Source organism: Agrobacterium sp. DKPNP3 (assembly GCF_052686535.1).
The window spans coordinates 1-45,397 of sequence record NZ_JBQYSN010000034.1 but is presented as its reverse complement, the minus strand read 5'-3'; the positions used below and the strand labels follow the sequence as shown (position 1 = coordinate 45,397).

At 57.8% G+C, this 45,397-nt stretch carries 50 protein-coding genes and 3 pseudogenes; 39 read left to right on the top strand and 14 right to left on the bottom strand.

Annotation, left to right across the window (positions count from 1 at the left end):
* Together ACUTJJ_RS11825 and ACUTJJ_RS11820 are read right to left on the bottom strand one after the other, a co-directional pair.
* Nucleotides 1–201: heavy-metal-associated domain-containing protein (locus ACUTJJ_RS11825; RefSeq protein WP_445542290.1), on the bottom strand; the 201-nt coding region annotated here is incomplete at its 3' end.
* A 106-nt stretch (nt 202–307) separates the two neighbouring features.
* Nucleotides 308–1,765 (bottom strand): TrkH family potassium uptake protein, encoded by a 1,458-nt coding sequence (locus tag ACUTJJ_RS11820; protein WP_186376645.1) that lies wholly within the window; start codon nt 1,763–1,765, stop codon nt 308–310.
* A gap of 80 nt (nt 1,766–1,845) precedes the next feature.
* Between ACUTJJ_RS11820 and ilvA the strand changes: the two genes are divergently transcribed.
* The 3 genes from ilvA to ACUTJJ_RS11805 all read left to right on the top strand — a co-directional run bounded on the left by ilvA (nt 1,846) and on the right by ACUTJJ_RS11805 (nt 4,886).
* Nucleotides 1,846–3,120: a threonine ammonia-lyase gene (ilvA, locus tag ACUTJJ_RS11815; protein WP_144574843.1), complete on the top strand. Its 1,275-nt coding sequence runs from the start codon at nt 1,846–1,848 to the stop codon at nt 3,118–3,120.
* 74 nt (nt 3,121–3,194) lie between these two features.
* Nucleotides 3,195–3,500: an HlyU family transcriptional regulator gene (locus tag ACUTJJ_RS11810; RefSeq protein WP_063951272.1), complete on the top strand. Its 306-nt coding sequence runs from the start codon at nt 3,195–3,197 to the stop codon at nt 3,498–3,500.
* Nucleotides 3,501–3,620: 120 nt separating this feature from the next.
* A complete protein-coding gene (locus ACUTJJ_RS11805) occupies nt 3,621–4,886 on the top strand; it encodes a diguanylate cyclase (RefSeq protein ID WP_445542289.1) in 1,266 nt (421 codons plus the stop codon).
* A gap of 27 nt (nt 4,887–4,913) precedes the next feature.
* Here ACUTJJ_RS11805 and ACUTJJ_RS11800 read toward each other — a convergent pair whose 3' ends face one another.
* Nucleotides 4,914–5,531: an FMN-dependent NADH-azoreductase gene (locus ACUTJJ_RS11800; protein WP_404493743.1), complete on the bottom strand. Its 618-nt coding sequence runs from the start codon at nt 5,529–5,531 to the stop codon at nt 4,914–4,916.
* 150 nt (nt 5,532–5,681) lie between these two features.
* Here ACUTJJ_RS11800 and ACUTJJ_RS11795 point away from each other — a divergent pair, with 150 nt between their 5' ends.
* Nucleotides 5,682–6,650, top strand: coding sequence for a LysR family transcriptional regulator (locus ACUTJJ_RS11795; RefSeq protein WP_445542288.1), 969 nt, complete (start codon nt 5,682–5,684; stop codon nt 6,648–6,650).
* Nucleotides 6,651–6,818: 168 nt separating this feature from the next.
* Here the strand turns inward: ACUTJJ_RS11795 and ACUTJJ_RS11790 are convergent, their stop codons facing one another.
* From ACUTJJ_RS11790 to ACUTJJ_RS11780, 3 genes are all read right to left on the bottom strand, one after another.
* On the bottom strand, nt 6,819–8,807 hold the full coding sequence (locus tag ACUTJJ_RS11790) for a bifunctional 2',3'-cyclic-nucleotide 2'-phosphodiesterase/3'-nucleotidase (RefSeq protein WP_445542287.1): 1,989 nt from the start codon (nt 8,805–8,807) through the stop codon (nt 6,819–6,821).
* Nucleotides 8,808–9,022: 215 nt separating this feature from the next.
* Nucleotides 9,023–9,358: a PilZ domain-containing protein gene (locus tag ACUTJJ_RS11785; protein WP_063951267.1), complete on the bottom strand. Its 336-nt coding sequence runs from the start codon at nt 9,356–9,358 to the stop codon at nt 9,023–9,025.
* Between the two features lie 99 nt (nt 9,359–9,457).
* Nucleotides 9,458–9,925, bottom strand: coding sequence for a DUF1203 domain-containing protein (locus ACUTJJ_RS11780; protein ID WP_404493741.1), 468 nt, complete (start codon nt 9,923–9,925; stop codon nt 9,458–9,460).
* Between the two features lie 163 nt (nt 9,926–10,088).
* Between ACUTJJ_RS11780 and ACUTJJ_RS11775 the strand changes: the two genes are divergently transcribed.
* Together ACUTJJ_RS11775 and ACUTJJ_RS11770 are read left to right on the top strand one after the other, a co-directional pair.
* Entirely contained in the window at nt 10,089–10,967 is an 879-nt protein-coding gene (locus tag ACUTJJ_RS11775; protein ID WP_445542286.1) for a DUF4344 domain-containing metallopeptidase, read from the top strand.
* Between the two features lie 51 nt (nt 10,968–11,018).
* On the top strand, nt 11,019–11,663 hold the full coding sequence (locus ACUTJJ_RS11770; protein ID WP_445542285.1) for a dihydrofolate reductase family protein: 645 nt from the start codon (nt 11,019–11,021) through the stop codon (nt 11,661–11,663).
* Nucleotides 11,664–11,724: 61 nt separating this feature from the next.
* On the opposite strand, the gene sseA is transcribed toward ACUTJJ_RS11770, so the two are convergent.
* The 4 genes from sseA to ACUTJJ_RS11750 form a co-directional block, all read right to left on the bottom strand.
* Nucleotides 11,725–13,146: a 3-mercaptopyruvate sulfurtransferase gene (gene sseA, locus ACUTJJ_RS11765; RefSeq protein WP_296070920.1), complete on the bottom strand. Its 1,422-nt coding sequence runs from the start codon at nt 13,144–13,146 to the stop codon at nt 11,725–11,727.
* A 16-nt stretch (nt 13,147–13,162) separates the two neighbouring features.
* Complete coding sequence (locus ACUTJJ_RS11760) at nt 13,163–13,900, bottom strand: alanyl-tRNA editing protein (RefSeq protein WP_445542284.1); 738 nt, start codon at nt 13,898–13,900, stop codon at nt 13,163–13,165.
* Between the two features lie 12 nt (nt 13,901–13,912).
* The gene (locus ACUTJJ_RS11755) at nt 13,913–14,950 is read right to left on the bottom strand and encodes a cysteine synthase A (protein WP_063951261.1); all 1,038 of its coding nucleotides are present in this window, start codon (nt 14,948–14,950) and stop codon (nt 13,913–13,915) included.
* Nucleotides 14,951–15,072: 122 nt separating this feature from the next.
* Nucleotides 15,073–16,512 (bottom strand): cryptochrome/photolyase family protein, encoded by a 1,440-nt coding sequence (locus ACUTJJ_RS11750; RefSeq protein ID WP_445542283.1) that lies wholly within the window; start codon nt 16,510–16,512, stop codon nt 15,073–15,075.
* Between the two features lie 188 nt (nt 16,513–16,700).
* On the opposite strand from ACUTJJ_RS11750, the gene ACUTJJ_RS11745 reads away from it, so the two are divergent.
* From ACUTJJ_RS11745 to ACUTJJ_RS11735, 3 genes are all read left to right on the top strand, one after another.
* A complete protein-coding gene (locus tag ACUTJJ_RS11745) occupies nt 16,701–16,970 on the top strand; it encodes a DUF982 domain-containing protein (RefSeq protein WP_209089613.1) in 270 nt (89 codons plus the stop codon).
* Between the two features lie 130 nt (nt 16,971–17,100).
* Nucleotides 17,101–17,658: a methylated-DNA--[protein]-cysteine S-methyltransferase gene (locus ACUTJJ_RS11740; RefSeq protein ID WP_445542282.1), complete on the top strand. Its 558-nt coding sequence runs from the start codon at nt 17,101–17,103 to the stop codon at nt 17,656–17,658.
* A gap of 113 nt (nt 17,659–17,771) precedes the next feature.
* A complete protein-coding gene (locus ACUTJJ_RS11735; RefSeq protein WP_077225126.1) occupies nt 17,772–18,215 on the top strand; it encodes a TIGR02594 family protein in 444 nt (147 codons plus the stop codon).
* Nucleotides 18,216–18,274: 59 nt separating this feature from the next.
* Here ACUTJJ_RS11735 and ACUTJJ_RS11730 read toward each other — a convergent pair whose 3' ends face one another.
* Nucleotides 18,275–18,514 (bottom strand): hypothetical protein, encoded by a 240-nt coding sequence (locus ACUTJJ_RS11730; protein ID WP_445542281.1) that lies wholly within the window; start codon nt 18,512–18,514, stop codon nt 18,275–18,277.
* 169 nt (nt 18,515–18,683) lie between these two features.
* Between ACUTJJ_RS11730 and ACUTJJ_RS11725 the strand changes: the two genes are divergently transcribed.
* Nucleotides 18,684–19,073 carry a DUF2934 domain-containing protein gene (locus tag ACUTJJ_RS11725; RefSeq protein WP_445542291.1) on the top strand — a complete coding sequence of 130 codons (390 nt, stop codon included), beginning with the start codon at nt 18,684–18,686 and terminating at the stop codon, nt 19,071–19,073.
* A gap of 616 nt (nt 19,074–19,689) precedes the next feature.
* Nucleotides 19,690–20,907: a tyrosine-type recombinase/integrase gene (locus tag ACUTJJ_RS11720; RefSeq protein WP_445542280.1), complete on the top strand. Its 1,218-nt coding sequence runs from the start codon at nt 19,690–19,692 to the stop codon at nt 20,905–20,907.
* On the opposite strand, the gene ACUTJJ_RS11715 is transcribed toward ACUTJJ_RS11720, so the two are convergent.
* Nucleotides 20,859–21,419 carry a hypothetical protein gene (locus tag ACUTJJ_RS11715; protein WP_312942354.1) on the bottom strand — a complete coding sequence of 187 codons (561 nt, stop codon included), beginning with the start codon at nt 21,417–21,419 and terminating at the stop codon, nt 20,859–20,861. The two genes, ACUTJJ_RS11720 and ACUTJJ_RS11715, sit on opposite strands and share 49 nt — an antisense overlap.
* A 90-nt stretch (nt 21,420–21,509) precedes the next feature.
* Between ACUTJJ_RS11715 and ACUTJJ_RS11710 the strand changes: the two genes are divergently transcribed.
* The 6 genes from ACUTJJ_RS11710 (at nt 21,510) to ACUTJJ_RS11685 (ending at nt 26,330) form a co-directional block, all read left to right on the top strand.
* Nucleotides 21,510–21,755, top strand: coding sequence for a helix-turn-helix transcriptional regulator (locus ACUTJJ_RS11710; RefSeq protein WP_445542279.1), 246 nt, complete (start codon nt 21,510–21,512; stop codon nt 21,753–21,755).
* Nucleotides 21,752–21,970 (top strand): hypothetical protein, encoded by a 219-nt coding sequence (locus ACUTJJ_RS11705; protein WP_445542278.1) that lies wholly within the window; start codon nt 21,752–21,754, stop codon nt 21,968–21,970. The genes ACUTJJ_RS11710 and ACUTJJ_RS11705 overlap by 4 nt, the downstream gene beginning before the upstream one ends.
* A gap of 511 nt (nt 21,971–22,481) precedes the next feature.
* The gene (locus ACUTJJ_RS11700) at nt 22,482–22,913 is read left to right on the top strand and encodes a hypothetical protein (protein WP_445542277.1); all 432 of its coding nucleotides are present in this window, start codon (nt 22,482–22,484) and stop codon (nt 22,911–22,913) included.
* Nucleotides 22,910–23,164, top strand: coding sequence for a hypothetical protein (locus ACUTJJ_RS11695; protein WP_445542276.1), 255 nt, complete (start codon nt 22,910–22,912; stop codon nt 23,162–23,164). Before ACUTJJ_RS11700 ends, ACUTJJ_RS11695 begins: the two co-directional genes overlap by 4 nt.
* A complete protein-coding gene (locus ACUTJJ_RS11690; protein WP_445542275.1) occupies nt 23,127–24,452 on the top strand; it encodes an AAA family ATPase in 1,326 nt (441 codons plus the stop codon). Before ACUTJJ_RS11695 ends, ACUTJJ_RS11690 begins: the two co-directional genes overlap by 38 nt.
* Before the next feature lie 726 nt (nt 24,453–25,178).
* A complete protein-coding gene (locus tag ACUTJJ_RS11685) occupies nt 25,179–26,330 on the top strand; it encodes a hypothetical protein (RefSeq protein ID WP_445542274.1) in 1,152 nt (383 codons plus the stop codon).
* A gap of 542 nt (nt 26,331–26,872) precedes the next feature.
* Here the strand turns inward: ACUTJJ_RS11685 and ACUTJJ_RS11680 are convergent.
* Nucleotides 26,873–27,130 (bottom strand): hypothetical protein, encoded by a 258-nt coding sequence (locus tag ACUTJJ_RS11680; protein ID WP_445542273.1) that lies wholly within the window; start codon nt 27,128–27,130, stop codon nt 26,873–26,875.
* Between the two features lie 512 nt (nt 27,131–27,642).
* On the opposite strand from ACUTJJ_RS11680, the gene ACUTJJ_RS11675 reads away from it, so the two are divergent.
* The 14 genes and pseudogenes from ACUTJJ_RS11675 to ACUTJJ_RS11610 all read left to right on the top strand — a co-directional run.
* Nucleotides 27,643–28,077, top strand: a complete 435-nt coding sequence (locus ACUTJJ_RS11675) for a phage terminase small subunit P27 family (protein WP_445542272.1) — start codon at nt 27,643–27,645, stop codon at nt 28,075–28,077.
* An 89-nt stretch (nt 28,078–28,166) separates the two neighbouring features.
* Nucleotides 28,167–29,693, top strand: a complete 1,527-nt coding sequence (locus tag ACUTJJ_RS11670) for a terminase large subunit (RefSeq protein ID WP_445542271.1) — start codon at nt 28,167–28,169, stop codon at nt 29,691–29,693.
* A 24-nt stretch (nt 29,694–29,717) separates the two neighbouring features.
* Nucleotides 29,718–30,947, top strand: a complete 1,230-nt coding sequence (locus ACUTJJ_RS11665) for a phage portal protein (RefSeq protein ID WP_037092402.1) — start codon at nt 29,718–29,720, stop codon at nt 30,945–30,947.
* A gap of 9 nt (nt 30,948–30,956) precedes the next feature.
* Complete coding sequence (locus ACUTJJ_RS11660) at nt 30,957–32,075, top strand: S49 family peptidase (protein WP_445542270.1); 1,119 nt, start codon at nt 30,957–30,959, stop codon at nt 32,073–32,075.
* Nucleotides 32,076–32,086: 11 nt separating this feature from the next.
* On the top strand, nt 32,087–33,289 hold the full coding sequence (locus tag ACUTJJ_RS11655) for a phage major capsid protein (protein ID WP_445542269.1): 1,203 nt from the start codon (nt 32,087–32,089) through the stop codon (nt 33,287–33,289).
* Nucleotides 33,290–33,339: 50 nt separating this feature from the next.
* Complete coding sequence (locus ACUTJJ_RS11650; protein ID WP_445542268.1) at nt 33,340–33,600, top strand: hypothetical protein; 261 nt, start codon at nt 33,340–33,342, stop codon at nt 33,598–33,600.
* Nucleotides 33,578–33,919 carry a hypothetical protein gene (locus tag ACUTJJ_RS11645; protein ID WP_445542267.1) on the top strand — a complete coding sequence of 114 codons (342 nt, stop codon included), beginning with the start codon at nt 33,578–33,580 and terminating at the stop codon, nt 33,917–33,919. Before ACUTJJ_RS11650 ends, ACUTJJ_RS11645 begins: the two co-directional genes overlap by 23 nt.
* Nucleotide 33,920: 1 nt before the next feature.
* Nucleotides 33,921–34,268, top strand: coding sequence for a head-tail connector protein (locus ACUTJJ_RS11640; RefSeq protein ID WP_445542266.1), 348 nt, complete (start codon nt 33,921–33,923; stop codon nt 34,266–34,268).
* A 125-nt stretch (nt 34,269–34,393) separates the two neighbouring features.
* Nucleotides 34,394–34,750, top strand: coding sequence for a head-tail adaptor protein (locus ACUTJJ_RS11635; RefSeq protein WP_445542265.1), 357 nt, complete (start codon nt 34,394–34,396; stop codon nt 34,748–34,750).
* Nucleotides 34,747–35,241: an HK97 gp10 family phage protein gene (locus tag ACUTJJ_RS11630; protein ID WP_445542264.1), complete on the top strand. Its 495-nt coding sequence runs from the start codon at nt 34,747–34,749 to the stop codon at nt 35,239–35,241. The genes ACUTJJ_RS11635 and ACUTJJ_RS11630 overlap by 4 nt, the downstream gene beginning before the upstream one ends.
* The gene (locus tag ACUTJJ_RS11625) at nt 35,241–35,651 is read left to right on the top strand and encodes a DUF3168 domain-containing protein (protein ID WP_445542263.1); all 411 of its coding nucleotides are present in this window, start codon (nt 35,241–35,243) and stop codon (nt 35,649–35,651) included. Before ACUTJJ_RS11630 ends, ACUTJJ_RS11625 begins: the two co-directional genes overlap by 1 nt.
* Before the next feature lie 33 nt (nt 35,652–35,684).
* Nucleotides 35,685–36,116: a phage tail tube protein gene (locus tag ACUTJJ_RS11620; protein ID WP_013636135.1), complete on the top strand. Its 432-nt coding sequence runs from the start codon at nt 35,685–35,687 to the stop codon at nt 36,114–36,116.
* 1 nt (nt 36,117) lies between these two features.
* Nucleotides 36,118–36,477 (top strand): hypothetical protein, encoded by a 360-nt coding sequence (locus ACUTJJ_RS11615; protein ID WP_209087956.1) that lies wholly within the window; start codon nt 36,118–36,120, stop codon nt 36,475–36,477.
* A gap of 20 nt (nt 36,478–36,497) precedes the next feature.
* A pseudogene (locus ACUTJJ_RS11610) lies at nt 36,498–36,677 on the top strand (phage tail assembly chaperone); the annotation flags it as partial.
* Here ACUTJJ_RS11610 and ACUTJJ_RS11605 read toward each other — a convergent pair.
* On the bottom strand, nt 36,678–36,971 hold the full coding sequence (locus ACUTJJ_RS11605; protein WP_445542262.1) for a hypothetical protein: 294 nt from the start codon (nt 36,969–36,971) through the stop codon (nt 36,678–36,680). It lies immediately after the preceding pseudogene.
* Between the two features lie 14 nt (nt 36,972–36,985).
* On the opposite strand from ACUTJJ_RS11605, the gene ACUTJJ_RS11600 reads away from it, so the two are divergent.
* The 8 genes and pseudogenes from ACUTJJ_RS11600 to ACUTJJ_RS11565 form a co-directional block, all read left to right on the top strand.
* Nucleotides 36,986–39,346 carry a phage tail length tape measure family protein gene (locus tag ACUTJJ_RS11600; protein ID WP_445542261.1) on the top strand — a complete coding sequence of 787 codons (2,361 nt, stop codon included), beginning with the start codon at nt 36,986–36,988 and terminating at the stop codon, nt 39,344–39,346.
* Between the two features lie 3 nt (nt 39,347–39,349).
* Nucleotides 39,350–39,994, top strand: a complete 645-nt coding sequence (locus tag ACUTJJ_RS11595; RefSeq protein ID WP_445542260.1) for a hypothetical protein — start codon at nt 39,350–39,352, stop codon at nt 39,992–39,994.
* A gap of 9 nt (nt 39,995–40,003) precedes the next feature.
* Nucleotides 40,004–40,669 (top strand): annotated as a pseudogene (locus ACUTJJ_RS11590) (hypothetical protein).
* Entirely contained in the window at nt 40,669–41,097 is a 429-nt protein-coding gene (locus ACUTJJ_RS11585; RefSeq protein WP_445542259.1) for a GNAT family N-acetyltransferase, read from the top strand. Before ACUTJJ_RS11590 ends, ACUTJJ_RS11585 begins: the two are co-directional and overlap by 1 nt.
* Before the next feature lie 58 nt (nt 41,098–41,155).
* The gene (locus ACUTJJ_RS11580) at nt 41,156–44,023 is read left to right on the top strand and encodes a phage tail protein (protein ID WP_445542258.1); all 2,868 of its coding nucleotides are present in this window, start codon (nt 41,156–41,158) and stop codon (nt 44,021–44,023) included.
* A 4-nt stretch (nt 44,024–44,027) separates the two neighbouring features.
* The gene (locus ACUTJJ_RS11575) at nt 44,028–44,237 is read left to right on the top strand and encodes a hypothetical protein (protein WP_445542257.1); all 210 of its coding nucleotides are present in this window, start codon (nt 44,028–44,030) and stop codon (nt 44,235–44,237) included.
* A complete protein-coding gene (locus ACUTJJ_RS11570; RefSeq protein WP_445542256.1) occupies nt 44,237–45,094 on the top strand; it encodes a gp53-like domain-containing protein in 858 nt (285 codons plus the stop codon). Before ACUTJJ_RS11575 ends, ACUTJJ_RS11570 begins: the two co-directional genes overlap by 1 nt.
* 3 nt (nt 45,095–45,097) lie before the next feature.
* A pseudogene (locus ACUTJJ_RS11565) lies at nt 45,098–45,397 on the top strand (hypothetical protein); the annotation flags it as partial.

The window sequence follows — 45,397 nt, the reverse complement described above, 5'->3', positions numbered from 1 at the left end:
AGCAGCATCGGATGCACCGCCGACGACGACCGTGCGGCTTGCCGGATCGGCATGCACGGCGGCACCGGGAACGGTCTTTTCGATCGCACCCTTGATGACACCGGCGCAATGGCCACAGGTCATGTCTTCAACGTGAAAGGAAAGGCCTGCGTTGACAGGGGCGGCGGTGGTTTCGTGATGGTGCTGATGGCCATTGCACATAGGTGGTCTCCGTGGTTTGAAAGTCTAACACAACAGAGCCTGGACTATTCCAACGTGGGAAGGTCAAGCGCTTAATTCATGTCATCGCATCATGGGTGCGAACACCTTAACTGCGCCAGAAAATCGGCATCATCAGCACCAGAACCGTCAGGATTTCCAGACGTCCGAGCAGCATCAGCACGGACAGGAGATAAAGCGCGGGATCGCTGATGGTGGAGAAATTGCCTGCCGGACCGATGATGGGGCCGATGCCGGGGCCGACATTGGCGAGCGAGGTCGCAACCGCCGAGGTGGCAGTCAGAAAATCATAACCCATCAGGCTCATGGCAAGGCTGCCGGCGATCCACAGGGCGATAAAGCAGCTGACAAAGAGGAAGATCGTCCGGATTGTATCCGGATCGACCACCTGCTGGCCGTACCGTACGGAATAGACGGCGTTGGGATAGATCAGTTTTTTGAGGCCGGCCCGCACGACATTGAACATGATGAGGAAACGATAGGCCTTGATGCCGCCCGCGGTCGAACCGGAACAGCCGCCCATGAAGGTTGCGAAAAAGGCAACGACAACAACGAAGGGCCCCCAGAGCGTATAGTCGTCGCTGGCAAAACCGCCCGTCGAAAGGATCGAGGTCATGTTGAAAAAGGAATGGCTTAGCGCATCATCCAGTGGCACGCCGTTCCTGAAATGGTGGTAGACACCGACGGCAATCGAGATCGCACAGAGATAACCGAGGAAAACGGCGATCTGCGGGTCGCGCAGCGTCTCCAGCCGTCGGCGCACGGCGAGCAGGATCATGACCGAGAAGGGCAGGCTGCCGAAGATCAGGAAGATGGTGGCGATCCAAAGCAGCGCGGTATTGTTGAAATAGGCGAAAGAGGCATCATGGGTGGAAAAGCCACCGGTCGCCACTGTCGACATGGCGTGGTTCAGCGCATCGAAATGCGACATGCCGGCAAAATCGAAGGCTACCGTGCAGGCGATGGTCATGACGATGTAGATCGCCACAAAAGCCCGGGTGAAGCTTGCCAGCCGCGCGAAAGGCCGGTCGTTGCCCGTATCGGACGATTCCATGCGGAAGAAGGTCATGCCGCCGACACGCAGGAGCGGCAGGATGAAGAGGCCGAGCGCCACGATACCGATACCGCCGAGCCAGCAGAGTAGGGATCGCCAGAGAAGAATGCCCTGCGGCGCGTTATCGAGGCCGGATATGGCGGTAGATCCGGTCGTGGTGATGGCGGAGACGGATTCGAACAGCGCCTGGCCGGGGGACAGATCGAGCTGTGACAGGTAAAGCGGAACGGCGCCGACAATCGAAAATACCAGCCAGAGCACATTGACGAGCAGGAAGCCGAAACGCTTGTTGAAGGAGGCGATCGGCCCACGCGTCGCGAGCGCGCAGGCAAGTGCGAAGCCGCCGCACATGAAACCTGAAAGCGCAAACACCATCCAGTCGTCATTGCCGTAATAAAGATCGGTCAGCGCGGGCAGGAACATGGCCGTCGCAAGGTAAAGCCCGAAGATGGACGCGACATAAATGACGGAGCGCAGGAGATTGCTGTTCAAGAAATGAAACCCAGGGTTCGTGGCCGCGCTGAAATGAATCTTTGTCTCTGACGCCGTCCTATGGCATAGCGGGTGCCATTATGAATTTCAATGGATTGACTATCGTGGACAAGCAGCTTGTGGAAGCAGCGCGGCGGGAAGTGCGGGAAATATTCCCCGAAACCCCGCTGCAGTTGAATGAACATCTCAGCCGTCGGTATGGCGCGTCGATTTGGCTGAAGCGTGAGGATCTGTCCCCGGTTCGTTCCTACAAGATTAGAGGTGCGTTCAACTTTCTGCGCAAGGCCGTCGCAAAAGCCGGAAAAGACAAGATTTTCGTTTGCGCTTCGGCCGGCAACCATGCCCAGGGCTTTGCGTTCGCCTGCCGCCATTTCGGCGTTCACGGCGTTGTTTTCATGCCGGTGACCACACCGCAGCAAAAGATCGAAAAAACCCGCATCTTCGGCGGTGAATTCATCTCGATTCGTCTGGTGGGCGACATTTTCGACCAGTGTTATGCGGCTGCCCGCCAGCACGTGCAGGATAATGACGGCTACATGGTGCCGCCCTTCGACCATGAGGACATCATCGAGGGACAGGCAACTGTCGCGGCCGAAATCATGGACCAGCTGCCTGACGGCACGAAGCCTGACATCGTCGTCATGCCGGTCGGTGGCGGTGGTCTTTCAGCCGGCCTCACCGGTTTCCTGGCCGGGACCGTGGCGAAGGAAAACTTCGTGTTCTGCGAGCCCGAGGGTGCGCCGAGCCTGAAGAAGAGCCTGGAGCGCGGCGAGCCGGTGACGCTGAACAAGGTCGACAACTTTGTTGATGGCGCAGCCGTCGCCCGCATTGGTGACCTGAATTTCAAGGCGCTCAAGGATTTTCCGGCGGATCAGGTCCAGCTCATCCCGGAAAACGCCATCTGCGTGACGATCATCGAGATGCTTAACCTCGAAGGCGTGGTGCTGGAGCCTGCCGGCGCGCTTTCCATCGCTGCGCTGGAAAAGCTTGGCCGCGAGAGGCTGGAAGGCAAGACCGTGATTGCGGTGGTCTCCGGTGGCAATTTCGATTTCGAACGCCTGCCGGATGTGAAGGAACGCGCCATGCGTTACACCGGCGTCAAGAAATACTTCATTCTGCGCCTGCCGCAACGCCCGGGCGCGCTGCGCGACTTCCTCAACCTGCTCGGTCCGGACGATGATATCGCCCGTTTCGAATATCTGAAGAAATCGGCTCGCAACTTCGGCTCGATCCTGATCGGCATCGAAACCAATGCGCAGGAAAACTTCGCCGGGTTGCTGGAGCGCTTTGAAGCGGCTGGCCTCGGTTATGAAGACATCACCGAAAATGACATCCTGTCGAACCTGATCATCTGATCCGGACAGGATGACGGCGAGGGGCGGGCCAATGCCGCCCTTCGCATGTTAGACGAATTGAGGGAGTGAAAGCCATGGCATCGTTTTTTTCAAAAATCCTCTCGGCCTTCGGCTCCGGCCAGCCGTCCTCTGACGCGCCGCAGAAAGTAGCGCAGGCCGAGCCGCATGCCCATGGCGATTACCTGATCTATGCGACGCCGATCAAGGAAGGCGGCCAGTTTCGCTTGGCGGGCCGCATCGAGAAAAAGGCGGGTGATGAGGTGCTGGTGCACGAGTTCGTCCGCGCGGATGTCTTCACCAGCATGGATGACGCGGTGGAGTTCACGATTCGCAAGGCAAAGCTCATCATCGATCAGAACGGCGCTTCGCTCTTCCCCTGAGAATGATGACCTTTTCTCGCTGCGGACATTAAGATTCCGTTGGTTGCTTCAGCCTATCCTAAAACAATGAAGCCGCGTGCCAAGGGCGCCACGCGGCGTTAACAGGTAAGGCATGAGCCGATGCATTGGGCAAATCTCGCCCTCTTTCTAACGGAAGCCGTCGTCTATTTCTCGGTCATGACGGCTTTCCTGCATTATCGGCATATCCTGGGCATCGGTGTCTTTCTCACCGCCCTGGGTGTCATGCATTTCATGGAAACCTATCTGGCGGCCGTCTTTTACGTACAGCTGCCTTTCGGCGTGGCATCTCCCGGCTCCTCCATCCTTTTTGCCGGCAAGCTGATGATGATCCTCATGCTTTACATGCGCGAGGATGCGGCGGTGGTGCGACAGCCGATCTACGGCCTGTTTCTCGGCAACATCCTGACGGTCATCATGGCCCAGCTCATCCGTTTTCACGAGACGGTGGCGATCGTGCCCGGACAGGCCGCCAGCACCGCCTTTCTGGATGAGATGGGCGTGCTGATGGTGTGGGGCACCAGCCTGCTCTATATTGATGCCATCGCCATCATCCTGTTTTACGAAAAGTTGGGCCGGTATCTGCAGCGCCATATCGTCTTGCGTTTCGGCATCTGTGGTGTCGTTATCCTCAGCCTCGATCAGGCGGGCTTTTATGGCGCATTGCGTTTGCTGTTCGACGCGCCGATCGATGTGTTCTATGATGGCTGGAAGGCAAAGATGGCGGCGGTCGCCGTCTATTCCATGCTTTTTGCGGTCTACCTGTGGCTGACCTCCGCCAAGGGCCGTTTTTTGATACGCCGCAACATTGCGGATGTTTTCAACGATCTCACTTTCCGGGAGCGTTACGAAGAGCTGTTGTCCCGCTCCGGACGCGACGTTTTGACGGGCGTTTCAGATCGCGCCCGCATGGAGCTTGATGCGCCCTCCATCGTTCTCGACTGCACGGAGAAGCGCCGACCCGTCAGCGTGATGATTGTTGACATCGACCACTTCAAGACCGTCAACGACAATTTTGGTCACCTTCAGGGCGACGACATGCTGCGGAACTTCGCGGCTGTGCTGAAGCAGCTGGTTCAGCCCCATGGCCACCTCTATCGTTTTGGCGGCGAAGAATTTGTCGCTCTGCTTCCAGCCATGACACATGAAACGGCCCTCGGCTTTGCTGAAGAGTTGCGCAACGCTGTCATTGCGGGTCTGCGTAGGCCGGACGGTACGCTCCTGACCGTCAGTATCGGTGTGGCGACGGGCCTCGAAGATGGTCGGCTGTTTCTCGAACTTCTCTCCGAGGCAGATGCGCGTTTGTATGCGGCAAAAAATAACGGCCGGGACCAGGTCCACGGCCGTTACGGAATGTGGGTCGGCTGATATCTTTCGATATCAGCTCCAAATGCCTCAGGCGGCCTGCGCCAGTTCTTCAACCTTGGCTTCAGCGGCGGCAACAGCCTTTTCGACGGCTTCCGGACCGAATGCCAGGCCCTCGACATAGATGACTTCCACATCGGTCATGCCCATGAAGCCGAGAACGGTCTTCAGGTAGGGCACGGCGTGGTTCATCGATACGGCTGGGCCTTCCGAATAAACGCCGGCAGCAGCGAGCACGATGTACACCTTCTTGCCAGTGGCGAGACCGACCGGGCCGGTTTCGGTGTATTTGAAGGTTTGGCCGGCGCGGGCGACGTTGTCGATCCACGACTTCAGGCCGGAGTAGATGTTGAAGTTGATGAGGCCGGTGCCGATGACGACGGTGTCGGCCGCCAGAAGCTCGGCAACCAGCTTGTCGGAATAGTCGGCGGCAACCGCTTCTTCAGCCGTGCGCTGGTCCGGTGCCTTGCGGATGGCCGCAGTCTTGACGGTGTCGAGGTGCGGGATTGGATCAGCCGCGAGATCGCGGTGGACGAGCGTGTTCGAAGGCGACTTGGCCTTCAGCTTTCCCGCCAGTTCACCGGCGAACTTGTTGGAAACCGACTCGTCGCCGCGTGGGCTGGAAGTGATGAGCAGAATGTTGGACATGGTCTTTTCCTTACTTATGCGGTGAATTCACGGGCGCCTTGGGAGGGCGGGAGAGCACGATGCCCTGCCTTTGCGCCTTATATGAAAAATTAGTGCCATCAAGAAAACTGTGATAATGTGGAAGCGATCTATCGATAAAATGGATGGGACATGGACGCGAACCCGACACTCGATCAATTGCAGGTGTTTTTAACGGTTGCCGAGACCGGTAGTTTTTCTGCGGCTTCGCGGGCGCTTAATCGTGCCCAGTCGGTGGTCAGCTATACGATCGCCAATCTCGAGGCACAGCTGGAGGTCACCCTGTTCGAGCGCAACGGTGTGCGCCAGCCCAAACTGACCGACGAAGGCCGCGCCATGCTGGAGGATGCAAGGCGCATCGTTGCCGGCCTGCAGGAAATGCGCGCCCGCGCCAAGGGGCTGAAACAGGGCCTGGAAGCGGAACTTTCCGTCGCTATCAGCACCATGGTGCCGGCTGAGGCCGTCGTTGCGGTGCTGCGCGATTTTCGCCACCAATTCCCAACCGTGACGCTCAGCCTCAACGTCGGCGAACTGGGCATGGTCATGGACATGGTCTTATCCCGCAAGGCCGGTATCGGCATCGGTGGGGCGGTTTTGCGCCAGGATGATGAACTCGTGACGGAGAAGGTCGGCCACTCCTTCATGCTGCCGGTGGTTGCGGCCGATCACCCGCTGGCGCAGATCGAACGCCCGCTGGTGCTTGCCGACGTGCGCGAGGAAGTTCAGCTCGTGGTCACCGATGCTTCGGGTCTGACCAAGGGGCGGGATTTCAATGTGCTGTCCTACAAGACATGGCGCGTCAGCGACATCGCCACCAAGTACCAGCTCATCAAGGGTGGCCTCGGCTGGGGCGGCCTGCCGGCCTCGCTCGTCCGCAATGACCTCACCAATGGAAGTCTGAAGGCGCTTGAACTTGAGGCTTATGAGCAGGGCGAATATCCACTCTTCACGTTGCGGCGGGTCGATTCGCCCGCCGGGCCCGCTGGCCAGTGGCTTTCCGAAGCATTCCAGCAGCGCCTGTCGGCGTGCCCGAATCACAAGGATTTCAACGGGATGCTGGCGGCGAGCAAGCAGAGGACCCTGGCTGTCGCTGCGGAGTGATACTGGCTGTAACCACCACCGTTATATCTGGATCGAGAAGGTGCCGCTTGTTTCTTCTCCCCGCCGGGGAGAAGAAACAAGCGGCATGTCAGTTCTTTGCCCCAGCGTCCAATTCATGTCTGAAGAAACACTCTCCCGGCAATGTATCGCCGGGAGAGCCGTGTTTCTCTACAGAACCAGCCGGAACTTCGCGAAACCTTCCGCACCGTCGCCTGCATCCTCGATTTTTGCGCCTTTGATCTCCGCCGCATAGTGGCGGCCCTTGGGGCCAGTCTCGAAGATCGCTGTAGTATCGGCGACTGGGGCGAAGGACCAGTTGGCGTCCGCAGACGGGTTGATGGTGCCCTGGTCGATAATATACCGCACGATCACATCGCGGTTGGTATCGGGTGCCACGAAGATGACCTTGTCGGCGGCAATGTCGGGGAACTTGCCGCCGCCACCGGCGCGGTAATTATTGGTGGCTACCACGAATTTCTGTTCGGGATCGATCGGCTTGCCATTGAACTGCAAGTTTACGATGCGGTTGCTGTCGGGATTGACGGCCTTGCCGTCCTTGTCGAATTTCGCCGGTTTGGAAATGTCGATCTGGTAGGTAACACCGTCGATGACATCGAAATTGTAGGACGGGAAGTCAGCATTGAGGAGCGGCGCATCCTTGGCGCCGGCCTCCACCGTGTTGAACATGCCGGCAGACATTTCCAGCCAGTTCTTCACCTGCGCACCGTTGATCAGCACCGCCTGCACCGTGTTCGGATAGAGATAGAGATCGGCGACGTTCTTGATGGCGATGTCACCGGCGGGGACATCGGTGTAGTAATCCGCGCCGCCGCGACCGCCGGACTTGAACGGGGCTGCTGCGGAAAGCACGGGCAGATCCTTATATTGCCCTTCCTTCAGCATGTCCTTGATGTACCAGGTCTGGGCGTTGGAAACGATTTGCACGGACGGATCATCGGCCACCAGCGCGAAATAGGAATAGAGCGGTGCAGAGGTTTTACCGACGGGGCGGCGCACATAGGCGAGCGCCGCTTCGTGATCGGCCTTGGCGGCGGCGAGAACCTCCGGCTTGTCGGTATAGTCAGCAACGATCTTGCGGCTGTCGTCGCGGTGATAGATCGGGCGTGCCTCAGAGGTGAAGTCGATGATCTTCCAGCTCTTGCCGTCCTTTTCGAGCAGCAGGTCGATGAGACCCATATGTGATCCCCAGAAGCCGGCCATGACGGCCGGCTTGCCCATCAGCGTGCCCTTCACGGCATCCGCGCCTTCAATGCCGTCCCAGGTCTTCGGTCCGGGGAAAACGAGATGCTGGTGGCCGGTGAAGATGGCGTCGATGCCTTCGACGCCCGCGAGGTAAAGCGAGGCGTTTTCCATGCGCTCGGTCTGGCCTTTGCCATCGATGCCGGAATGGGAAAGGGCGATGATGATGTCAGCCCCTTCCTCCTTCATCACGGGCACCCAGGCTTTCGCCGCCTCGACAATGTCACGCGTCTGCGCCTTGCCCTCGAGGTTCTTGGAATCCCACATCATGATCTGCGGCGGAACGAAGCCGATGATGCCGACCTTGACCGGGCTGGTCACGCCGCCGCCATCGCGGATCTGTTTTTCGAGAATGACGTAGGGCTTGAAGAACAGCTCGTCATTCTTGGGGTCGGACGCCAGCTGGCCCTTGGTGAGGTTGGCGCAGACGTAAGGGAAACCAGCACCCGCCAGCGTGTTCGACATGTAGTCGAGGCCATAGTTGAATTCGTGGTTGCCGAGCGTACCGCAATCATAGCCCAATACGTTCATGGCGTTGATCACAGGGTGCTTGTCGCCAGCCTTCATGCCCCGCTCATAGGCGATATAATCGCCGAGCGGGTTGCCCTGCAGGAAGTCGCCATTATCGACCAGCATCGAATTGCCGGCTTCGGCGCGGATCTTGTCGATGATCGAGGCGGTACGGGAAAGCCCCATCGTGTCGTTCGGCTTGTCGGCGTAATAATCATAGGGAAAGACGTGAACGTGGATATCAGTCGTTTCCATGATGCGCAGATGCGCCTGATTGGACGCTGCGCGCGCCGCAAAGGGGTGCAACATTACTAGTGCCGAAGAGGCTGCAATGCCGCCGAGAAGCGAACGCCGGGTAATGGGGTGGAGAGCGAGAAGCGACGACATGGGAACTCCTTGGGATGAAGCTTGCGCTGTCATGGAAAACGACAGGGTAGAAGCAATCGCCGAGGAGTCCATCACCAAAATGACAGGCTCGTGACAGACGGGGCTTTTTTCAACCGTTTGATAAATTTTTTATGGCCGACATGCGGCCTTGACGTCTCCGGGCCATGGAATGCGCGTTATCATTGCCGCGCATCCCTCTGCGGACGCAGGGCAGATCAGCGCGCCAGCGTCGGTTTCACTTCTTCATGGAAGAAGCGGAAGTAGGAGGAAAGCTGCGCCAGCGTGTTGGTGGAAAGCTTAAGCTGAAGGCCAAGGCGGTTCATGTGCTGCCACTGGACGACCCCCTCGATGAAGCCGAGGTCGTCGCTCTGCACCTTGACCCGGCTTCCCTTTGCCGCGGCGAAAGGTCCGTCCAGTTCAAGCGCCATGCCGGTGGCGGAAAGATCAACCACACGGCCTCTCGTCGACTGGCTGAAGTAATGGACGGTGGCAAAAATTCTCGTCTTGCTGCGCGGTGCGCTGCGTGTCGCCATGTTGAGGTTGTTTGCCATGTTGACGCTCAAAATTTATTGTTTCTGACAGAGGCATCCTAGACTTGAAAAGTTTGAAACCGGTTTAGCCGTTAGGTTAAAACTTATCCAATGTTCGGTTTATGCTGTATCAATACGGCACTGATAGCAGTTGTTGCGGGCAGAACGCACATGCACATAGGCGATGTCTTCGCGCTCCAGAAGCTGTCCGGCGCGTGACGCGATCTCTTCGGTGGGGGTCACCGCGCCGGTGCCGTAGACGATGCGGTCGTCTGCCGAATATCCACGGACAATATAGTCAGGGCTGTCTAGCATCGTTGGCAATTCATCACTTTCAGGATAACGCTCGCAGGCTCTTTCATGCAGAAATACAGGTCCCGTCTCGGCATAGGGCTGAAGTGAAGGGAAGGGGCGATAGGCGAGGAGCAGCATGGGCTCGCCCTCATCAATTTGGCCAAGGCAATGGCGGCAGGGAATGCCGCCGGGCGAAATGACCTTCTCCGGCGTGTGGCCATAGGCGTCCGCCGCCCCGGCCCGGAAGGCCTCTGCTTCTTTAGCCGGCATTGCAGTAAAGACGATAGTTGTCATGGCAGGGTCTCCTGAGGGGTGATCGGCGTTGCTTCTTTGCAGCTATGATCCCGAAATGGAGCACTATCCACCCGATTCTTGACAGGTGATGCAACCAGCCCATTGCGTGACTCGTTAGCTTGGGGAATCAGTGGCGCTCCTCGTTCCCGGAAGGTCTGATTTTATGTTCCGTCGTTTTATGGCCGCTGTTCCGCTGGCTCTCATGTCATTGACGGTTCCGACGCAGGCCCAGATGGCGTCCGGGCTCGACGGCTTGTCGGATGATCAGCTACAGCAGGCAGTCAACTTCGTCATCGGCAACGCGATTTTCTCGCTTTACCATGAGGGATCGCGCATGCTGATCTCGGATTTCGGCACGGCGGAGACGGCAAGCCCCCAGGCGCCAGCCGATCAGCTAGCCGGCACGCTGATCCTTCAGGCCAATGAGGAATGGCTCGACACGGCGCTCGTCAACGCCACAGACAGCTGGTATCTCGCGCGTGAGGCCGAAGCGCTACCGGAGCACGAAGCTCCGGTGTTTTCGGCGCTGGTGCCGGACCGAAGCCGCGACCGTAACATGGCCTGCCTGATGGTCGGCCGCGACAAGGACGGTTACGGCGATCTGGCCACGATGATGGGGCTTCCCAATACCGAATTCGACAAATGTGTTGCTGCCTATCCGGGTGTAGCCTCGGCCTGGGAGAAATTCCTCGCGCCGCACCGCAGCCAGACACCATCGAAATTTTCCGTCAGCTACGTGCCGCCGCGCGATCCTGACCTCGAGCCTTATGCCATCATGGTCAAGGAATCGAAGGTTCTCGACCTCATCAGCCGCAGTTTCAGTGGTTATGGCCTGAAGGGCGATGTGAAGCTGACGGCGAAGTCCTGCGGTCGCCCCGATGTTTATTGGTCGGCGGAAAAGCGCGAAATCACCTATTGCTACGAGCTTGGCAAATTCCAGGCGGAGCTGATCGCCGATCATCTCATGAACACAGTCACTCAGGACAAGGGCGCCGCCGGCGGCCAAATCCCGACGGCGGTCAATCTGGAACGGGAAATCTGAGGCCGATCAGCGGATGCTGGTGATCTGCCTCTTGAACGGGAGGAGAGTGCCATGCCGAAAGTTGTCGTCCGCAATTTTGCCGTCTCACTTGATGGCTATGGCGCAGGACCAGACCAGAGCCTGGAGAATCCGCTGGGGGCGAAAGGCGAAGAGCTGCACCAATGGGCCTTCAAAACCCGTACCTTTCATCGCATGTTCGGCAAGGAGGGTGGATCGACCGGCATCGACGAGGATTTTACCCAGAAGAGTTTCGCCAATATCGGAGCCTGGATTTTAGGCCGCAACATGTTCGGCCCTGTGCGTGGTGCCTGGCCGGATGAAAAGTGGAAAGGCTGGTGGGGCGAGGAACCGCCTTATCATGTTCCGGTCTTCGTATTGACGCATCATGCGCGTCCGTCCTTCGAGATGAAGGGCGGCACGGTCTTTCATTTCGTGACGGAGGACATCCAGGTAGCGCTCGACAGGGCGCTCACGGCTGCGAATGGAAAGGATGTCCGCATTGGTGGCGGTGTTTCCACCATCCGCCAGTACATGGCCGCAGGCCTCATCGATGAATTGCACTTGGCGCTGGCGCCGGTGTTCCTTGGTCGCGGCGAGTCACTTTTCGAAGGCATGGACTGGGTGTCGCTCGGTTACCGCTGTACCGGTACAGTGGCGGGTGAGGGCGCCACCCATCTGATTGTCGAAAAGGTGTAAGCTTAACGTCGCTCCCCATCCTCGACTGACGACGATGGGGAAGCGTGACGTTGAAACAAGCTCAATGACGCAGAGAGATTTCCAAAAGCTCGGTATCGGCAAGCGGCTCCACCCATGCCTCATAGGTGCCGACTGGGGAAAAACCCATCATCTGGTAAAGCTGCAGCGCGCGCGGGTGGTCGAGCGTGTTGGTCGTGACCGTCACCCGCTGTGGATTGTCCTGCCAGGCGGCATAAAGCGCCTGTAACAGGAACCACTTGCCCACACCTGCGCCGATAGCCTCCTCGAGCAACCCGAAATAGGACAGCTCTGTCACCTCGTCGCTCGCCTTGTTCAATTCGAAGAAACCGGCCGGTGCGCCGTTCATGTAGAGAACCGTCACGCTGTTTTTCGGGTCGCGCAGGACCGCCGAGAGTTCCGCGTCGCTCATCCGCATGCGCTTTTGCCAGTGCCAACGCTTGCCCACCCGCCAATAGAGGTAGCGATAGAAGTGCAGGGGAATGTTGTTGACCCGCATCAGCGCGGTCTGGATATTGACGGGGATCGGCAGGCTGACCTTTGGCGGCGCCGTCATTTCCAGCTGAGTCACATGTGCCTTGAGCGGTCCGTGCGACAGGGTCGGGATGGCATCGGCCGGACCGGTAACAACCGGCGTATCCTGTAATCCGCCCCATTCCGACCACGAGCCGTCATAAAGCGAATTGTCCTGATGGCCGAGCGATTCCAGTGCGAGCGTTATGACGGCGGCGGTCACGCCCGAGCCGCAGCTGGTCACGACAGGTTTCGTCAGGTCGATCCCGGCATCGGCCACCATCTTGCGAATGGTGGTCAGGTCCTTGAAATGGCCGTTTTCGGAAAAAGCGGTCGCTGGCAGGCTGCGTGCGCCGGGCATATGGCCGGAACGCATACCGGCGCGCGGCTCCGCCTCGTCGCCGGTAAAGCGTCCGGCACCGCGCGCATCGGCAATCTGCTTTTCGCCGCTATCGACGATGCCGCGCATGGCGCCGAGCGAGGTAACGCGCTTCTCATCGAAGTCCGGCGTAAAGGTTGCGGGCGTGATCTCCGGCGTCCCCGTTTCAAGCGGTCGGCCCTCACGCTTCCAGCCATCAAGACCGCCGTCCAGCACATAGACCTTGGCAACCCCCATCACCCGCAACATCCACCAGACGCGCGGCGCGGAGAAGAAACCGGGGCCGTCATAAACGACGATCGTATCGGTGTCGCTCAAGCCCAGTGCGCCGACCTGTTCTGCGAAGAATGTGGGTGCGGGCAGAGAATGCGGCAGGCCGGTCGTGTGATCGGCAATCTTGTCCTGATCGAAAAAAACCGCGCCGGGCAGATGGCCGGCCGCGTATTCTTCCGCGCCGTTGCGCTTATGCGCCGGCAAATACCACGAGGCATCCACGACACGAAAGCCTGATGTGCCAAGCTGTTTTTCCACCCAGTCCGCCGAAACGACGAAACGGCTCTTATCCGTGCTCACGATGTCTCTCCCGATCTCAGGCAGCAGCTTCAGGGGTGCCGAAACGAATGCGGAACCGCCTGTTCTCCTTGCCCTTTTTCTCTATCTTGGCAATGTGGATATCGCCCACTTCCTGCGTTTCGGAAACATGGGTGCCACCGCAGGGCTGGCTGTCGATGCTCGAATTTTCGCCGATGCAGACGAGGCTGACCCGGCCGAGGCCCATTGGCGGGCGTACATTCTTGGATTTGACGATGCCGGGATTGGCAGCAAGCTCCTCATCGGTGATCCATTGCAGGAAGACGGGATGGTTGGCTTTCACCAGCTCCATCAGCTTTGCAGTCACCTCGTCTTTGTCGATGGTCTCCGACATGTCGAAATCGACACGCGATTCGTCCTCGCCGACTGCTGCTCCCGTGATCGGCCACTGGCAGACCACGGACAGCAGATGGCAGGCCGTGTGCATGCGCATCAGCTTGTAGCGGCGCGGCCAGTCCACATGCAGGGTCAGCTTCTCGCCGATCTGCGGGCAGGGCTGGCCTTCCAGTGGTACATGGATGATGACGCTTTTGTCTTGACCATGCCGGGTTATCCCAAGTTCGATGCGCGAGCCATCGGCCCGCTCCAGAAAGCCGCTATCGCCGGGCTGGCCGCCGGATGTCGCATAAAAGCAGGTCTGTTCTAGCTCGATGCCGCCATCCTCATGCACCGCCGTGACGATCGCTTCTGCGGTAGCAAGATAAAAATCGTCACGGAACAGGGCATTCACAGGCATTTCGGCATGTCCTCAGGCGGTTTCATAGGGAACCGGTATATCGCTTTTTGTTGCCAGCCACTGCGGAACGGGAAGCCCCTTGGAACGCAGGAATTCCGGGTTGAACAGCTTCGACTGGTAGCGATTACCGTAGTCGCACAGTATCGTCACAATGGTATGCCCCGGACCGAGGTCGCGGGCAAGGCGGATTGCGCCGGCAATGTTGATGCCCGACGAACCGCCAAGGCACAGGCCTTCCTTGGTGACGAGATCAAAGAGGATGGGAAGCGCTTCCGCATCGGGAATGCGATAGGAAAAGTCGGGCGTAAAACCTTCCAGATTGGCGGTGATGCGGCCCTGGCCGATGCCTTCGGTGATGGAGGAGCCCTCGGACTTCAGCACGCCATGCTGATAGAATTCATAAAGTGCTGCCCCTTCAGGATCGGCAAGGCCGATCTTGATGTCGGGATTGAAGTCGCGCAGGCCATCCGCCACGCCCGCCAGCGTCCCGCCCGAGCCGACAGCGCAGATGAAGCCATCCACCTTGCCATCGGTCTGGTCCCAGATCTCGGGCGCCGTCGTTTCGATATGAGCCTGACGGTTGGCGATGTTGTCGAACTGGTTGGCCCAGATCGCGCCGTTCTCGTCGGCTGACGCGAGCTGCTTTGCGAGCCTGCCGGACACCTTCACGTAATTGTTCGGATTGGAATAGGGAGCAGCCGGAACTTCCACCAGCTTGGCGCCGAGAAGCTTCAGCGCATCCTTCTTTTCCTGGCTCTGCGTCTCGGGGATGACGATGACCGTCTTGTAGCCCAGCGCATTGGCGACGAGCGACAGGCCGATGCCGGTATTGCCCGCCGTTCCCTCGACGATGGTGCCGCCCGGCCGCAGATGCCCGCGCCTTTCGGCATCTCGTATAATGTAGAGTGCGGCCCGATCCTTGACGGACTGGCCCGGATTCAGGAACTCCGCCTTGCCGAGGATTTCACACCCCGTCGCTTCAGAGGCAGCCTTCAGGCGGATAAGGGGCGTGTTGCCGATAGCACTGAGCGCAGAGGGGTGAATGGTCATGATTGAGCCTTCTTGTCTGAGCGGAAATTAGGTGCCGTTATGTCCCGTTACAACCGCTTCAAGGCAAGAAATTATCTTCCCGGCTTCGCCTTAGCCACGCAAAATTTTCCCGATACCCAGTTTTATGCGTCCTTCTTGATGCGGGAATAGGCGGCGAGGGCTCTTTCCCGGCCCTCTGAGTGGTCGACAATCGGCATCGGATAGGTCTTGCCAAGTTCAACGCCTGCTTTCTTAAGCACCTCTTTTGGCGCCTCGAACGGCTTATGGATATATTTCGACTCGAGTTTTTCGAGCTCCGGCACGAAGCGGCGGACATACTCTCCGTCGCCATCGAATTTTTCGCCTTGAAGGATGGGATTGAAGACACGGAAGAACGGCGAGGCGTCCGCGCCCGAGCCGGCGACCCATTGCCAGTTCGCGGCGTTGGAGGCGGGGTCGGCATCAACAAGCGTATCGCGAAACCACTTTTCGCCTTTCCGCCAGTCGATCAACAGATGCTTGATGAGAAAGGACGCTACGATCATCCGTACGCGATTGTGCATCACGCCGTGCTTCCACAGTTGCCGCATGCCGGCATCCACGATCGGGTAGCCGGTCATGCCGCGCGTCCAGGCTTTAAAGGACGTTTCATCATCGCGCCAGGCGAAAGCGTCGAAACTGTCATTCCAGTTCTTTTCGTCGAGCTCTGGGAAATGGAACAGCAGATGATAGCAAAATTCCCGCCAGACGATTTCCTTGCGGAAACGGCTGATATCGTTCGACGCGATGTGGCGGGAAAGCCCCTTCGTGGCATGCCAGACCGTGGCAGGGGAAATTTCCCCAAGCGCCAGATGCGGTGAGAGCAGCGACGTGGCATCCCTTGCCGGGAAGTCCCTGCCTTCTTCATAACCCTTCAAGGCGCCATCGAAGAAATCATCGAGTTTTTTCCGCGCCGCCTTCTCCCCAGGTGTCCAGACGTCGCCGAAGTGTTTGGCCCAGTCGGGTTTGGTCGGCAGAAGCTTCCAGTCGGAAAGCGTCTCCGATTTTGGCCATGTCTTGGGCGCTTTCAGGCTCTTCGGCGCATCCGCCGGCGCGTGCGGCTCATCCCCGCCCTCGATCGCGCGCCAGAAGGGTGTATAGACGCGGTAAGGCCCGCCGGACTTTGTCTTCAGCCGGGAAGGCTCATGCAGGAGGTGGCCGGAAAAACTACGGACTGTCAGCCCTTCGTCCCGCAGCTTCTGCTTGAGCGCCTTATCCTCGGCGATACCATCTGGATCATATCGTCTGTTCCAGAAGACGGCATCAGCGCCGGTCGTTGATATCAATTCGCGAAGAACCGTCTCCGCTTTGCCGCTCGCGAGAAGGAGGTGGCTACCCTTTTTCTCGAGTGCGCCGCTCAGTTCCGTCAGCGAATGATGCAGCCACCATTCCTGAGCGCCGCCGAGTGCTCCGCCTGTTTTTTCATGGATATACAATGGGATGACGGGCCCGCCGTGCTCTAATGCGGCAAGGACGGCAAGATTGTCGGAAAGGCGCAGATCCTTGCGGAACCAGATGATAGCGGCGGCGGTTTTGCTTGACATAGGAGGTCCCGGTTCACTTCCGCTTGAACGAGTGTTGAACCGCTTTGTTCCGCAAATCCGTTACAATGGGAAGATGGGGAACACGGTTTATGGGTGGTTATTTTTTTGACCTTGAAACCGCTTGCGAAGGGAACCAACTGGAGGAGCCGGCGTTTGTCGCGGGTTAATTGAGCATGGAAGTACAATCAATGTTGCTGAACGACGTTAAGTGGGAAAAGCCTGTCACGATCTCTCTTGAAAATGGCGCCCCCCGGATTTTCAATGGCGTTTACGAAGCCTTCGATTTTCTTCAGCACGAATGGCCTCAACGCGGTGACAAGACACATGAACAAGCGCTTCGCCTGTGCCGTGCCTCACTGATGGGCGACGTGGCAGGAGAAATCGCGCGCACCGCTTTTATCGCCGCCAGCAGACAGGCGCGATGCCTCGTCGAAGAGCAGGCGAAAATCGCCTCCTGAGCCGATTTTTAGGATGATAGCGACAGGCCACCCGCTAAATCGGGTGGCCTTTTTGTTGGGCACAGGAAACGGGTTGTTTCACATCAGCAATATGGCATCTTGCGGTCGATAAAGTGCGTAGGCAACGATCATGACCATTCATTGCGGATATACTGTTTTCCCAACTGCGCTTGGCCACTGCGGACTTGCGTGGACGGAACGTGGTATCGCGCGGCTGCAACTGCCCGGCTCAAATGCTGATGAAACGGAAAAACGCCTGCAGGCACGTCTGACGTCTGCCTCAATTGCCGTCCCGGAACCGCATACGCGCGACGTGATCGGAATGATTACGCGTTATTTCACCGGCGATGAGGTCGATTTCAGACCGATCGAACTTGATCTGTCCGGACAGGAGCGGTTCTTCCTCGATGTTTACGAAGTCGCGCGGCAGATTGGCTGGGGCGATACGACGACCTATGGCGGCATTGCGAAGACGCTTGGGTGCGGCATGGAAAGAGCGCGCGACGTCGGTCAGGCCATGGCGAAAAATCCGGTGCCGCTGATCATCCCCTGTCATCGGGTTCTCGCGGCCGGCGGCAGGCTTGGTGGCTTTTCCGCACCGGGAGGAACCGCTAGCAAATTGCGGATGCTCGATCTCGAAAAAGGCGGCCGTAGCCGCACGGATCAGGCGCAGGGGAACCTGTTTTGAAGCATTGACAGATCAGCATCGATGAGTAGGTGTCTGATTCCTGCCCATTTCTCGTCAAATTGTCGCTAAATTGTCACAATACACGAGCGCCCACCAACATAAGGGCGAGACGTTTGAGAGTATCCGCGTTAATTCTATCCGTTGCCTTGTCTTTTACAGTCGTGGCATCGGCCTCTGCTGGCATGCTGAACCAGGCAGAAAAATACACCGGACTGCATGAGTCCAAGAACAATAAGAGCCTCAAAAATATTCTGGGCGCAAATCCGCGCAGCACCCCATGGTGCGGACTTTTTCTTCATGCTGTCGCCAGCAAGGCCGGGCGGCAGTCTCCCAAGTCCTACGGATTCGCCAAATCATGGACATCCTTCGGTTATGCCGTTCCGGTCAATCAGGCGAAGCCTGGTGATGTCGTGGTCATCCGCAATGGCCGTGGCTACCACGCTGGAATTCTCAAGAGCATGAGCGGCAAGACCGCCCAGATCCTCGGCGGTAATCAGTCCGGCCGCGTGCAGGTATCGAACTTCAATCGCAAGGCGATCGTCTCAGTCCGCCGATAGGCGGGTGGGAAACTTCGTTGGATAAAGGCGGGCTTTGACCCGCCTTTTCCATTTCCGGCTTAGGGCTGTTCACGCGTGCCGGGAGCTGCCTCGCGCTGGTCATCGTCTTCCAGATCGGTCGCAACGATAAACGCGTCCTCGTGCTGACGTGCTGCCTGTCGGCGCGCCCGCAAATTCATGCTCTCATCCGGATCGATCTCCGTGTCCTTGTCTTTCAGCTCGCTTTCGGTCTCGAAGCGGGCGACATCTTCATCGCTGATGTCCAGTGGCTCGGTTGCGGGCTTTTGCGGGTTGGTCATGGAGCAATCTCCTGTTGGTTTCTGGCTGACAAACGATCCGCGGCACGGCACGGTTCCCTTTTGCTCGTAAATGCTCGGTCACGACAGGTTGACGCGGAACCAACTCTGGCCTTTCTTGTTTTTGAAGTGGCACAATCAAATCCGGTGCAACGCAACGAGGAGGTCCGTTATGAGCCATGACCGCGAAGCCGCAATCCGTGAAAGAGCACGGGCAATCTGGGAGAGGGAAGGGCGACCGGACGGACACCATGAAAGACACTGGAGCGAAGCCGAGCGAGAAGTTTCAGCCTCGGAAACCGGAAAGACGAAAAGCGCTGTGAAAAAATCGGCGGAGCCATTGGAAAAAGCCGCAGCAAAAAAGGCGCCGGCAAAAAAATCAGCATCCGCTAAAGCCAAGTCCCCTGCGGTGAAGTCACTCGAGAACGAGCAGAAATCTGCGGCCAAGGGCAAAAACGAAGATGATCTGACCGAGAGCCTCGAAGAGACGTTTCCGGCAAGTGACCCGCCGGCGCTTACCAATGCGACCAACGCAACGAAACGGGCATCGAAGAAGAAGTGATCATTTGACGGCCAGCTTACGCTGGCCGCGACGTCCCTTAAGTCATATTGCGCGAAGTGCAACTGCACTTCGCCTTTCCCACGGTCCTATGCGAGGATTTGCCCGCCGGCGCGAACAGCACCGGGCTGCGCGACTACGTCTCAGCGGGGTGCTTCGGTCTCCGCGACGTTACGCGTTCCACAATTGACTATAGCAAACCCCGCCGTAAATTTTCCAGCCATGCGCACGAGGCTGAGATAGGCGGAGCTTCATCTCGATGAATCACGGCTATTGGCACGAATTTTGAAACATCTTCTGACTTCACTCGTTTATCCGCCTGTGGACAGAAACGTCGTCAAAGAAGATCCGAAATAGCAATAGTGGAAGTGTTTCGCGAAGCGCAGGAAGCAGGAACAATTGAGGGGCAGATTATGCTAATTTGTTTAGCAGCACGTTACTTTTCTCTCCTTGAAAAAAGTGGCTCCCCGGGCCGGATAATTTTTAGCAACCTTAACGACCATAATGAAAGCCGTACGCCAAGAAAGTGCTTATCTTTCATATGGATACTTGACCATTTTGCCCATAGCGCCGAATATTAGCGCACACCCCAATAGCGGGGAAATTGTGGGGAAAGAAAATGGGGAGCCATACTAGGAACGTTCTAACCATCAAAACGATCGCGGCGAGCAAGTCAACGAAGCTGCGCGACGGAGGAGGTTTGTATCTAGTCTCGAAAGGTACAGGCCGCTATTGGATTTTCAATTACACCTTCGCCGGCCAGCGTCGCGAGATGGGTCTCGGGCCGCTCCATACAGTTGGCTTGGCCGATGCAAGGGACAAGGCCGAAGCGGCGCGCCGGCTGGTTCGATCTGGTATCGATCCGCTTGCAGCGAAGCGCGAAGCGGAGGAAGTTTCGCCGAAAGCAATGACGTTCGGGGCCTACGCTGACGCTTTTATCGATGCTGCGGTTAAGGCCGGTAGGTGGCGAGGTGCCAAGACTGAAGCTCGTTGGCGCAACCTTCTCACAAACCATGCAAGCCCCATACGCGCCAAGACGCTGGCGGCTATCCGCGTGCGGGACGTCGTTCAGGTTCTGGAGCCGATTTGGGGCGACAAGCAGGAGACGGCCGAAAAATTGCGGGAGGCGATCGAGCGGGTTCTTGATGCAGCAAAGGTTGAAGGACACCGATCTGGCGACAATCCGGCGGCGTGGAAAGGCACGCTCGAGCATGTGCTCCACAAACCTAATGAGTTGTCGAACCGCAATCATCATGCAGCCATGCCACATTCCGACACTCCCGGATTCATGAAGAAGCTGGCTGATGTGAAGGGTGTTGGCGCTCGAGCATTAGAGTTCACTATACTTACGGCAGCGCGATCTGGGGAGACGCGCGGCGCTGTTTGGGGTGAGTTCGACCTTGCTGCAAAGATCTGGGCTGTTCCCGCCGTGCGAATGAAGGGCGGCAAGCTGCATCGCGTGCCACTTTCGGAAAAAGCCGTTGCGCTTCTGAAGGCGATGAAAGCTCAAGCTGTGAACGATCTCGTCTTTCCTGGTGTTCGAGACAAGCGGCCGCTGTCTGACATGTCGTTGGCGAAAGCGTTAAAGGCCGCAGGGGGAGGGGCTTTTACCGTGCACGGCTTCCGAAGCACCTTCCGCGACTGGGCTACCGACGTCGCGCACGCTCCTAGAGAGATCGCGGAGGCTTGCCTTGCGCATGCTGTAGGAGACGCTGTGGAAAGGTCGTATGCGCGGTCGGACGCACTTGAACGACGGCGCGAATTGATGGGGCAGTGGACAGATTATCTTTACAAATCTTCGGCTACCGCTTCCCCTACGAACCCGACCGTAATCTGACTGAATTCCACCGTCCGACGGAGATCTGTGGAACCAGAAGCTGCGGGGCCGAACTCAAACGTGTTGGATCTGCCTTCCTTCACAAGAGTTATGGTCGCCCGAGGTTCCGGGCCAAACATTTTCACGCGGAGAGACATGTGCCCCGGAGCATCCTCGTGCGAACTGAATGCCGCTCGTTCTTTTGGGACTGATTCCAACATGTTGGCTAGCGCTTCCCCAAACGTGGATCCCAACGCATCTTTAGCTATGTGCGCTGTTTCCGCCACGCGGACGGGCGGAAGACCGCAATAAGCCTTAACTATCCTGACTGCGTCTTTTGGATTGGCATCCCACGCTGTCGCGATGATCATGTTCGCAGCGTCTTGGTACGTCATAGGCGTGCTTCCTCGCCCTCGAAGAGCCCGCGTGCGAAACCCTGCCTCCGCGAGATAGCGGTCGATGACGGTAACCGTTTCGACCGGCGCACCGATCGTTGCGGCCACAAGTTCAATTAATTGCTTTTGCGATACCATCCGATGTCTCCTCCACATCGTACTGGCATATTTAATTAATGCGCACAATACCGTATTGACTTTTTCGTCAATAATGCGCATATTACATTAATGGATGTTTCTAACCGAAAAGGAGGGACTATGAAATACCACAACGACAACACCCCTGCGCTCATTTCATTGAATGACGCCTGCAAACTTACGTCCATGTCCCGCACAATGCTTAACCGCTACCGCTCTGAGGGACGCTTTCCTGTTGCGGTAGAGCTTGGAGAGCGCCGCGTAGCTTTCGTCCGCAGTGAAGTCACTGCCTGGGTACAGGCGAAAATTGATGCGAGGACGAGGGCGTCCGCATGAGCGCTGTTCAGGATTATCTCGGCAACCTCATGGCCGAGCGCTCCAAAATGGTCGAGAAAGCAGCCGCCAGCAACGACTTGATCGCAAACATCAAAGGGATCGCCCAGCTTCAATTGGCGATTATCGCAGTCTCGACGGTGGCGGCAGAAAAGAACGCCGCGCACCATTTTGACGCGGCTATGTCCGACTTCAAGATGACGCACGGCGTCGCCTAACCCACCCTATAACCATCACACGCAACGTCCGGCGCTGCCGGCGAGAGGAGAAGCTATGACCAATCGCGACGAGAGTACTACGTCAACGGGATCGCTGTTCGCCGATGAGCACTTTCGACAGATCGATCGGAAGCCCGTTGATATTTGGGACACACCCCCCAGTTTCACGCAAGATGACGGGGCTGTGAAGGTTTGGACTTTCGATAAGAAGTCCATGCCTCGGGGGCTCGCGGGCCGGATCAATGTTGAGGAATGGCCTAACGATGCGTCCGTCAAACACCTGAATGACATCCTTCAGCCGGACAGCGAAGTCGATCCACGTTTCCTTCTTAGCCCCAAGGCGTGCGCCGGGATTCTCCGCCGAGCCGAGAGGCGAGGATGTAAACTCCCTCAAAAGTTCAAAGAAGCTGCTGAGCGTTGCGCATCCATTAGCGACCCAGACGCCCCGTGAGGTTCCTGCCGACGCCTGTCTGCCCTCACCAATCCACCACCACATCAAGAGGAGACTACCATGCCCGCAATTTTCACCACCAATGGAACGATTATCAATTCAGATCACGTCGTGAAGTTTACAGAGCTACGCAACGGCGAGACGCGGTTTCTCCTGTCGACAGGCGACACGGAAACCGCAGAAGTGCGTGGGGATATCAACGACCAATTCTATCGCATCGTACCCGCCACCCCGGGCCACGCAGGCGTCTTTGTTAGAGATTGGGGTGACGAGGTATACTACACCGTCCGCTCCATTATTGCCTGGCGCATCTGCCCGGGCGGCACCTTCCCGATCTTCGTAAGCGAGGGTGAAGATCTCGGTGACCGTGTTGCCATAATTGATCCAGTGAGCGGCTTGCGGGATGACGAAGGCAACACCGGACTTACGCTGGACGAGTGGAAAAAGATCTACGAATCGCAGCGTCAGGCCGACCATAAGGAAGCCGCATGAAAATCCTATCCCTACGCCGCCCTTTCGAGGGCGGCAATACCATTGCGCGGTTCGACATCCAGATGGACGGACTTCGTCTTTATAACATCGCGCTGAAACGCACCGGCGCTGGCCTCAGAGTGTTCGCACCATCTGCATTTGGTGCTGCGGCAGTCACATTCACCCCCGAAACCGCAACGGCCATTATCGAGGCCGCAATGGGAGAGATCGCCCGTGGCCAAAATACCGCCAGCGTCAACGCCGCAGCCTGAAAAAGTCACGTTTGCGGCCGGTCAGAGAGTGGGTCATGGCATCTGGGGAAAGGGCAAGGTTTTACACGCCGACGGACAAAAAGTTATGGTCGGCTTCGACGGCGGAGAGGTGAAAACAATCCGTTGCACATACCTTAAGGTTCTTGATGCGTCTGTCGCGGAGCCCGATCATCCTCCGGCAACCACTTCCAAAATGGAAGTAGTTCATCGCGACAGACCATCTAACCGTTCCGCCGCAAACGACAACACACCTCGCATGCCTTTCCGAGTAACGTGGTTCGATAACATTGAAGAGGACGCACCCAAGGCGGAAATCATCCGTGGCGTGTTTGGGGAGAATGAATTCTCTTACGTCGTCGGGCCCCCTGGTTCCGGCAAGAGCGCGATCGTTACGGATGCTGCGTGTCATGTGGCGGCTGGAATGGATTGGTTCGGCAGGCCCGTAAAGCAGGGAATCGTTGTCTTCATTGCTGCGGAACGAGAGAAGCTCACGAAGCGACGAATGCTCGCATTCAGGAAGCGGCACGGCGTCTCGGATGTTCCACTGCTGATCCTAGGCGGGCGGTTCGACATGACTGCGAATCTCACCAATGCCAGAGAAATTGTTGCGGCCATCAAGGCGGCCGAGGAGGCGTGTGGGCAAAAGTGCGTCTGGGTAATTATCGATACCCTATCTCGATCCTTCGGAGCTGGCGACCAAAATACGTCAAAGGACATGGGCAAATACGTGCAGGCATGTGACGAGATCCTCGACGAGACGGATGCGCACCTAACGGTCATTCACCATACTGGGTGGACTGGCGAGCGAGCGAAGGGCGCAATCGACTTAGACGGCGCGGTCGATTCCAGCTTCATCGTGAAAAAGACGGGACAGACGTACACGCTGACCTGCGACGGCACCAACGACGGAGAGGAGGGCGTCATTTGTGTTTATGGAATGGAGGGAGTTCAGGTCGGCACTGGCCCAGACGGTGAGCCCACAATGGCTCCAGTGATCGTTCCTGGCAAAGATGCCGGCGCGCAGCTGGTCGAGAATGTGAAGGGCCATAATTCCACAGCGCTGATAAGCTTGCAGCAGGCGATCGCTGCTGAAGGCGTTGTTCCGAGCGGCCCCGGTTATCCAGACGTCTGCATGGTGGTGACTGAAGATCAGTGGAGGGCTGTCTTTTACACAACGGGCAGCACCGCGAAGGTCGAAACAATCCAGCAGCGTTTCCTGCGTGCGAAGAAGTACCTTTTATCTAACGGAAAGGTAGTTCAGGTCGGACAATGGTTCTTCCCGACATAGCCGACATCAGCCGACACGACACGACATTTGTATTTATGTCGTGAGCATCCCAACCCGACACGACACGACACACACTTATAGTGTGTCGTGATGTCGGGTGCTTTGAAGGGTTGGTTTTGAAAAAAGAAAACCCATCCAGTCTTTAGGAAATCCCTAATACCTTAGTTGGTGCAAAATATGCACGAGCTGGCAGTTGTCCGGAATTACCAGACAGCTCAGTTGTCAAGGAATCCTTGACCGCTGAACAAATGCAAAAAGCGCATGAGTTGGGATCGTACCCCAAGCGACTAATTTCGTTGGTGTTTAGACAGATATCCGAGCGTTTAGCGCAGTTCTCGGATCGTACCCAATCAGGGGTGTCGACCCTAGCTCGACACCCCCTAACGGACGACTCCCCAAAATTTCGCACACCGACCAGACAAATTTCACCCAAAACCTTATCTGCTCTTTAGCAACAGGAGGCTTCATGATCAGAACCCGCATTCAGAACATAGGTGGCCCATTTCCAGGCGTCGGATCGGCGCCGACGATGGTTCACGACAAATGGCTGCCAAAGGACGGCCGCGCCGCTTTCGAGAGGTTGAACGACGAAGCATCCATGCGTGGTACGGTCATTGATGCCGGCAGTCTCGTGGCAGCGAACGACAACGTCTTCGGGTTCGCGCCTGGCGGGTACGTGTGCAAGTGCACGGTATGCGGTCGAGCATTCACCGGTGACAAGCGAGCATGGTGCTGCCAACCGTGCAGTGCATCAAGCAAGGAGAACGCGGCGTGAGGGCGAAAGACTTTTCAGAACTGGCCGACCTAATCGCCGGCTATACCGCACCGCCTGCCAAGGCCGAGAAGAAGCCTCGCCCTGCGGCCAACGACAACAAGCCCGCGCCCGACGTGCTGGCCTGGCCTGCATTGGAGAGGTTGGCGCATCGAGGTGATCTAGTTCGCGTGAAGGGGCTGCAGCGGTGGCGCGATCTCAGGTATCCGGATGAAATTGTCACACCGGATGAGGAAGGGCAGTACGAACCCGAAGTCACCATTGAGACCAGACCTTCTGAATCCGAGCTGATGGCTGCTGTTGGCCGAGGCGTCGTTGATCGGGAACGATGGGAACACACCGGCGAAATGGTCAACGTGTACGACGACGCACCGGCGCCAAAGACAGAATTTGCAATCAAGCAGACAGGCGGTCGAGGAGCGAAGCGTACTTCGCTTGAGGCGAGGATTGGCAGCCTTACATTCACTGACGGCGTGTTAAAATACTGGGGCGTAACGGCCAAAGGCAAAAAGCTGAAGCCGGTTGAGCGCCGGCGCGGCGAGAAGGGCGGCGCCGTTTCGGCTGATCGTTCTGAGAGCGCGATTTGGTCTTACGTCCGACTGAAGGGTGCGGTTTCGCCGTTAGCTGCTGACCATCTCCATCGGCCCTTTGTAATCGATCAACGGGACGCGTGCGAGGCAAACCCAGAAGCTATCGAGGCGCGGCAGGTTCTTAGGAAGTTTGGCGTCGATGGAAGCGTTCCGTTCGAAAAGCTCACAGTTCCAGCAACACGCGCGCCAGATGCGATTGTGCTTGGTCCGCAGTGGGTCGGTGGCGTGAAGCAACCAAAGCCGACAGCGTCAAAGCCAGCAGGGCGAGAGTTCAACGCGTGCCGCAGCATCGAAACAGAAAGCTTCGTTGAGTATCTCGTGAAAAAACTCGGTAGGCACGTCGAAGTTCTGGACCTTGCGATAGGTAAGGCGAATGCGACGAGTATCGGCGTGGCAATGGGACTTGCGCCCGCCTACGCAGAGAAACGTGGGGTGGCACTGATTGAGGCGGCGATTGATGCTCTGAATACCGAATTGAGAAAAATTGAAGAAGATGACCAAAAAATAGCGGCGTGATGTCCGGTAAAGCTCATTATCAGATCGGATTATATTGAAGGGGTAGAAAATCCAACGGCAGCTTCGGCTGCCGTTCCGATTTGAGGCGCTGAATTCGAGCGGAAGCAATGAACTCGCTACGATGCCGGGACTGCCTCAATACACATTGCCCTTGGCGCGTTCTCCTCCGCGAGCTCGGGCAGTCGTGCGGCAGGTTGAGTGTGACCCCGTTGGCCAACGCCAAGCAGGTCGTGCACGCTCCCTGCCGCCATTAGCTTAACGGGTCGCTCCCGCGAACCTTCGGGATGCGGAAACAACGAAGCAAAACACTTCCACACAAAATCATGCTGCCGACGGCGGTCAGCCCTGATGTAGGCCATTGGCCCAGGATCAGCAGGGAAAGGTCGGTTAAACTCCGACAGGCGGCACCATAATCTAAAATTGGAGCGGGCATGACAGACGCAATCATCGCCGTCTTCGACCTATTCACCCACGCGCGCAACGTCGGTTTATCAAGTATATGGCAATACGTTAAGCGGTGAGATAGGCTCAGCCAGCGGATATTAAGCCAAGCCTTCATTTACCCATGCGGCATAAATCTCACGAACCTGAGGCATTTCAAGGATTTCCGTAACATCCTCAACGAAGACAGAAATTCGATCGAATTTGCCTGAGTCTTCCGCGTCTATAGCCTCTTTGAAGGCGTCTTTGGCGGGCTTCAGATCAAGCTTCGTCATTCCTTGGAAATGATTACCCTCTGCTACCGATACGCGGGCATTGGCTTCAGGGCTAACGTCTTTGTAACCCAGTATTCTGTCCATAGCTCTTCTCCCTACACATGGCGGGTAGAGAATGCACGGCGAGAGCGCGCATTACAATGCCTCAACCTACCGGTCGTTCAGCCGAGGCCGCGCTCTATCGTCGCCTTTATCGAACCGCGCGATGGCAACGATTGCGCGAGGCTCAGCTCACGGCGCATCCCTTGTGTATTCGGTGCTTGGCCATTGAGGTGGTTGAAGAGGCAACTGTCGTTCACCATGCAGAAGGCGGGCACAAAGGCGACGAGGAGCGCTTTTGGAATGGACCATTCGAATCGCTTTGCAAGGCATGCCACGATCGCTTTGGTGCTCTTGAGGATCGTGGCATCAAGGTCGTTTCCTTTGGTAGCGACGGATGGCCGGTCGACGAGTGATGACCCCGGGGGCCAAAGTGAAGTGTCAGCTTCGCCCGCCACGGACCGGCGAGGCAGGCAAGCGCTAAATCCCGCAAGTTTTGTAACTATTTTTTAGGTGACGCCATGGGCGCAAGAGGACCGCGCCCCGAGACGCCAGAAATGCAGGCGCTCAAGGGCAATCCCGGAAAGCGCAAGAAGCGTGCGCCGTCATTAAAGGCGGCAGGCGACGTCTACATCCCAAATTACCTGGACGACGACGCCAAACAGTGTTTCGAGATGATCGTCGCGTCAATGCCCCAAGGCACATACGCTGCCACCGACACAGGTGGCATTGCCGTTTACGCCGCGGCTTGGTCAGACCACAAAAAGGCGACCGAGGCCTTGAAAACGGAGCCCCCCATTGTGTCTGGCTCGACGGGAAACCCAACGGTTAACCCCTGGTTCAAGATCAAAAATGAAGCGGCACGGATCATGATGTCGATGGGTGACCGGTTGGGCATGGACCCTAAGGCCCGTGCCGCCATGGCTTTGCCTGAGGAGAAACCAAAATCGAAGTTCAGCGGCCTGCTTGGGCAAAGCGCAGGGAAGGCGTAAGCCGCGAGGGGCTGGACCGCGCTCAAAAAGTAATCGACTTCATAGAGCTGTTGCAGGTTCCAAGCGGTGAGGGGCAGGGCGGCCCGATAGTGTTAAGGCACTGGCAGAAGCAATTCATTCTCGACGTCTACGCTCCCCTCGCAAATGGGCGACGTCGCGTCCGGCGCGCGATCTTTTCGGTCGCACGTAAGAACGGAAAAACTGCTCTCATAGCTGCGCTTGTCCTGGCTCACCTTTGTGGTCCAGTAGCCGAAATCAACGGTGAAATTTATTCCGCCGCCACTGACAGGGAGCAGGCAGGCCAGGTTTTCAAGTTTGCCCGGCAGATGGTTGAGGCGGAACCCGAGTTCGGACCGGGCGGCACTTGTCCACTAACTGTTGTTCCTTCCACGAAAACGATTGTTTGTAAGGAAAACGGAAGCTTTTATCGTGCGCTTTCTGCTGAGGCCGGGACGAAGCATGGTCTTAATCCATCCGTTTGGATCTACGACGAGCTAGCACAGGCGAAAGACCACGAGCTGTATGACGTACTTAACACTTCACAGGGGGCGAGAAACGAGCCGCTTGGGTTTGTTATCTCGACGCAGTCGCCAGATCCTGAGCATCCACTTTCGAAGCTGATCGACGACGGCCTTCGCGCTGACGATACGCGTGTTTGCGTTCATCTGTATGCTGCAGGCGATCACGTGGATGATCTTCTCGACGAAGCGGCATGGTCCGCCGCAAACCCGGCTTTGGGCGACTTCCGAAAAATTGAAGACATACGCGCGCTGGCTGAAGAGGCGGTGCGCATGCCGTCACGTGAGGCGTCGTTCAGGAACCTGTACTTGAACCAGCGAGTGGATCAAACCACGCCGCTGATTTCCAGATCAGAATGGAAGGCGTGCCAAGAAACCGATGCGCGCGCATGTCGGGCGGACACCGGTGTACTTAGAAAAGGCGAGCGCATCTATTTGGGCTTGGATTTGTCCGCGAAAGTCGACCTTACCGCTCTCGTCGCTGTCTCGGCTGAGCCGGGAAGCGATCGGGTGAAAGCATGGCATTGGAAGCCCAAGGATTACCTTCATGACCACTATAAACGGGACCACTTTGATTACCCGACGATGGTGAAGGAAGGCTGGCTCGATGCCGCTCCAGGAAAGGTAATCGACTTCGGACATGTGGCTAAAGCGATCAGTCGGATTTCGCAGGAATATGAAATCGCAGGCATTGCATATGACCGCTCACGCATCGACCTGCTTCTGGTCGAATTCGGCCGACTGGGCATTGAAGCCTACAAGGACGGTCAGGATCAGCCCTACGACGGGGCCATACGCATGGTCGACTGGGGCCAGGGATTTGTATCGATGGCCCCGGCGATTGATGCTCTCGAAGAATCTGTAATCCAGCGTCGATTTGTGCATGACGGAAACCCCGTTCTGGGTTTCTGCTTCGCCAACGCTATCGTCCAGATGGACGCCGCAGGCAATCGCAAGCTGAACAAGGCGGCGACACGTTTCCGTATAGATGGAAGCGTCGCCACCGCCATGGCTCTCGGTCTGAAGGCAAGAGACGTCGTCAACGGCGTTCCGAACCTCGACGACTTCGTCAACAATATCATTTCTGTCACCTGGTGACGGGCAACCTAGTGGTGAGGCCTGATGGGCTTTTTTGAGAGATGGGTCGGAAGGCCTATCAAGCTCACCGACGGCGAGTTCTGGCGAGGCTTCTTTGGCCTCGGCACCACGTCAGGGGAGACAGTCACGATTGAGAGTGCCCTTTCGCTTGATGCGGTTTGGGCGTGCGTCAACCTCGTGCAGAACGCAGCCGGCACACTTCCTTGCATCGTTTACGGCGAGGACGGCGTGACGGTCGACAAGAACGCTCCTCTTTACGAGCTTCTGCACGACATGCCGAACATGGACGATACGGCGCCAGAATTCTGGTCGATGGCGGCGATGTGTCTGCTGCTTGACGGCAACTTCTTCGCGGAAAAGAAAATGAACGGCGAGCGCCTCGTTGCGCTTAATCCGCTTCACCCTCTGAGCGTCGATGTGTGCCGGTCGAAAGACGGTCGCAACACGCGTTACTACGAGGTGACGGAAGACGGCAAAAAGCGCCGAGTGCCCGAAGGCAAGATGTTTCACGTCCGCGGCGTCAGGCTGCCGGGCTGTGATCGAGGCATGTCGCCGATCGCCGTTGTGCGCAATACGGTCGGGAGTGCATTGGCGGGAGAGAAGGTCGCTGGCCGAATGTTCAAGAACGGCCTGCTTTCTTCGCTCATCGTCAGCTCTGATCAGATCCTGAAGCCTGAGCAGCGCAAGCAGATCTCCGACACGCTGACGCAGTTCGCCGGAGCCGAGAAGGCTGGCGGGGTGACGGTGCTGGAGGCCGGCTTCAAGCCTTATCCAATGTCGATCAACCCCAAGGACGCTCAGTTCCTTGAGGCGAGACAGTACAGCGTAGAGCAGATCTGCCGCATCTTCGGCGTGCCGCCCGTTATGATCGGGCACGCGGCCAACGGTACCACGACCTGGGGCAGCGGCATCGAGCAGCTGATCCTCCAATTCACCAAGACCTGCATGCGGCCGATGCTCAAGCGCATCGAAGCGGCAATCTATCGTGACTTGCTGGATGCAAAGACCAGGAAGACCACGAAGGTGAAATTCAACATGGAAGAGCTCTTGCGCGGCGACAGCACGGCGCGGGCAGAATTCCTGTCGAAGATGGTCACGAACGGCATTTACCTCGTCGATGAGGCTCGCTCTTACGAAGACAAGGCGCCAGTCGACGGCGGCAACAAGGCCATCGTTAATGGCACGATGACGCGCCTCGATACGCTCGGCAAGACCGAAACTCCGGCGCCAACGCCAGCAGCGCGCGCTGCATAAGGGAAAATCATGAAGTTTGAACACCTGATTTCGGCCTTTTTGGCCGAACCTTGGGCTATTCAGCGCGAAAAACTGGGCGTTTTGGCTGATGTTTTGGTGGCGCGGGCACAAGGTGAGAAGCTGTTTTCGTCCGAGTTCGCGGCATCAATCGACGATGCCCGAGCTAAGGAAATCGCCGAAACCAGCGGCAGCGTTGCCGTTATCCCGGTTTATGGGGTTCTGGCCGATAAAATGGACCTGTTTTCCGCGATGAGCGGCGGCAATTCCTATGCTGGTATCAAGAAAGCACTGCACAAAGCGCTTTCGAACGAAGATATTAAGGCTGTCGTGCTCGACATCGACAGCCCCGGCGGCACGGTGCCAGGTACAGACGAGCTTGCGACCGAAATTCGCAAGCTGCGCGGCGGCGAAAAGCCGATCATCGCGCAGGTCAACAGTCTTGCGGCAAGCGCTGCTTACTGGATCGCGGCTTCGACTGACGAAATTGTCGTCACGCCCTCCGGACGCGCCGGTTCGATCGGCGTTTACACGGCGCACGATGACATGTCTGCAGCCCTTGAGCAGCGCGGCATCAAGCGCACGTACATTTCAGCCGGCAAGCACAAGGTTGAGGGCAACGAGACCGAGCCGCTTGGCAAGGAAACCCTTGCGCATGTCCAGGATGGCGTGAACCGGTCCTACAATCGCTTCGTCGCAGCTGTCGCCGAAGGGCGCGGCGTGACCGTCAGCAAGGTTGAGGACAACTACGGTCAGGGCCGCGTTTTCTACGCAGAAGCTCTAATCGACCGCGGCATGGTCGACCGCATTGCGACGCTTGACGAGACTTTGGCACGCTACGGCGCCGACGTCGAGCCTGCGCCTGTGAGACGTATCAAGGCTGCGAACGCCGCAAAGGCTGAGGCAGCGCAGACGCTGGTCGAGAAGATGTCCGCCGGCGAACAAATCACAAAACGCGAGTTCGAAAACGGCATCAGGGGACTGATGGGGTTGTCGGGCTCTGAGGCAGAGCGGGCCGCTCGGCTCTACCTCAAGGATGGTCAGGGGGCTCCTGACGTCGAGACGGATGCTGCTGCTTTGGCAGCCATTGAACGGCTTATAGCCGAAGCAAAATCACCACTCATTCGATAAAGGAGCCACACATGGCTGATAATCAACTTGCCGATAAGATCGGAGAGCTCGGTACTTCGCTTGCGTCCATCAAGGAGCAGGTTGGCAATCTTGCAACCGACTTCACTTCGAAGCTTGCCACGAACGGCGAAGTTTCCGCTGAACTGAAGGAAAAGACCGACAAGGCTTTGTCCGAGCTCGGCGACGTTACGACCCGCCTCGGCGATCTGGAGAAGCGGGCCGCTCGCGAACGAGATGGGGGCGATCCCGACGAAAAATCGCTAGGTGATATCGTTGTCGAAGCCGCTGGCGCCCAGTCGTTTGACTCTTCGTATCGCGGCATGATCAAGGTGAAGGCTGATCGCGCTGCCATTACCTCTGCCAATACCACTGTCGGCGCCGGCCGCTCGCAGGGTACCTCTCTGGTTCCCGGCGCGCGCGTTCCTGGCATCTTTGGTTTGCCTGAGCGCCAGCTGACCATCCGCGACTTGGTGATGCCAGGTCAGACGTCTTCAAGCACAATCGAATACGTGAAGGAGACTGGCTTCACTAACAACGCTGCTCCAGTCGCCGAAACGACCGCCAAGCCGTACTCGGATCTGACGTTTGACATGACGTCCTCGCCGGTCCGCGTGCTGGCCCATCTCTTCAAGGCCTCCCGCCAGATCCTTGACGATGCGCCCGCGCTTCGCTCCTACATCGACGGCCGCGCTCGTTACGGTCTGCGTTTCGTCGAGGAAAACCAGCTGCTGAATGGCTCTGGCACCGGTCAGAACCTCCACGGCCTGGTTCCGCAGGCTACCGCGTTTAACCCGGCGTTCGCTGCCGAGGACGAAACGGCAATCGACCGTCTCCGTCTGGCTGTTCTGCAGGTCGTTCTCGCCGAGTATCCGGCAACCGCGTTCGTTCTGAACCCGATCGACTGGGCAAAGATCGAGCTGACCAAGGATGCTGGCGGCAACTACATCATCGGCAACCCGCAGGGCTCACTCACTCCGACGCTCTGGAACCTGCCGGTGGTTTCGACGCAGGCCATGGCCGCAGGTGAGTTCCTTACCGGCGCGTTCAGCTTCGCGGCTCAGATCTTCGACCGCATGGACATTGAGGTCCTGCTTTCGAGTGAGAACGTGGACGATTTCGAGAAGAATCTCTTCACGATTCGAGCCGAGGAGCGCCTGGCGTTCGCAGTCTATCGCCCTGAGTCCTTTGTGACTGGCGATGTCGAAGGCGCCTGATTGAACTACAGGGGGAGCTTCGGCTCCCCTTCCTTTAAAAGGGAGTGAACATGACCGATTTTCTGGAAGTGAAGGCTAAGCGCACGTTCGCGGTTGGCAAGGAGCTGAAGACCAAAAAGAGCGATCCGTTCAACGTCGAGGCAGGCGAGGCGAAGCAGCTTGAGGCGCAGGGTCTGGTCGACATCGTGGGCGAGGCGCAGACCAGCGTTGAAGATGACGCCGCTGATGAAGCCGCTGACAAGCCCGTGATCTCTTCCGCTCGCTCGACGAAGAAGAAGGACAAACCCGATGCTGTCAACGAAGGTTCGTAAGCGCAGGGTCGCGTCCTATATCGGCGCCGGCATCGTCAACGGTATCGGCTCGCCGGTGAATTCTGTTGCACCTGCCATCACGGGCACGGCGCAGGTCGGCCAGACGCTGACATCGACCACGGGGACGTGGTCCGACTCGCCGACTTACGCTCGGCAGTGGTTTGCTGCTGGCGTCGCGATTTCTGGCGCTACTGCCGCGACTTACGTTCCCGTTGTGGGTGACATTGGAAAGGCCATCACGGTCCGCGTCACGGCCACGAATGATAAGGGCAGTGTGCCAGTCACAAGCGCGCCGACGGCCGCAGTAGTGGCGGCCTGATATGGCGATCGTCGATCTCGAAACCGTAAAGAAGCATCTCCGTGTCTTTCATGAAGATGAAGATACGGAGATCGGCTTTTATCGCGACGCCGCCGAAAGCATCGTGGCGCAGCATCTTGATCGCGAAGTCGTCGCCATTGGCGAAACGCCTACGGCTGCCGACGGCATTGCGGCAACGCCCGCAATTGTGTCGGCGATCCTTCTTGTCACCGGTGACCTCTACGAGGTGCGCGAGACTGACCCAAAGGCAACGGGCGACGCAGTGCTTCCGCGCGCAGTGCGGATGCTTTTGGCACCGTGGCGTGTCTGGCGAACAGTGGCAGACGACTATGTGGCTCCGCTTCCATAAAACCTTCGACTGGCGACAGCCAGGATTCACCATCGCCTATGAGCCAGGACTCTACAACGTCACGCGCAAATGCGCAGCGGCCGCGATAGCGGCTAAATCTGCCGAACCCACCAAGGATCGACCGAATGCCAAAACGCAAGAGAGCGGGCGCTGGCTCGCTGAGTGAGCGCATCGGCTTTGAAGCCGAGGTCGAAGGTGATGATGGGTATGGTGGCGCCGTGATCGGCTTCACGGAGCAATTCATAGAGCCAGCCCGCCTTGAACCGCGCGTAGGTTCGGAAACGGTCATAGCCAGCCGCCTGCAAGGGATCCAACCATTCACCATGACCATTCGCAGTAACGATCGCACGCGCACCATAACGCCGGCCTGGCGGGCGCGTAACAAGCGTTCTGGCGTGGTCTACGCGATCAAGGCCGCGGTGAACATCGACGAACGCAACCAGTGGATCGAACTGCCTGTGGTGCAGGGGGAGGCGTCGTGATCAAGGCAAAGGTTCTGGGCCGAGAGGCGCTGACGAAAAAGCTAAATCAAGTCGCTCCGCTTGCCAACAAGTACGCCGCCGAAGCGAAACTTCAGATCGCTACCGAAGCCGCCGAAAAAATCTCCGACCGAGCGCCGATAAGCAACAGCGCAACTGCTGGCGACTACGCTGCCTCGATACAGGGCGGCAAGATTTCTGACCGGCCGAGCGCGAAGGCGCTAGTCGGTGCAACGGCCAGCAAAGATCCGGATGCGACAGGCGTTTTCGCCGCGTGGATCTGGCACTTTTTGGAGTTCGGAACTCGGCCGCATAACGTTGCGAAGGGTGGCGGTACGGTTGCCGGCAAGAAACAGGCGGCAGGCGCAAAGATGCACCCTGGCACGCGGGCGCAACCGCATATATTCCCGACATGGCGAGCGTTCAGGGCTAAGGCGAAGAAGCGGATCAACGACGCTGTCTGGCGAGGGGTGAGGGAGGCCATGAAAAAGTAATGGCTAACCCAGATCTCGAATTGCAGGGCGCCATCGTTGCCAGGCTGAAGGCTCGAGCCGGCCTAACGGCAAAGGTGGCGCAAAGGATTTACGACAGACCGCCGACCAACGCACCGTTTCCATACGTCGAATACGGCGAAAGCCAAGTCATCAGAGATGATGTCGACTGTCTGAAATCGAACCTCATCTATGTGACGATCCACGTTTGGTCGCAATACTCCGGCGGCTTGAAGGAGCTCAAGGAAATCATTCACGAGGTCGTCGAGGCTCTGGATGAGGCGCCCCTAGCGCTGCCCTCGCATCGATTGATATCGATCACGCGGCAGGACACCCGTCATTTCAAAGACCCGGACGAAGTCACGACACACGGTGTCGTCGAATTTGTCGCGCGCGTCGAAACATCGGCCTGACGGCCACCAACCCCTATTTTTTGAGGTTTACAAATGGCCGACGGTCAACAGATTGGTCGTACGCTGCTCATCCAAATTGGTGACGGCGAAACTCCCGAAGTCTTTTCGAATCTGTGCGGTCTGACGACCCGCAGTTTCAATATGTCCGCCAATGAGGTCGACACGACCATCACGGACTGCGTCAATCCAGAGAACACGCCGCAGAAAACAGCGGAGCCGGGCATCAAGAACCGCACGTTCTCCGGTTCCGGTAAGTTCGTTAAGAGCGCTTCCAACACCGCATTCATGACGCACGTAAACGATGCGACCAAGTTCAACGCCAAGGTGATCGTGCCTGGACTCGGTACTTACACCGGCCCGTGGTTCGTTTCTGAATTCGAGTTCAGCGGCGAAATGGAAGGCAACATGGAATTTACGGCCACGTTCGTTGCTGCCGGCGTTCTGACGTTCGTTGCGGAGGTGTAATTTGGCTGACGCTGAAAAACCTTTTCCGTTGGAAGTGAACGGAGCTCGCGGGGAGGTCGGGTTGTGGGTCGGTAAGGAGCCGCTGGTAATAGTCGCCGAGATGGGTGGACTTGCTGCCGTGTCCACCCGCTTGTCGTGCAAGAGCATGTCCGATCTGTTTCTTCGCCTTTCAGGCGTCGAGCCGGCCGCCACAGTAGCCGCGCTCGATCTGCTCGCGGTGCGAGGGGACAAGGTGAAAGCTATCGGCGCATTGAAACTGAAGCACTTCGGCGCTGTTGCTAAAGCAATTTCTGAGGCCTTATCCCATCACTTTGATGAGGAAGACGAGGGAAACGGGGAAGCCGCTCAAAAGGCGGCGTAGAAGAACCTTTCCCTTGGCGCGACTGGCAAAAAATTGCATTCGGCGGCCTTTGCTGGACGCCGGCAGTATTCTGGTCGTCTAGCTTGACCGAGTTCACCCTCGCGGTGAAAGGCAAGGCCGAGGCAAACGGAGCCAAAAAGTCTGTCGCTCCACCATCTGACGAAGAGATGGATGAGTTGATCAAGAGGTATGGTGGTTGATCAACGCTCAGCAGCAAGCTGCTGTTTGTACGTGATGTAACCGTTTTGTCGGCACCAGTCGCGTAGGCGTTTCGCGTCGCCGAGTTGCCACGCATAAAGCGGGCTCAAGCTCTCTTTGCACCGCTCCACCTTGACCATCTCAGCGTCCCCCTTGGCGGGGATGCTGGGTGGCGTCCGCACTTGGGCACTGACGCTATTCTCCAATGCCAATAGCAGTGCAGCGGCCGCAACTCCAGAATGCAAATATTTCAACATATCCATCCTTTTTGGCTCGCCAACGGCGGGCTTTTTCACGTTAGGACACCGACTTGGCCGGTAACAACAGTGATGATCTGATTATCTCAATCAGCACCGACCTTGCAACCGTAAAGCGTGCGCTAAATCGGCTGGTGTCGGACGTAGGCGCGGCATCCAACGGCATCGAGAAACGTTTTGCCGCAACTGGAAAGTCGATCAATAATTCGCTCACCACTTCGATGCAGGATCGCATCAACAGCATGGTGGGCATCGGTACGACGGCAGCAAAAGAATGGAACGGGGTTCTCGCGGATCAGCAGAAAGAGCTTGATCGCCTCCGCGCCAAATACAGCCCGTTGTTCGCAACAATTTCGAATTATAAGAACGCGGTCGCCGAAATTCGGCAGGCCCATGCCGCCGGCGCAATATCCGCCAACGAGATGGCGTCTGCGATTCAGAGGGAGCGACAGGCGGCACTAGCGTCGACCGCGGCCATTAAGGGTCGCAACGCCGCGCTGAAGGCTACGGTCACGACGAGTAGCGGCAACAGCTTCAATACCGCAAACATTGCCGCTCAGTTCCAGGACATCGGCGTGACCGCAGCGATGGGGATGTCTCCCATCCAGATCGCCCTGCAGCAGGGCACCCAGCTTTCGGCCGTCCTGCAGCAGATAAAGGATAGCGGGCAGGGTGTCGGCCAAGGTCTTGCGGCTGCTTTCGCGTCGGTGATTTCTCCGTTGTCGCTGGTAACGATTGGCGTCATCGCCGCAGGCACAGCAGCATTTCAGTACTTTTCGACGATTATGAGCGAAGGCGATAAGTCCGCCGAAGTGCTCAAAGAGCAAGCGGCGCTCATATCGTCTGTCGCCGAGCGCTGGGGTGACGCGATCCCGGCGCTTCGCGAGTATGCTGACGAACTAAGGCGAGCGCAAAATGTCGCCGACCTCAAAGAAGGCGCGGAAATCGTTAATGCGAAGACCCTGGAAGGCGTCAGGGCGGAAGTTGATAAGGCAGTTGTTTCATTCGCAGATTTGCTCGACCTGTTAAGACTGGCGGGCGAAAAAGCCGAAACGATTACTAACCTCCAGGTGGCGTTCGATAAATTTGCCGGCTCCGCCGAAGAAGGAAAAGTTCAGACCGAAGAAGTTAAGCGCGTGCAAGACGCGCTGGTGGCCGCGATCAACGGCACTGGTCTGCAAGCCGCATCGGACTTTGCTGACAAGTTTAACGATCTGGCCGCTGCCGCACTCGTTGCTGCTGGCAACGTCCAAAAGGTCAATGATGCCACGTCAAGAATGACTGACATCACAACCTGGCGCAGCTACAATCCCAACAGCGGGAAGCTGGAGACCAACGCCGACCCTTGGGCGGACAACATTCAGAATCCTGGTTTTATGACGCCAGAGTTCGGCCCGACACCAGAACGGCGCCCGTCCGATCTGGACACGGACAAAAACAGAGGGTTCGGCACACCGAAGCGGGCACGGGCTCCGCAAAAAACTGCATCCGACCGCTTCGCCGAAGATCTTCAGGCTGTTCGAGACAGGACTGAGGCGCTGCGCCAGGAGATGAACCTTATTGGACTGTCCAATGAGGCTCAAGTTAAGCGACGTACAGCGCTAGACCTGGAGCAGAAGGCGCTGGCCGACCTGCGCGAAGAGGCGCGCAAGAAGGGCGAAAAAGACCTGGAAAGCATCAAGCTTTCGCCCGACAGGATTGCTGCGATCGAGCAGGAGTCTGCTGCATATGCGCGGCAATCTGAGGCGCTTAGAAAAGCGCAAGAGGAACAGCAGAAGCTGAATGAGTGGAACAACGTCGCGAGAGACGCAACGCGCGGCTTCATCGACGATTTGATCCATGGCGAGAGTGCCGCGGATGCATTTGCTGGTGCGCTCAGCCGCATTGCAGATGCCCTCCTCGATGACGTGCTCAATAGCATCTTCAAGGTCAACAACGCTGCCGGCGGCGGCGGTGGTTTCCTGAGCGGCCTTTTCAGCCTGTTTGGCGGCGGCGGTAGGGGCGGCTTCCCTTCGGCACCTGGCGGCCTGTATTCAGACGGTGGCTACACCGGCGACGGCGGCAAGTATCAGCCTGCTGGCGTCGTGCACAAAGGCGAATATGTCTTCGACCAGGCGGCCGTCAAAGCTGCCGGTGGTCCTGCGGCTATGGAGGCCATGCGCCGCAATCTCAAAGGCTACGCCAGTGGCGGTCCTGTCGGGATCTCGGTTCCGAGCATGCCGAGTTTGCGATCGATGTCGGCGCAGTCAGCGGGTGTCGTCGTCAACTTCAATCCAGTCGTCGACAACCGCGGCGCATCTGTTGAAGCCGTCGCGAGACAGGAAAAGGCGCTGGCCAAGATGCAAGGTGAGCTGCAGAGCCGTGTTGAGGCAGCGGTTCGGTCGGCTCAGAAACGAAACGTGAAGTTGGGGTGAGGAATGACAATCACATACCCGCTCCCCACCTCGTTCTTCGATGAGTTCCCGGGCTGGTCGACTGAGTTCAATCTGCTTTGGCGGCAGGAACAGTCGCGCACCGCTGGCGGCCGAACGGTCGTCAAGGACATGGGCTCGCCGCTCTGGCAGATGACGGCGCAATCGCGCTCGATGAAGCCGAACGAACTGGACTATTGGCGCGCGCGGCTCACGAGCTTGGAAAACGGGCTCAAGACGTTCCGCGCATTCCCGAAGTCGCGCTGTTTCCCGGTGGCTTATCCTAACGGTAGCTGGCCAACGGGCGGCGCGTTTAGTGGCGTAGGGCAGGTGGCTACGATTGCGAGTAACCGCAAGGCAATCTCCCTGTCGGGCCTGCCCGCTGGCTACAAGGTCTCGGTCGGCGATTACATCCAAATTGGCGACAAAGACCTTCACATGGTTATGGAGCCCATGACGGCCAGTGGCAGCGGCGTGACAACGCAGTTTCAGGTCCGCCCCCATCTGTGGCCGGGCGTTACGGCGCCCGTCGCTGCGACGCTCGTCAAGCCTTCCTGCATCATGGCGATCGTGCCCGGATCGATCTCGACGACAGCCGACATGGCAACGGGTCGCGGCACGGTTACATTTCAGGCGATTGAAGCCCGCTAAGGGAAATCAATGAGAAACATCTCAGCAGAAAACCTTGCTGCGCTTGAGGCGCGGCAGCTGGTGGCGCGTGACTTCCTTTGGTTTGTTGCGCGCGATCGAGCGACTGGTGCGCCGGTTACGGATGGCATGTGGTCAGACGTCGGAAACGTCACGGCTGCCATTGTTCATCCAGACACAGGCTTGCCCGTGACTCGTGACTGGTACGGCTCCGGCACGCTGGTATAGATTGATGACATTCCGCTCGTCGCTAATCTGTCGGTCCAGAACGTCAATATTCGCCTGTCTCAGGTCAGCGAACACGTTCAGACCTTGGTGCGGCAGTATGATTGCCGTCAGGCTCGCGTCGAGATTTACCGAGGCCTGTTCGACCCGGATAGCCGCCAGATGGTGGCGCCGGCCGAATGCCGCTTCGTCGGCTTCGTGGATACCATCACGATCAACACGCCTTCTGAGAATGAGGAAGGCAGCGTGACGATGGTGTGCGCCAGCCATACGCAGGAAATGACGCGGTCCAATCCGTCGACGCGGAGCCATGCCACGCAGGTACTACGCCAGGCTGGCGATGCTTTCTACACCGACGCCGATACCTCGTCTGAGTGGGAGTTCTTCTGGGGCTCTGAGAAGGGCAGGGTTGCCACGCAGCCGAAAAAGAAGAAATTTTTAGGTTTATTCTGATGGACATCCGCTTTGCCGACGCAAGCGATCGCGACCGTGTTGTGGCGCTCCTGCGCGAAAGCCATGAGGCCGCAGGTTTCACCTTCCCATTCCAGGCGGCATATGCCGATCGGCTGTTTCAGCAGCATATGGCGTCGCCGATGGCTTGCGTTCTTGTCGCTGGATCTCGGGCTCTTGGCGTGCTGATGGCTTGCGCTTCCGAACACCCGTTCGGCGCTGGTCGCATTGCTAAGGAAACAGTCTGGTACGTGACGCCAGAAGCACGAGGTCGGGGCGCAATCAAGATGCTCGATGCCTATGAGGCGTGGGCGCGCTCAGTCGGTTGCGTCTCCGCTGGCATGGCATCTCTCGCCACCAATGACATCTCAAGTCTTTACGAACGGCGCGGTTATAGCGCTGTCGAAACACACTTCATGAAGCCGCTCTAGCAGCATTCCTTCGGCGCCATCCGCGCCCCGCGCGCCTCGCGCATCCCAAGGAAAATCGATGGCTATTTTCTCGGCGATCGCCTCCGTATTCACGGCGGTGTCAACGTTCATTGGCGGCCTTGGCGCAGTCGGCGCGTTCCTGTTGAAGACCGCCGTCGGTGTTGGCCTTAGCCTCCTCGCACAGTCGCTCGCTGGCAAGCCCAAAGACCCGACGTTTTCAATCAACGGCACACTGCAGGGCGGCGGCGACGTTCCCCGCTCCTTCATCATGGGTCGCACCGCTACGGCTGGCTCGCTGGTGTTCGTCAACACTTGGGGTCAGGACGGCGATACGCCGAATGCTTATCTTACGCAGGTTATTGCGCTGTCGGATTTGCCGGTGCGCGGCCTTGCTGAAGTCTGGGTCAATGGCGAGCGCGTGACGCTCGGCGGCCTTACGGATCGTGGTTACGCGGTCAATGAGTATCCGGACAGTCTCTGGGTCAAGTTCTACGACGGCACGCAGACGACGGCCGACAGCTTCCTGTTTACGTCCGTGTCGAATGGCAACAGGTGGTGGAACCCGGATCGCATCGGGCGCGGCGTTGCTTATGCCATCGTCACGGCTCGCGTCTCGAAGAACATGTTTTCGGGCGTGCCGTCCTTCAAGTTCGTGCTTGAGGGGCTGCGCCTCTACGATATCTCCCGCGACAGCACGCAAGGCGGCGTTGGTCCGCAGCGCTTTTCCGATCCGGCGACGTGGGGCGGCGACGGTGACTTCCTGCCGGCCGTCCAGGTCTACAATCTGCTGCGCGGCATCACCTATAATGGCCAGTGGTTCTATGGTCTGCAAAACCTGTCTTCGTCCCGCCTGCCTTCCGCAGCATGGATCGCGCAGATTGAGAAGCATCGCGCCGGTACGCTGGAATCGACCGGTTGGGTGAACACCTACCGCAGCGGCGGCGAGATACAGGTCGATGCACCGCTGACCTCCGCCGTCGAGGCATTGCTGACGGCGTGCCAAGGCCGGATTTCGGAAGTCGGCGGCGTCTACTATCTTCATTCAGGTGCACCAGGTGCGCCGGTCATCAACTTCACCGACGATGATATACTGTCGACGGAGGAGCAGGAATTTACCCCGTTCCTCGGTCTGGCTGATACCATCAATGGTATTTCCGCCAACTACCCTTCGCCGGCCGATGGTTGGGTCGCCAAGACAGCACCACCGCTCTACCGGCCGGACTTTGAGGCAAGCGACGGTAACCGCCGCCTGATGGCCGACGTCGATCTGAACTTCGTTCCTTACCCGGAGCAGGTTCAGCGCCTGATGAAGTCGGCGCTTGAGGAGGCTCGGCGCTTCCGCAGGCACACGATTGTGCTGCCGCCGAAGTTCTGGGCCTACGCAACACCGGGAACGGTGTTCTCGTGGACGTCAGAGCGCAACGGCTACATCGCCAAGCTGATGCGGATCGATGGTGTTGCCGACCGCGCCAATCTCGATGTGATGATCGATATCACTGAGGTGGATCCGGCCGATTACGACTGGAGCAGCGATACAGAGTTCAAGCCGCCGGTTGACGGACAGCTAGGCGTCATTCGCCCGACGCCGCAGCCGATTGTGGACTGGTTCGCGGAACCGGCCACGGTCAAGGATAGCTCCGGCGAGGATCGGCGACCGGCTATTCGGCTGACCTGGGACAACAGCGATGGTCGCCTTGATGACGTGATCGGCATCGAATACGAGGTGCGACTGCAGGCGACGCTGGAGAAAATCTCCGAAGGCCGAACCGACCAGCCTCAGGTTGGCTCAATGCTTATCTCGCAAAGCCTGCTGCCAGCTGAAAGCTACGTTGTCCGCGGTCGATACATCCCCGGAGGCGACAGGCCGGTGTTGTGGTCGGGGTTCATCCCCGTCATCACGCCAAATGTCTTGCTGACCGACAAGGATGTCTTTGTTGACATCGATCTGACCGGTGTTGAAGAAGCGCTCGGCTGGCTGCGCAACAGCACGCGAACTGCGCAAGACGCCATCGATGGTCTCATCGCCTCGCAGATGGAACTGGCGACGGTCGCATACAAAGACACGCGAAAGCTTGCCAGAGAACTGTCGGTCGAACTCGGCGAGGCGAGGGCTGAATACAAGGAAGAAATCCAGCTTGCCGTCAACCAGACCATGGCCGTCGCGGGCAAGGTCGAAACGCTGACGGCGGCGCTCGGTGGTAGCTCATCCTTCGTCAATGTCGCTTGGGCTGCCATTGCTGCTCCATCAGGATATGCAGCGCGGTACGGTGTGACGGCCGCAGTGAATGATGGCGCATATCGGGCCGCTTCACTCCTGTTGGATGTTCCCGCTAACCCGGCACTGCCGACACGGGTCATCGTTCAGGCCGGCCAGTTTGTGGTCGCGAGTGACGATGGCGCTACGATCAAGCGGCCATTCACGGTGCAGGATGGCGTACTATACGCCAACGACATCAGGGCAAATACGCTTTCGGCATTTTCGAGTGTGCTTGGCAACGTCGATATTTCGAACGCCTACATCGGCACATTGACTGTTGGCACTTCGAATATTGATCCCGGGGCGATTACGGTCGTCGGATCAAACACGATGGGCGACATAGTTGCGGATGGATCGACCATCTACAGTCTCGACGTGACCATTAATCATGGAGCCGGATCACCTCGGGTCCTTGTGACCGGTCAGAGCTACATGCTTGACGATGTCGGCGGAAGTCCCAGGTCTTGGACATTCGCGATGAGTGATGTGAACTCGAATTTGGCTTTGGAGCAACTGAATGGGCTCGGCGGTGCGAACCCGATCAGTTGGATGGCCGTCCACAATCCTCCCGCTGGTCGAACGCAGACCACCTACAGACTTCAACTCTATGGCGGACCGTCCATGAAGTTAAAGTCGAACAAAATCATAGCTATGGTCCTGAAAAGGTAATCCCATGACAACTGGAAACAAGATGCAGGTTGACGCTTCCGTCATCCTGCAAGAGGCGGAAGTGCGCGAAGCTTTTCTCGTCAATCGTACGCTTCTGCTCTCCCAACAGGTCCTGATGCAAAAGCAGGAAAACCAGATCCTGCTCGACAAGATCAGCGGTCTTGAGGCCGATCTGCGCGCCGCGCGCGGTGAAATCGACGGAGCATCCGAATAATGGCTACGATCACATGGTATGGTGACGGCACGGCAACCGTCGCTGCTGGCTCGCGCACTGTGACCGGCACAAATACAGGCTGGCTCACGGAAGTTGCCGGCCTGACGCCGATCAAGGCTGGCGATAAATTCGGTATTCACGTCGGCCGCCCGATCGTCATCGAGAAGATCATTAGCAACACGGAACTGCTGCTCGCCGACGATTGGCCTGGGCCAGCCCAGACGAATGCGCCTTATAAGGTCGAACTGACCTCTCCCACGATTGCCGCGGTTGAGGCGATGCGTCGGCTGCTGGCGTCGTTGTCGAATGGCAACCTCGAAAGCCTGTCGGAAATCACCCTTGGCACTGACGATATCCCCATTGGTATCGGGCCGGGTGTGTTCGGGACGATCAAACGATCAGATTTGTCGGGAGTGCTGGCAACCCTGATTCCGGCCGAAAACAAGTTGCCTTACTTCACCGGTGCCAACAGCGCTGCGCTCACAGACTTGTCAGCCTTTTCGCGAACGATACTTGATGACACCTCGGGCGCAGCCATGTTTGCAACGATGGGTGCGTCTCAGGTTCTTTCTGGAAATGGTCGCGAGACGCTTCCCGGTGGCCTCCAGTTCAAATGGGGTACGTCCTCGTTGACCGATACGGACCAGCGCATCACGTTCCCTTTGGCATATCCAGCCGCCTGCTTTGGCGTTCTTCTCACATGCGGGACGTCTTACACCGAAACCAATCGTCTCATTGCGGCTTCGACATCCAACGTGACCGCTTCCGGCTTCGACATACGCTCGCGGAACATACTTCCCGGCTCTGTTGCCGGCCAGAACGGAGTTATTTATCACTGGATTGCAGTAGGATATTGAGCGATGATTTTTGCTATTTTCAACGAACAAGGTTTTCCGATGGGTTTCTATTCCGATGAAGTGCACGGAGAGAACATTCCTGAGGGCGCGGTCGAGATATCGGAAAGCGAGTGGCATGACTTGCTCGATAATCCAGGTCTTCGCAAATGGCTTGATGGAGAAATAGTCACGGTCGAACCCTCAGCCGCGCCGCCCACCATCGCCGACTACGAGAACGCCATCCAGAACCTTGTCGACAGCACCGCCCGCGAAAAACAGTTTCGCGACGGCGTCACGCTGGCCTCATACACGGCATCGACAAAG

Bases quoted from the DNA above. Each gene is read 5' to 3' on its own strand.
- ilvA (WP_144574843.1), top strand. From the start codon at position 1,846: ATGAATTTCAATGGATTGACTATCGTGGACAAGCAGCTTGTGGAAGCA.
- ACUTJJ_RS11810 (WP_063951272.1), top strand. From the start codon at position 3,195: ATGGCATCGTTTTTTTCAAAAATCCTCTCGGCCTTCGGCTCCGGCCAG.
- ACUTJJ_RS11805 (WP_445542289.1), top strand. From the start codon at position 3,621: ATGCATTGGGCAAATCTCGCCCTCTTTCTAACGGAAGCCGTCGTCTAT.
- ACUTJJ_RS11800 (WP_404493743.1), bottom strand. From the start codon at position 5,531: ATGTCCAACATTCTGCTCATCACTTCCAGCCCACGCGGCGACGAGTCG.
- ACUTJJ_RS11795 (WP_445542288.1), top strand. From the start codon at position 5,682: ATGGACGCGAACCCGACACTCGATCAATTGCAGGTGTTTTTAACGGTT.
- ACUTJJ_RS11790 (WP_445542287.1), bottom strand. From the start codon at position 8,807: ATGTCGTCGCTTCTCGCTCTCCACCCCATTACCCGGCGTTCGCTTCTC.
- ACUTJJ_RS11785 (WP_063951267.1), bottom strand. From the start codon at position 9,358: ATGGCAAACAACCTCAACATGGCGACACGCAGCGCACCGCGCAGCAAG.
- ACUTJJ_RS11780 (WP_404493741.1), bottom strand. From the start codon at position 9,925: ATGACAACTATCGTCTTTACTGCAATGCCGGCTAAAGAAGCAGAGGCC.
- ACUTJJ_RS11775 (WP_445542286.1), top strand. From the start codon at position 10,089: ATGTTCCGTCGTTTTATGGCCGCTGTTCCGCTGGCTCTCATGTCATTG.
- ACUTJJ_RS11770 (WP_445542285.1), top strand. From the start codon at position 11,019: ATGCCGAAAGTTGTCGTCCGCAATTTTGCCGTCTCACTTGATGGCTAT.
- ACUTJJ_RS11760 (WP_445542284.1), bottom strand. From the start codon at position 13,900: ATGCCTGTGAATGCCCTGTTCCGTGACGATTTTTATCTTGCTACCGCA.
- ACUTJJ_RS11755 (WP_063951261.1), bottom strand. From the start codon at position 14,950: ATGACCATTCACCCCTCTGCGCTCAGTGCTATCGGCAACACGCCCCTT.
- ACUTJJ_RS11750 (WP_445542283.1), bottom strand. From the start codon at position 16,512: ATGTCAAGCAAAACCGCCGCCGCTATCATCTGGTTCCGCAAGGATCTG.
- ACUTJJ_RS11745 (WP_209089613.1), top strand. From the start codon at position 16,701: ATGTTGCTGAACGACGTTAAGTGGGAAAAGCCTGTCACGATCTCTCTT.
- ACUTJJ_RS11740 (WP_445542282.1), top strand. From the start codon at position 17,101: ATGACCATTCATTGCGGATATACTGTTTTCCCAACTGCGCTTGGCCAC.
- ACUTJJ_RS11730 (WP_445542281.1), bottom strand. From the start codon at position 18,514: ATGACCAACCCGCAAAAGCCCGCAACCGAGCCACTGGACATCAGCGAT.
- ACUTJJ_RS11725 (WP_445542291.1), top strand. From the start codon at position 18,684: ATGAGCCATGACCGCGAAGCCGCAATCCGTGAAAGAGCACGGGCAATC.
- ACUTJJ_RS11720 (WP_445542280.1), top strand. From the start codon at position 19,690: ATGGGGAGCCATACTAGGAACGTTCTAACCATCAAAACGATCGCGGCG.
- ACUTJJ_RS11715 (WP_312942354.1), bottom strand. From the start codon at position 21,419: ATGGTATCGCAAAAGCAATTAATTGAACTTGTGGCCGCAACGATCGGT.
- ACUTJJ_RS11710 (WP_445542279.1), top strand. From the start codon at position 21,510: ATGGATGTTTCTAACCGAAAAGGAGGGACTATGAAATACCACAACGAC.
- ACUTJJ_RS11705 (WP_445542278.1), top strand. From the start codon at position 21,752: ATGAGCGCTGTTCAGGATTATCTCGGCAACCTCATGGCCGAGCGCTCC.
- ACUTJJ_RS11700 (WP_445542277.1), top strand. From the start codon at position 22,482: ATGCCCGCAATTTTCACCACCAATGGAACGATTATCAATTCAGATCAC.
- ACUTJJ_RS11695 (WP_445542276.1), top strand. From the start codon at position 22,910: ATGAAAATCCTATCCCTACGCCGCCCTTTCGAGGGCGGCAATACCATT.
- ACUTJJ_RS11685 (WP_445542274.1), top strand. From the start codon at position 25,179: ATGGTGCTGCCAACCGTGCAGTGCATCAAGCAAGGAGAACGCGGCGTG.
- ACUTJJ_RS11680 (WP_445542273.1), bottom strand. From the start codon at position 27,130: ATGGACAGAATACTGGGTTACAAAGACGTTAGCCCTGAAGCCAATGCC.
- ACUTJJ_RS11675 (WP_445542272.1), top strand. From the start codon at position 27,643: ATGCAGGCGCTCAAGGGCAATCCCGGAAAGCGCAAGAAGCGTGCGCCG.
- ACUTJJ_RS11665 (WP_037092402.1), top strand. From the start codon at position 29,718: ATGGGCTTTTTTGAGAGATGGGTCGGAAGGCCTATCAAGCTCACCGAC.
- ACUTJJ_RS11660 (WP_445542270.1), top strand. From the start codon at position 30,957: ATGAAGTTTGAACACCTGATTTCGGCCTTTTTGGCCGAACCTTGGGCT.
- ACUTJJ_RS11655 (WP_445542269.1), top strand. From the start codon at position 32,087: ATGGCTGATAATCAACTTGCCGATAAGATCGGAGAGCTCGGTACTTCG.
- ACUTJJ_RS11650 (WP_445542268.1), top strand. From the start codon at position 33,340: ATGACCGATTTTCTGGAAGTGAAGGCTAAGCGCACGTTCGCGGTTGGC.
- ACUTJJ_RS11645 (WP_445542267.1), top strand. From the start codon at position 33,578: ATGCTGTCAACGAAGGTTCGTAAGCGCAGGGTCGCGTCCTATATCGGC.
- ACUTJJ_RS11640 (WP_445542266.1), top strand. From the start codon at position 33,921: ATGGCGATCGTCGATCTCGAAACCGTAAAGAAGCATCTCCGTGTCTTT.
- ACUTJJ_RS11635 (WP_445542265.1), top strand. From the start codon at position 34,394: ATGCCAAAACGCAAGAGAGCGGGCGCTGGCTCGCTGAGTGAGCGCATC.
- ACUTJJ_RS11625 (WP_445542263.1), top strand. From the start codon at position 35,241: ATGGCTAACCCAGATCTCGAATTGCAGGGCGCCATCGTTGCCAGGCTG.
- ACUTJJ_RS11620 (WP_013636135.1), top strand. From the start codon at position 35,685: ATGGCCGACGGTCAACAGATTGGTCGTACGCTGCTCATCCAAATTGGT.
- ACUTJJ_RS11595 (WP_445542260.1), top strand. From the start codon at position 39,350: ATGACAATCACATACCCGCTCCCCACCTCGTTCTTCGATGAGTTCCCG.
- ACUTJJ_RS11585 (WP_445542259.1), top strand. From the start codon at position 40,669: ATGGACATCCGCTTTGCCGACGCAAGCGATCGCGACCGTGTTGTGGCG.
- ACUTJJ_RS11580 (WP_445542258.1), top strand. From the start codon at position 41,156: ATGGCTATTTTCTCGGCGATCGCCTCCGTATTCACGGCGGTGTCAACG.
- ACUTJJ_RS11575 (WP_445542257.1), top strand. From the start codon at position 44,028: ATGACAACTGGAAACAAGATGCAGGTTGACGCTTCCGTCATCCTGCAA.
- ACUTJJ_RS11570 (WP_445542256.1), top strand. From the start codon at position 44,237: ATGGCTACGATCACATGGTATGGTGACGGCACGGCAACCGTCGCTGCT.